The 56,083-nt window shown below is 72.6% G+C and carries 53 protein-coding genes (2 of these 53 running past the window's edge); 26 read left to right on the top strand and 27 right to left on the bottom strand.

Features of this window, described 5'->3' with window-relative positions; genetic code table 11:
• A protein-coding gene (locus IEZ01_RS02380; protein WP_189199551.1) for an NADPH:quinone oxidoreductase family protein crosses the window boundary here: on the bottom strand, positions 1-308 show its start. The gene continues 661 nt to the left of window position 1, outside the view; the window shows 308 of its 969 coding nt (coding positions 1-308); the start codon lies at positions 306-308; its stop codon lies beyond the left edge, outside the window.
• 213 nt (positions 309-521) lie between these two features.
• Between IEZ01_RS02380 and IEZ01_RS02375 the strand changes: the two genes are divergently transcribed.
• Positions 522-1,307, top strand: coding sequence for a VOC family protein (locus tag IEZ01_RS02375; RefSeq protein WP_019891154.1), 786 nt, complete (start codon positions 522-524; stop codon positions 1,305-1,307).
• Between the two features lie 48 nt (positions 1,308-1,355).
• On the opposite strand, the gene IEZ01_RS02370 is transcribed toward IEZ01_RS02375, so the two are convergent.
• Positions 1,356-2,117 carry a PIG-L deacetylase family protein gene (locus IEZ01_RS02370; protein WP_019891153.1) on the bottom strand — a complete coding sequence of 254 codons (762 nt, stop codon included), beginning with the start codon at positions 2,115-2,117 and terminating at the stop codon, positions 1,356-1,358.
• Positions 2,118-2,225: 108 nt separating this feature from the next.
• Positions 2,226-3,278, bottom strand: coding sequence for a glycoside hydrolase family 5 protein (locus IEZ01_RS02365; protein WP_019891152.1), 1,053 nt, complete (start codon positions 3,276-3,278; stop codon positions 2,226-2,228).
• A gap of 195 nt (positions 3,279-3,473) precedes the next feature.
• Between IEZ01_RS02365 and IEZ01_RS02360 the strand changes: the two genes are divergently transcribed.
• From IEZ01_RS02360 to IEZ01_RS02350, 3 genes are all read left to right on the top strand, one after another.
• Positions 3,474-4,637: an ABC transporter ATP-binding protein gene (locus IEZ01_RS02360; protein WP_019891151.1), complete on the top strand. Its 1,164-nt coding sequence runs from the start codon at positions 3,474-3,476 to the stop codon at positions 4,635-4,637.
• Between the two features lie 86 nt (positions 4,638-4,723).
• The gene (locus IEZ01_RS02355) at positions 4,724-5,074 is read left to right on the top strand and encodes a PRC-barrel domain-containing protein (protein WP_019891150.1); all 351 of its coding nucleotides are present in this window, start codon (positions 4,724-4,726) and stop codon (positions 5,072-5,074) included.
• Between the two features lie 9 nt (positions 5,075-5,083).
• Complete coding sequence (locus tag IEZ01_RS02350; protein ID WP_019891149.1) at positions 5,084-5,254, top strand: hypothetical protein; 171 nt, start codon at positions 5,084-5,086, stop codon at positions 5,252-5,254.
• Between the two features lies 1 nt (position 5,255).
• On the opposite strand, the gene IEZ01_RS02345 is transcribed toward IEZ01_RS02350, so the two are convergent.
• From IEZ01_RS02345 to IEZ01_RS02335, 3 genes are read right to left on the bottom strand one after another with little or no spacing between them, the layout of a single operon-like run.
• The gene (locus IEZ01_RS02345) at positions 5,256-6,218 is read right to left on the bottom strand and encodes an ABC transporter substrate-binding protein (RefSeq protein WP_040875235.1); all 963 of its coding nucleotides are present in this window, start codon (positions 6,216-6,218) and stop codon (positions 5,256-5,258) included.
• The gene (locus IEZ01_RS02340; RefSeq protein WP_019891146.1) at positions 6,215-6,883 is read right to left on the bottom strand and encodes an ABC transporter permease; all 669 of its coding nucleotides are present in this window, start codon (positions 6,881-6,883) and stop codon (positions 6,215-6,217) included. The genes IEZ01_RS02345 and IEZ01_RS02340 overlap by 4 nt, the downstream gene beginning before the upstream one ends.
• Positions 6,880-7,569, bottom strand: coding sequence for an ABC transporter permease (locus IEZ01_RS02335; protein ID WP_019891145.1), 690 nt, complete (start codon positions 7,567-7,569; stop codon positions 6,880-6,882). The genes IEZ01_RS02340 and IEZ01_RS02335 overlap by 4 nt, the downstream gene beginning before the upstream one ends.
• A 371-nt stretch (positions 7,570-7,940) precedes the next feature.
• Here IEZ01_RS02335 and IEZ01_RS02330 point away from each other — a divergent pair, with 371 nt between their 5' ends.
• Together IEZ01_RS02330 and IEZ01_RS02325 are read left to right on the top strand one after the other, a co-directional pair.
• Entirely contained in the window at positions 7,941-9,155 is a 1,215-nt protein-coding gene (locus IEZ01_RS02330; protein ID WP_189199549.1) for an FAD-dependent monooxygenase, read from the top strand.
• Between the two features lie 74 nt (positions 9,156-9,229).
• Complete coding sequence (locus tag IEZ01_RS02325; protein WP_040875234.1) at positions 9,230-9,652, top strand: ASCH domain-containing protein; 423 nt, start codon at positions 9,230-9,232, stop codon at positions 9,650-9,652.
• On the opposite strand, the gene IEZ01_RS02320 is transcribed toward IEZ01_RS02325, so the two are convergent.
• Both IEZ01_RS02320 and IEZ01_RS02315 read right to left on the bottom strand, forming a co-directional pair.
• Positions 9,643-9,786, bottom strand: coding sequence for a hypothetical protein (locus tag IEZ01_RS02320; protein WP_169393002.1), 144 nt, complete (start codon positions 9,784-9,786; stop codon positions 9,643-9,645). The genes IEZ01_RS02325 and IEZ01_RS02320 overlap by 10 nt on opposite strands.
• Positions 9,787-9,929: 143 nt before the next feature.
• Complete coding sequence (locus tag IEZ01_RS02315) at positions 9,930-10,352, bottom strand: DUF6234 family protein (RefSeq protein ID WP_189199547.1); 423 nt, start codon at positions 10,350-10,352, stop codon at positions 9,930-9,932.
• Between the two features lie 195 nt (positions 10,353-10,547).
• Here IEZ01_RS02315 and IEZ01_RS02310 point away from each other — a divergent pair, with 195 nt between their 5' ends.
• Entirely contained in the window at positions 10,548-11,753 is a 1,206-nt protein-coding gene (locus tag IEZ01_RS02310; RefSeq protein ID WP_019891140.1) for a serine hydrolase domain-containing protein, read from the top strand.
• Between the two features lie 18 nt (positions 11,754-11,771).
• Here IEZ01_RS02310 and IEZ01_RS02305 read toward each other — a convergent pair whose 3' ends face one another.
• From IEZ01_RS02305 to IEZ01_RS02285, 5 genes are all read right to left on the bottom strand, one after another.
• A complete protein-coding gene (locus IEZ01_RS02305; protein WP_019891139.1) occupies positions 11,772-11,930 on the bottom strand; it encodes a hypothetical protein in 159 nt (52 codons plus the stop codon).
• Positions 11,931-12,491 (bottom strand): hypothetical protein, encoded by a 561-nt coding sequence (locus IEZ01_RS02300; RefSeq protein ID WP_229832606.1) that lies wholly within the window; start codon positions 12,489-12,491, stop codon positions 11,931-11,933.
• 148 nt (positions 12,492-12,639) lie between these two features.
• Positions 12,640-14,292: a phospholipase D-like domain-containing protein gene (locus IEZ01_RS02295; RefSeq protein WP_189199543.1), complete on the bottom strand. Its 1,653-nt coding sequence runs from the start codon at positions 14,290-14,292 to the stop codon at positions 12,640-12,642.
• A gap of 225 nt (positions 14,293-14,517) precedes the next feature.
• Complete coding sequence (locus tag IEZ01_RS02290; RefSeq protein WP_189199541.1) at positions 14,518-16,026, bottom strand: MFS transporter; 1,509 nt, start codon at positions 16,024-16,026, stop codon at positions 14,518-14,520.
• A gap of 20 nt (positions 16,027-16,046) precedes the next feature.
• Positions 16,047-17,300, bottom strand: a complete 1,254-nt coding sequence (locus tag IEZ01_RS02285; RefSeq protein ID WP_040875823.1) for an FUSC family protein — start codon at positions 17,298-17,300, stop codon at positions 16,047-16,049.
• Positions 17,301-17,586: 286 nt separating this feature from the next.
• Here IEZ01_RS02285 and IEZ01_RS02280 point away from each other — a divergent pair, with 286 nt between their 5' ends.
• Positions 17,587-18,438, top strand: coding sequence for an arylamine N-acetyltransferase family protein (locus IEZ01_RS02280; protein WP_189199539.1), 852 nt, complete (start codon positions 17,587-17,589; stop codon positions 18,436-18,438).
• Positions 18,439-18,445: 7 nt separating this feature from the next.
• Here the strand turns inward: IEZ01_RS02280 and IEZ01_RS02275 are convergent, their stop codons facing one another.
• Positions 18,446-19,312 (bottom strand): alpha/beta hydrolase family protein, encoded by an 867-nt coding sequence (locus IEZ01_RS02275; RefSeq protein ID WP_078513464.1) that lies wholly within the window; start codon positions 19,310-19,312, stop codon positions 18,446-18,448.
• Between the two features lie 119 nt (positions 19,313-19,431).
• Here IEZ01_RS02275 and IEZ01_RS02270 point away from each other — a divergent pair, with 119 nt between their 5' ends.
• The 3 genes from IEZ01_RS02270 (at position 19,432) to IEZ01_RS02260 (ending at position 22,955) form a co-directional block, all read left to right on the top strand.
• On the top strand, positions 19,432-20,076 hold the full coding sequence (locus IEZ01_RS02270; RefSeq protein WP_189199537.1) for a GNAT family N-acetyltransferase: 645 nt from the start codon (positions 19,432-19,434) through the stop codon (positions 20,074-20,076).
• Complete coding sequence (locus IEZ01_RS02265; protein ID WP_019891129.1) at positions 20,073-20,948, top strand: PaaX family transcriptional regulator C-terminal domain-containing protein; 876 nt, start codon at positions 20,073-20,075, stop codon at positions 20,946-20,948. Before IEZ01_RS02270 ends, IEZ01_RS02265 begins: the two co-directional genes overlap by 4 nt.
• 105 nt (positions 20,949-21,053) lie before the next feature.
• Positions 21,054-22,955, top strand: coding sequence for a protein kinase domain-containing protein (locus IEZ01_RS02260; protein ID WP_189199534.1), 1,902 nt, complete (start codon positions 21,054-21,056; stop codon positions 22,953-22,955).
• Between the two features lie 67 nt (positions 22,956-23,022).
• On the opposite strand, the gene IEZ01_RS02255 is transcribed toward IEZ01_RS02260, so the two are convergent.
• The 3 genes from IEZ01_RS02255 to IEZ01_RS02245 form a co-directional block, all read right to left on the bottom strand.
• On the bottom strand, positions 23,023-23,820 hold the full coding sequence (locus IEZ01_RS02255) for an MBL fold metallo-hydrolase (protein ID WP_019891127.1): 798 nt from the start codon (positions 23,818-23,820) through the stop codon (positions 23,023-23,025).
• 133 nt (positions 23,821-23,953) lie between these two features.
• A complete protein-coding gene (locus tag IEZ01_RS02250) occupies positions 23,954-24,328 on the bottom strand; it encodes a hypothetical protein (protein ID WP_019891126.1) in 375 nt (124 codons plus the stop codon).
• Positions 24,328-24,567, bottom strand: a complete 240-nt coding sequence (locus IEZ01_RS02245) for a type II TA system antitoxin, ParD family (protein ID WP_019891125.1) — start codon at positions 24,565-24,567, stop codon at positions 24,328-24,330. The genes IEZ01_RS02250 and IEZ01_RS02245 overlap by 1 nt, the downstream gene beginning before the upstream one ends.
• Positions 24,568-24,661: 94 nt before the next feature.
• Between IEZ01_RS02245 and IEZ01_RS02240 the strand changes: the two genes are divergently transcribed.
• Positions 24,662-24,865: a DUF6011 domain-containing protein gene (locus tag IEZ01_RS02240; protein WP_019891123.1), complete on the top strand. Its 204-nt coding sequence runs from the start codon at positions 24,662-24,664 to the stop codon at positions 24,863-24,865.
• 56 nt (positions 24,866-24,921) lie between these two features.
• Here IEZ01_RS02240 and fusA read toward each other — a convergent pair whose 3' ends face one another.
• Complete coding sequence (gene fusA, locus IEZ01_RS02235; RefSeq protein ID WP_189199532.1) at positions 24,922-27,006, bottom strand: elongation factor G; 2,085 nt, start codon at positions 27,004-27,006, stop codon at positions 24,922-24,924.
• Positions 27,007-27,485: 479 nt separating this feature from the next.
• Here fusA and IEZ01_RS02230 point away from each other — a divergent pair, with 479 nt between their 5' ends.
• Positions 27,486-28,058 (top strand): GNAT family N-acetyltransferase, encoded by a 573-nt coding sequence (locus IEZ01_RS02230; RefSeq protein ID WP_019891121.1) that lies wholly within the window; start codon positions 27,486-27,488, stop codon positions 28,056-28,058.
• A 9-nt stretch (positions 28,059-28,067) separates the two neighbouring features.
• On the opposite strand, the gene IEZ01_RS02225 is transcribed toward IEZ01_RS02230, so the two are convergent.
• The 5 genes from IEZ01_RS02225 to IEZ01_RS02205 form a co-directional block, all read right to left on the bottom strand.
• Positions 28,068-28,577: a flavoprotein gene (locus IEZ01_RS02225; protein ID WP_189199530.1), complete on the bottom strand. Its 510-nt coding sequence runs from the start codon at positions 28,575-28,577 to the stop codon at positions 28,068-28,070.
• Positions 28,578-28,592: 15 nt separating this feature from the next.
• On the bottom strand, positions 28,593-30,179 hold the full coding sequence (locus tag IEZ01_RS02220; RefSeq protein ID WP_189199528.1) for a molybdopterin-dependent oxidoreductase: 1,587 nt from the start codon (positions 30,177-30,179) through the stop codon (positions 28,593-28,595).
• A 62-nt stretch (positions 30,180-30,241) separates the two neighbouring features.
• Complete coding sequence (locus IEZ01_RS02215; RefSeq protein WP_019891118.1) at positions 30,242-30,844, bottom strand: helix-turn-helix domain-containing protein; 603 nt, start codon at positions 30,842-30,844, stop codon at positions 30,242-30,244.
• 100 nt (positions 30,845-30,944) lie between these two features.
• Positions 30,945-31,604: a DUF2278 family protein gene (locus IEZ01_RS02210; RefSeq protein ID WP_019891116.1), complete on the bottom strand. Its 660-nt coding sequence runs from the start codon at positions 31,602-31,604 to the stop codon at positions 30,945-30,947.
• Positions 31,605-31,658: 54 nt separating this feature from the next.
• Positions 31,659-32,717, bottom strand: a complete 1,059-nt coding sequence (locus tag IEZ01_RS02205) for a mechanosensitive ion channel family protein (protein WP_019891115.1) — start codon at positions 32,715-32,717, stop codon at positions 31,659-31,661.
• A 179-nt stretch (positions 32,718-32,896) separates the two neighbouring features.
• Here IEZ01_RS02205 and IEZ01_RS02200 point away from each other — a divergent pair, with 179 nt between their 5' ends.
• Positions 32,897-33,772, top strand: coding sequence for a universal stress protein (locus IEZ01_RS02200; protein ID WP_019891114.1), 876 nt, complete (start codon positions 32,897-32,899; stop codon positions 33,770-33,772).
• Positions 33,773-33,798: 26 nt separating this feature from the next.
• Here the strand turns inward: IEZ01_RS02200 and IEZ01_RS02195 are convergent, their stop codons facing one another.
• Positions 33,799-34,125 (bottom strand): nuclear transport factor 2 family protein, encoded by a 327-nt coding sequence (locus IEZ01_RS02195; protein ID WP_028798221.1) that lies wholly within the window; start codon positions 34,123-34,125, stop codon positions 33,799-33,801.
• Positions 34,126-34,193: 68 nt separating this feature from the next.
• On the bottom strand, positions 34,194-34,577 hold the full coding sequence (locus tag IEZ01_RS02190; protein ID WP_019891112.1) for an SH3 domain-containing protein: 384 nt from the start codon (positions 34,575-34,577) through the stop codon (positions 34,194-34,196).
• A gap of 327 nt (positions 34,578-34,904) precedes the next feature.
• On the opposite strand from IEZ01_RS02190, the gene IEZ01_RS02185 reads away from it, so the two are divergent.
• From IEZ01_RS02185 to IEZ01_RS02145, 9 genes are all read left to right on the top strand, one after another.
• Positions 34,905-35,630 (top strand): PQQ-binding-like beta-propeller repeat protein, encoded by a 726-nt coding sequence (locus IEZ01_RS02185; protein ID WP_158685734.1) that lies wholly within the window; start codon positions 34,905-34,907, stop codon positions 35,628-35,630.
• Positions 35,631-35,670: 40 nt separating this feature from the next.
• Positions 35,671-38,115: a WD40/YVTN/BNR-like repeat-containing protein gene (locus tag IEZ01_RS02180; RefSeq protein WP_019891108.1), complete on the top strand. Its 2,445-nt coding sequence runs from the start codon at positions 35,671-35,673 to the stop codon at positions 38,113-38,115.
• Positions 38,116-38,320: 205 nt separating this feature from the next.
• Positions 38,321-39,886, top strand: coding sequence for a sigma-70 family RNA polymerase sigma factor (locus IEZ01_RS02175; RefSeq protein WP_189199526.1), 1,566 nt, complete (start codon positions 38,321-38,323; stop codon positions 39,884-39,886).
• A 190-nt stretch (positions 39,887-40,076) separates the two neighbouring features.
• Entirely contained in the window at positions 40,077-40,262 is a 186-nt protein-coding gene (locus IEZ01_RS02170; protein WP_019891105.1) for a hypothetical protein, read from the top strand.
• Positions 40,246-40,530 carry a hypothetical protein gene (locus IEZ01_RS02165; RefSeq protein ID WP_019891104.1) on the top strand — a complete coding sequence of 95 codons (285 nt, stop codon included), beginning with the start codon at positions 40,246-40,248 and terminating at the stop codon, positions 40,528-40,530. Before IEZ01_RS02170 ends, IEZ01_RS02165 begins: the two co-directional genes overlap by 17 nt.
• Before the next feature lie 56 nt (positions 40,531-40,586).
• A complete protein-coding gene (locus IEZ01_RS02160) occupies positions 40,587-42,170 on the top strand; it encodes a WD40 repeat domain-containing protein (RefSeq protein WP_229832656.1) in 1,584 nt (527 codons plus the stop codon).
• Between the two features lie 115 nt (positions 42,171-42,285).
• Entirely contained in the window at positions 42,286-42,885 is a 600-nt protein-coding gene (locus IEZ01_RS02155; RefSeq protein WP_019891102.1) for an LURP-one-related family protein, read from the top strand.
• A gap of 352 nt (positions 42,886-43,237) precedes the next feature.
• Complete coding sequence (locus IEZ01_RS35575) at positions 43,238-45,289, top strand: RICIN domain-containing protein (protein ID WP_267907244.1); 2,052 nt, start codon at positions 43,238-43,240, stop codon at positions 45,287-45,289.
• 96 nt (positions 45,290-45,385) lie between these two features.
• Positions 45,386-45,937: a hypothetical protein gene (locus IEZ01_RS02145; RefSeq protein ID WP_189199522.1), complete on the top strand. Its 552-nt coding sequence runs from the start codon at positions 45,386-45,388 to the stop codon at positions 45,935-45,937.
• Between the two features lie 32 nt (positions 45,938-45,969).
• Here IEZ01_RS02145 and IEZ01_RS02140 read toward each other — a convergent pair whose 3' ends face one another.
• Complete coding sequence (locus tag IEZ01_RS02140) at positions 45,970-46,218, bottom strand: hypothetical protein (RefSeq protein WP_019891099.1); 249 nt, start codon at positions 46,216-46,218, stop codon at positions 45,970-45,972.
• 32 nt (positions 46,219-46,250) lie between these two features.
• Positions 46,251-46,496, bottom strand: a complete 246-nt coding sequence (locus IEZ01_RS02135; protein ID WP_019891098.1) for a DUF6296 family protein — start codon at positions 46,494-46,496, stop codon at positions 46,251-46,253.
• Between the two features lie 254 nt (positions 46,497-46,750).
• On the opposite strand from IEZ01_RS02135, the gene IEZ01_RS02130 reads away from it, so the two are divergent.
• The 3 genes in view from IEZ01_RS02130 to IEZ01_RS02120 are tightly spaced (at most 54 nt apart) and all read left to right on the top strand, a layout consistent with a single transcriptional unit that may run on beyond the window.
• Positions 46,751-49,408, top strand: a complete 2,658-nt coding sequence (locus IEZ01_RS02130) for a DUF6603 domain-containing protein (protein ID WP_189199519.1) — start codon at positions 46,751-46,753, stop codon at positions 49,406-49,408.
• A complete protein-coding gene (locus tag IEZ01_RS02125; RefSeq protein ID WP_189199517.1) occupies positions 49,405-52,926 on the top strand; it encodes a hypothetical protein in 3,522 nt (1,173 codons plus the stop codon). The genes IEZ01_RS02130 and IEZ01_RS02125 overlap by 4 nt, the downstream gene beginning before the upstream one ends.
• 54 nt (positions 52,927-52,980) lie before the next feature.
• Positions 52,981-56,083, top strand: partial view of a hypothetical protein gene (locus IEZ01_RS02120; RefSeq protein ID WP_189199515.1) — the 5' portion only. Its footprint extends 1,565 nt past the window's final position; the window shows 3,103 of its 4,668 coding nt (coding positions 1-3,103); it begins with the start codon at positions 52,981-52,983; the stop codon falls past the right edge of the window.

Raw genomic sequence — 56,083 nt, 5'->3', positions numbered from 1 at the left:
TCGGGGGCGGGGAGCAGGGCCGCCTCGTCGGCGACGGCGTACTCGGCGAAGCCGCCGTGGGGAAGGGCGGGGGTGGCGAGGACACGGCGGCCGTCCTCGGTCCGGGCGCAGATCTCCACACCGGGCGTGAAGGGCAGCGGGGGCCGGAGCTGGTAGTGGCCGCGGCAGAGCAGCGCGTCGGGGAAGTTGACGTTGGCGGCGCTCACTTTCAGCAGCACCTGCCCGGGGCCGGGGGTGGGCCGGTCCGTGTCGTCGAGCCGCATCACCTCGCCCGGCTCGCCGTTGTCGTGCACTCGCCATGCCTGCATCGGGACCTCCACCAGCCGTCGTCGCATACTGCGCGGTCGGTTCGCATACTAAGCGGTCGCTTGCCTCCGGGGGAACCGTTCGGCCGGACTTGGCGCGTGCCGGAGCTGGGCCATGAGGATGAACCCGTGGCCGTCGGGCCGTACCGGCGGGAGCCCACCGGAGGGGATCGGCCATCGTGGCGGATCAGACCTTCAGAAGGGCAGGACACATCGATGCTCGGTACGGACTTCATCAAGGGCTCACCCTGCTGGCTCGACCTCGGCAGCCCCGACCCCTCGGCCGCCGCCGCCTTCTACGGCCAGGTGTTCGGCTGGCACTTCGAGTCGGCGGGCCCGGACGCCGGCGGTTACGGCTTCTTCCAGCGGGACGGCCGCACGGTGGCCGCGCTCGGCCCGCTCACCGAGGAGGGGGCGAACTCCGCCTGGACGGTGTACTTCCGTACGCCGGACGCGGACGGCACGGCGACCGACACGGAGCGGGGCGGCGGGACGGTGCGCGTGGAGGCGTTCGACGTGATGGACGCCGGACGGATGGCCTGCCTCACCGATCCGCAGGGCGGTGAGTTCGCCGTCTGGCAGCCGGGCTCCGTCCAGGGCCTGGAAAAGACCTCGGACACCCACAGCCTGCTCTGGGTCGAACTGCACACGCCCGACCCGGAGGCGGCGTGCACCTTCTACCGCGGGCTGTTCGGCTGGCGCGAGCAGACGATGGAGGCGCCGGGCATGACCTACCGGGTGCTCTCCACCGCCGAAGGCGACCAGCAGGACGCGTCCTTCGGCGGTGTCGCCCCGCACCAGGGAACGGGCGAGCGGACCCGCTGGGTCCCCTACTTCGCCGTCGACGACGCGGACGCGATCGCGGCGTCGGCCCAGGACAGCGGCGGCTCGATCCTCATGCCCGCCGCCGACGTCCCGGACGTCGGCCGCATCGCCTGGCTCGCCGACCCCTTCGGCGCGACCTTCGCCCTCCTCAAGCCGGAGCCCCAGGCGCGGCCCTGACGGCGGCCGCGTCGCGGCTCGGACCCTCCGGGCCGCGCGGGCGGCGGCTCAGCGGGAGAACAGCTCGAACGTCACCGCGGGCCGGCCGCCGAAGCGGGCCGAGGCGGCCTCGGCATTGCCTGTGAGGAAGGTGCGGCAGTACTCCTCCGGGTTCTGGTCGGTGAGCGCCTCGATGTAGGCGCGGTGTTCGAGCAGGGACAGCACCGAGCGCTCCAGGCCGGGGGTGGCGTCGACGGCGTGGGTGGGGAAGGTCGAGCCCGCGACCGCGACCCAGCGCACGCCGTCCCAGGGGTCGAGGCCCTGCTCGACGAGGTCGGGGAAGATCCAGCGGTTGCCGGCGTCACCGGCCGCGTCGAGGGTGGCGCGGCCGACGGCGACGTGGTCGGGGGTGTTCCAGTGGCCACCGACGGCCGGGCCCCAGGTGTCGCGGTGGTTGAGGGTGATGACGAGTTCGGGGCGGTGGCGGCGGATCGCGGCGGCGATGTCGCGGCGCAGCGCGGTCCCGTACTCGATGGTGCCGTCCTGGTGGTCGAGGAACTCCACGGTGGAGACACCGACGACGGCCGCGCTCGCGCGCTGTTCGGCCTCCCGCAGCGGCGCGCATTCGGCCGGCGGAAGGGTGTCGATGCCGGCTTCGCCGCGGGTGACGAGGGTGTAGACGACCTCGCGGCCGGCGTCGGTCCAGCCCGCGACGGCGGCGGCGCAGCCGTATTCGAGGTCGTCGGGGTGGGCGACGACGGCGAGGGCGCGCTGCCAGTCGTCGGGCATCGGGTGCAGCTGGTCGTTCGGGTCGCTCATGTGCTCCGTCATGCGCGCAGAATACGGCGTTGATCATGAACGGGTTCCGCGCGGTCGCGCCTGTGTGCGGCCGCCCGCCCGGCACGCGGTCCGGACGGGCGGCACGGGGGCGCGGCAGGGTCAGCCGGTGGGGAAGTTGTCCGGGGTACGGATCCGGTCGCGTACCCAGACGCCGGCGGGCTTCAGCGAGGCCGTACCGGCCCAGGGGCCGCCCGCGGCGCACGTGCCGCTCTTGAAGACGGCGCCGGTGCGGTGGTCGTCGGAGAAGTTCCAGTTGACCCAGCTGATCTTCTTGGCCGCCATCAGGTCGAGATAGCGCTGGGACATCGTGAAGTCGTTGCTGCCCTCACCGGCGTAGTTCTGCGTGCCGAACTCCGTGACGAAGACGGGGAGTTTGTCGGCCGCGCGGGAGAGGGTGTTCAGGTACTCGTCGCGGTGCGAGTAGGCGTAGAAGTGGAACGTGTACATGATGTTGGAGGCTCGGACCGGGTTGTTCACGACCTCCGACTCGCTGGAGCCCTCGGAGACCCCGAACGAGGACCACGCGCGCGTGCCGACGAGGACGGGGGTCTCGGCGTCCTTGGCGCGAATGACCGGGATGAGCTGCTCGGCGTAGCTCTTGATGCGTGACCAGCTCACGCCGCTGGGCTCGTTGGCGATCTCGTAGAGCAGGTTGGTCTTGCTGCCGTGACGCTGGGCGATCTCGGTGAAGAAGGCCTTGGCGCGGCTGAGGTTGGCGTGCGGGTCACCGGGGTCGAGCATGTGCCAGTCGACGATGACGTACATGCCGCGCGCGGTGGCCTTCTCGATCAGGGAGTGGGCGAGGTCGGTGTACTTGCGCGGGTCGGTCTCGTAGCCGCCCTCCTGGACGTAGGTGGAGACGCGCAGGACGTCGGCGTTCCAGTCCTTCGCGAGGGTGTCCAGGGAGCCGGAGGTCAGGCACTGGCTGTACCACTGGGTGCCGTGGCTGCTCATGCCGCGCAGCTGGACGGGCTTGCCGTACCGGTTGCAGAGCTTGGTGCCGCAGACCTTGAGCTGGCCGTTGGTGGCGGCGGGAGTGGCGAGGGCGGCCGCGGCCGGGGCGGTCTGCGCGGTGGTGAGGCCGGCGAGCAGGGCGGTGACGAGGGCGCCGGCGCCGCAGAGGGCGCGCAGTCGCGATCGTGCCTGGGTCATGGGGTCTCCAGGTGCCGTTGACGGAGCTACCTATTGAAAGGAAACTTTCCTAACGAATGAGATAGCAGCCCGGACAGCCTTCCTGCAAGGTCCATGACAAACCCGCTCGGGTGGCGGCCGGGGACCCCACGCGTGCGAGCCCCCGGACAGTCCCACCCGTATGCGACCCCGCCCGGGCGCTCCTAGCCTGGACGCATGATCCGGTTCGAGCAGGTCGGCAAGGTGTATCCGGACGGCACGACCGCGGTCGACGATCTCTCCTTCGAGGTCGCCGAGGGCGAGCTGGCCACCCTCGTCGGACCCTCGGGCTGCGGCAAGACGACCACCATGATGATGGTGAACCGGCTCATCGAGCCGACCTCCGGCCGGATCCTCGTCGACGGCGAGGACATCGCGCGCGTGGACCCCGTGCGGCTGCGCCGCCGGATCGGCTACGTCATCCAGCAGGTCGGCCTCTTCCCGCACCGTACGGTCCTCGACAACACCGCCACCGTCCCCGCCCTGGTCGGCTGGAAGAAGGCGAAGGCCCGCGCCCGGGCGGCCGAGCTCCTGGACCTGGTGGGCCTGGACCCGAAGACGTACGGCCCGCGCTACCCCGCCCAGCTCTCCGGCGGCCAGCGCCAGCGGGTGGGCGTGGCCCGCGCCCTCGCCGCCGATCCGCCGGTCCTGCTGATGGACGAGCCGTTCGGGGCGGTGGACCCGGTCGTGCGCGAGCGGCTGCAGAACGAGTTCCTGAGCCTCCAGGCCACGGTCCGCAAGACCGTCCTGCTGGTCACGCACGACATCGAGGAAGCCGTGCGGATGGGCGACCGTATCGCGGTGTACGGACAGGGACGCATCGAGCAGTTCGACACCCCGGCCGCCGTCCTCGGCTCCCCCGCCACGCCGTACGTCGCCCAGTTCGTCGGCGCCGACCGGGGATTGAAGCGGCTGTCGGTGACCAGGATCGAGCCGGACGACCTGGAGGAACCCCCCGTCGCCCGGCTCGGCGAGCCCGCGGCCGCCGCGGCGGCCCGGCTGCGCGCGCAGGGCGCCCGCTGGGCGGTGGTGCTGGGCGAGCACGGCGCGCTGCACGGCTGGGTGGCGGCCGACGCGCTGGCCCGCGCGGACGGCCGGGACACGGTGGGCGAGCCGGCCCGGCGGATGGACGCCTGGGTGCCGGTCGGGGCGCCGCTGAAGCAGGCCTTCGGCGAGATGCTCCAGCACGACGCCGGATGGGTGGCGGTCCTGGACGGCCCGCGCTTCCTCGGCGTCCTGACCCCGGCCAAGCTCCACGAGGCGCTGCGCCGCTCGGTCGACGCGGACGCCCGGGGAGTGGGCCGGGACGAGGTCGACTTCGACTCGGTGGCCGACGCCTAGAACAGACGTGCCCTTCGGACGGTTCACGCGCGCGTGACCGGGTAGCCGCAGCACAAGCCCCCCGGACGGGACGAAAGGTGGGCGTCATGCAGGCCGGTATGTGGGGTTTTCCCGAAGGCGTGGGACACAGCCCCGGAGAAGCGCTCGTCGGTTACTCGGTCGAAGCGGCCGACGGCTCCATCGGAAAGATCGACAAGCACTCGGAAGACGTGGGCAGGTCGTACATCGTCGTCGACACCGGCCCGTGGATCTTCGGCAGGAGGGTCCTGCTGCCGGCCGGCCTGATTTCCCGCGTCGACACCGAGAACGACACGGTCCATGTCTTCTGCACCCGGCAGGAGGTCAAGGACTCGCCCGACTTCGAGAGCGGGCAGCACGAGAGCGACGTGGCGTTCATCCAGCTCATCGAACGCTATTACGCCAATCGACACATGTGAGGAATGGTCATGGTTCCCCTTCTGCTGCTTCTCCTGGTGATCCTGATTCTCTTCGGAGTCGGATTCACCGTAGAAGTGCTCTGGTACATCGCGATCGCCCTGCTGATCGTGTGGATTCTCGGCTTCTTCTTCCGTGGCGCGGCCGGAGGCGGCGGACGGTCCCGCTGGTACCGGTGGTAGGTCACCGAAGCAGACCCCTGGACCGCAGGTAGGAGCTGGCGACGTCTTCCGGAAGACGTCGCCAGCTGTCCACCTGTTCGTTCAGGGATGCCAGATCGGCCGTGGTGAGTACGCGGTTGAGGGCGCCCAGCGCCCGGGTCACGCCCGCGCCGCCGGCCCGCGAGCGGTTGACCACCGGCACGATGTGGTCGGCGTTCTGCAGATGCTTGTCATCTGTGAGCAGCACGAGTCCGAAGTCGTCCAGGGTGGCGTCCGTGGTGGTGGTGAGCACCATCTGGACCTGGCCACCCTGGACGGCTTGTTTGGCCTGGGTGGTGCCCACCCCCTTCGGATCGACGCCGGTGACGTCGATCCCGTACGTCTTCCTCAGCCCGGGAGCGCAGTACGGCCGCCGCACGCATTCGTCGCCCGCCGCGAGCCGTACGGGCAGTTTCGCGGCGCCGAGGTCGCTGAGCGTACGCAGCCTGTGCTTTCGGGCGTAGCCGCGCGCCACCGCGAAGGCGTTCTGGTCCACTGCCTTGCCCGGGTCGAGGACGGTCAGGCCGCGCGGAGTGGCCAGCGTGCGCAGCGCCGCCATCGTGGTGGCGAGGTCAGGTGAGCCGACGGTCGGCGCGTCGGGGCCGTTCACCTTGGCGTTGAGCCAGTCCGCGAAGGTCGCGGCGTACTCGGGCACGACGTCGATCTGACCGCTCTCCAGGGCCGGTTCGTAGATCTCCCGGTTGGTGACGGAGAGGATCTTGGTGCGGTAGCCGGCCTGTTCGAGCAGGAGCGCGTACATCTGGGCGAGCAGGTCGCTCTCGGTGAATCCGGCCGAGCCGATGGTGAGGCGGCGGCTGTCGCCCGGCGGGGCGGTGATCTCGCCCTGGTTCTCCAGCGAGGGGCCGCCGGTGCAGCCGCCGGCCGTGAGCGCCAGCAGCGCCGCCGTCACCGCTCGGCCGCCGCGCCTTCTCCGGCGGCCGCTCATCCCGGCCCGCCCCGCTGCGGGGCGAGCCGCCGCGCCCCTTCGAAGACGCCCTCCACCAGCAGGGCGAACACCGCCACGAGCACCGCCCCCGCCACCACCTGGGGGGTGGAGGCGAGATTGAACCCGGCCGTGATGATCCGGCCAAGGCCGCCACCGCCGGCGAGCGCGGCGACGGTCGCGGTGGCGACGAGCTGCACGGCGGCGATCCGTACCCCGGTCAGGATCAGCGGCATGGCGAGCGGCAGCTCCACCCCGAACAGCATCTGGCGGCCGGTCATGCCCATCCCCCGGGCCGCCCGTACGACGTCGGCGTCGACGCCCCGCATCCCCACGTAGGCGTTGGTGAGCAGCGGCGGCACGGCGAACAGCACCAGGGCGATGATCGTCGGCCACTGTCCGTGCCCGCCGATCGGGCTGAGCAGGAGCAGGACGAGGACGGCGAAGGTGGGCACGGCCCGCCCGGCGTTGGAGATGTTGACGGCGAGCGCGCCGCCCTTGCCGAGGTGGCCGAGGACCAGGGCGACGGGCAGGGCGATCAGGCAGCTGAGGGCGAGGCAGACGACGGTGAGGAAGAGGTGCTCGCCGAGGCGGCGCCAGACGCCGTTGTCGCCCGACCAGTTTGCGGCGGTGGTGAGCCACTCCCAGGTGGCGGAGAGGGTGTTCACCGGGCCCGCGCCCGGTTCTCGCGGGTCCACGGGGTGAGCAGCCGCTGGACGCCGAGGAGGAGCAGGTCGGCGGCGACGGCGATGATCACGCAGAGGACGGAGGCGGTGAGGACCTGCGCCTTGAAGTAGGTGTTCATGCCGGAGTAGATCAGGTTGCCGAGGCCGCCGTGGCCGACGATCGCCCCGATGGTGACGAGCGAGACGGCGGAGACGGTAGCGATCCGCAGCCCGGCCATCGCGGCGGGCAGGGCGAGCGGCAGTTCGACGGCGAGCAGCAGCCGGACGGGCCCGTAGCCCATGCCACGGGCCGCCTGCCGGGTCTCCTCGGGCACGGCCCTGAGCCCGGCGAGGATGTTCCGTACGAGAAGGGTGAGCGAGTAGAGGACGAGCCCGGCGACGACGAGGGCCGCCGAGAGCCCGTACACCGGGAGCAGCAGCGAGAACATCGCGAGCGAGGGGATCGTGTAGAGCACGGTGGTGACCCCGAGCACGGGCCCGGCGGCCCAGCGGGTGCGGCGGGCGGCGACGGCGAGCGGCACTGCGATCAGGACCCCGAGGGCGACGGAGACCAGGGTCAGCTGGATGTGCTGGAGGGTGGCGTCCCAGAGGATCTCCCGCCGGGTGGACAGATAGGCACCACAGATCCATTCGTTGCGCGCGAGGCAGTCGTCGGGCGGGACGGTCACCCGTCCATTGCAGCGCGCGGGGGCGAGGGGGCGCGCGTGCTGGTGGCCCGTACGGGGGGAGGCGCCTGCGGGCCGCACGGGGGCGCGTGCATCGGCGGCCCGGGTGGGGTGGCGCGGGTTCCTGATGACCCGTACAAGAGCGCACGGGTGTGCACGCCCCGCGCCGGGCAAGCGGCCCGCGACCCCGGTCCCCCGCCGCCCTTCTCCGCAGGTGGGGCCCGGTCCGCATGAGTCGGCGCGCGCCGGGCACCCGCCGCTCAGGTCCCGTCGCGCCTTCCCCTCCCGCGCGGCGGGGCCGCCGTCCGCCGCAGCTGCTACCCTGCGCTCTCCATCGATCACCTTGCGTCACACCTGGACCCCTGGGAGCCTCCGTGAAGGTCGCCTGCGTCGGCGGCGGGCCCGCCGGCCTGTACTTCTCGATCCTGATGAAGCTGCGGGACCCGTCCCACGACATCACCGTCCTCGAACGCAATCCGGCCGGATCCACGTACGGCTGGGGAGTGACGTACTGGGCGGGCCTGCTCGACCGGCTCCAGGCGTACGACCCGGAGTCCGCGCGGGCGATCGCGGACGGCTCGGTCCGCTGGAGCGACGGGGTCGCGCACGTACGGGGCGAGCGGACCGTGCACCACGGCGACGAAGGCTTCGGGATCGGCCGCCGGCAGCTGCTGGAGGTGCTCACCCGGCGGGCCGAGGCGCTCGGCGTACGGGTGGAGTTCGAGCGGGAGCTGCTCCCCGGCGCCGAGCTCCCGGACGCCGATCTGGTGGTGGCCGCCGACGGGGTCCACAGCGGGCTGCGCGAGCGGTACGCCGACCACTTCGGGACCCGGGTCGCGGTCGGCCGCAACCCGTACATCTGGCTGGGCACGACCCGCGTCTTCGACTCCTTCACCTTCTCCTTCGTGGAGACCGAGCACGGCTGGATCTGGTGCTACGCCTACCGCTTCGGCGCGGACCACAGCACCTGTGTCGTGGAGTGCTCACCCGCGACCTGGACGGGCCTCGGGCTCGACCGGACGAACGAGGCCGACGGCCTTGGCCTGCTGGAGAAACTGTTCGCCGACATCCTCGACGGCCACCCGCTGATCGGCCGGTCCAGCGCGGACGGCAGCGCGCAGTGGCTGAACTTCCGTACGCTCACCAACCGCAGCTGGTACCGCGACAACCTCGTCCTGCTCGGCGACGCGGCCCACACCACCCACTACTCCATCGGCGCGGGCACCACCCTGGCCCTGGAGGACGCGATCTGCCTCACCGACGCCCTGCACACCGCGCCGGACACCTCCACGGCCCTGGCCCGCTACGAACGGCAGCGCCGCGCGGCCCTGCTGCCCGTCCAGAGCGCGGCACGCCACAGCGCCCAGTGGTACGAGAACCTCCCCCGCTACATCCGCCTGTCCCCACCCCAGATGTTCGCCCTCCTCGGCCAGCGCCACTCCCCCCTGCTGCCGTACGTCCCGCCGCAGCTCTACTACCACCTCGACCAGGCGACGACCCGCCTCGACTCCCTGCGCCGCCTCAAGCGCTGGCTGGGCCCCCGGGTGGCCCGCACCCTGCACGCCCGCAGGCAGAACGCGGAGTTGTAGCAGGGGGGCGGCGGGCGTGCCTGCGCCCCGTAGGACCATGGAGGCTCGGACAGAAGAGCGAAAGGACGGGCCTCATGTGGCCTCGCGTCGACGGAATGCGGACCTTGGAGCTGGGTACGCCCGGTGCCATGCGGGAGGAGCTCACCGCGCTGGTGGTGGCGGGGGTGAAGACCGCGACCGCCGGGACGCTGGAGGAGTACCAGTTGGAGACCGAGGGGCTGGAGTACGTCGGTGAACGGCTCGCGGTGCTCGGGAACGACGGGCGGGTCGCCGCGACGGTCGCCGTCACCGGGGTGGAGACAGTGCCGTTCGCCGAGGTTTCGTGGGAGTTCGCGCAGGCCGAGGGGGAGGGCTTCACCTCCGTCGAGCACTGGCGCTCCGCCCACCGCCGGTACTGGCAGCGGACGGGGACGCCGGTCGACGACGACAGCCCCGTCGTCCTCGTCTCCTTCCGGCTGGTCGACGGGGCCGGGGACGACGCGCCGCCTCAGCGGTAGTCGTCGTCGTTCAACTCCACGACCTGGGCCTGTTCGACGCGGTCGGTCTCCGGGGCTTCGACGGCGAAGTCGGAGGCGTACAGCACGTCGTCGAGGTCGTCGAAGGTGTCGGGGTCGGTCGGGTCGAAGGGCATGCTCGCCTCCGTGGGCATCAGGGCTTGGCCGGACCTGAGTCTCCGCCATGGGCGGATCCGCGGAAGGCCAAAAGCCGGTACGCCGGTCCGCCTTTCACCCGTACGGGGAGGGGGCCCCGCCAGGAGCGGGGCGGGCCGTGCGGTCAGCCGTTGCACCACGGGGCGGAGGGGGAGTCGGCGCACGCGTTCCGGGGCGGCTCCCGGTTGTCCTCGTGGTTCTGCAGGACGGCTCCGCCGAAGACGAGGGCGGCGATCAGCGCGGCCATGACGCCCTGGCTGACGACGGTCACCATCGCTCCGGCCCGGGCGGCGAACGCGGCGGCGACGACCGCCAGGACACCGACTCCCCCGGCGACGCCCAGATAGACCCCCAGGGGATCGGCTTCGACATCGTCCTGGGGGTCGAGGGTGAAGCCGGACATGAACCACGCTCCGGCGATCAGCACCAGGGCGATCAGTTCGAGGAACACCAGGCCGCAGCCGGCGGCGATGTCGACGCCCCGGCCGGCGCGGGACCTGGCGCCGGCGGTGGCGTCGAAGGCGGGTGGTGCGACGGGCAGGTTCATACCGCTCATCCTCGCCAGGGGCGCGGGGCCGGCACATGAGTACCCGTACTCATGTGCCCGCCACCGGCGTTCGAGAGGGACGGTCCTCGGCCGGATGGCGCACCGCCAAGGCGGCCGCGGCCCGCCGGGCCGATGCTGAGTCGCACGAACCGGCGGCCGGCGTCTCGCCCGGCCAGCGCCCCCAGGAGGTTGCCCGTGCGTACACTCCCGTCCCGATCCCGTCGCCGTTCCCGGCTGCGCCTCGCCGTCGCCGCGCTGGCCGCCGCGGCGGCGGTCGGCGGCCTCGTCCCGGCGGCCCAGGCCGGCCAGAGCCCGCAGCGCGTACGGACCGCCGAGCCACCGGCGCCGGACGCGAAGCTCCAGCAGCTGCTTCAGGAACTCGTCGACAGCCCTGGAGGACCGCCCGGGGCGATCGCCGTCCTCGACCGGGGACAGGGACAGCGCCAGATCGTGGACGCCGGGTCCGGCAACCTGGCCACCGGACGGGACCCGCAGGCCACCGACCACATGCGGATCGCCAGCGTCGCGAAGGCCTTCAGCAGCGCCGTCGCCCTGCGGCTGGTCGACGAGCGGCGCATCCGGCTCGACTCCACCATCGGCGAGGTCCTGCCCGCACAGCCGGCCGCTTGGCATGCCGTGACCTTGCGTCAGCTGCTGAACCACACCAGCGGACTGCCCGACTTCAGCCAGGACCGCGCCTTCCTCGCGTACCTCACCGCCGACATCCGCCACCAGTTCGACTCCCGCCGCCTGATCGGTTTCGTCGCCGACCAGCAGCTGCTCTTCGATCCGGGCTCGCGCTACCAGTACTCCAACTCCGACAACATCGCCGTCGCCCTCATGGCCGAGGCCGTCACCGGGCGCAGCTACGAGGACCTCCTCAAGGAGCTCGTGTACCACCCCCTCGGCCTCAAGCGCACCAGCCTCCCGTCGGGCTGGGCGCTGGCCGAGCCCTATCTGCGCGGCTACGCGGTCGAGCCGCCCGACCCGCCGGAGGACGTCAGTGAACTGATCAGCGCGTCGGGCGTGTGGGCGTCCGGCGGCATCGTCTCCACCCCGAGGGACCTGAACCTCTTCATCCGCGGCTACGCGGGCGGCAAGCTGGTCTCCAAGAAGACCCACCGGCAGCAGCTGACCTTCGTCCCCGGCGGCGCCTCGGAGCCGGCCGGGCCGGGAGCCAACGACGCCGGACTGGGCATCTTCCGCTACACCACGCGGTGCGGCCCGGTCTACGGCCACACCGGCAACTTCCCCGGCTACACCCAGTTCGCCGCCGCCACCAGGGACGGCAGCCGCTCCCTGACCTTCAGCGTCAACAGCCAGCTCACGCTCGACCCCAAGCTGCTCGCCAAGGCCCGGGCGGTCCAGGAGGAGTTCGTCTGCGCCCTGCTCCGGCCCTGACCCGGGCGTGCCCCCGCGTCAGTTTCCGGTGTCCGCCATGCGGTGGGCGTTCTCCGCGGCCCATTGCCGGAACGTGCGCGCGGGGGCACCGGTGATACGGGGCACCGTGTCGCGTACGGCGAGCAGCTCGTCGTTGACGTCACCGCCGGTCACGTCCAGGATCGCGGCGGCGGCCAATCAGCGGATGGCCCCGTCCGTGGCCTTCAGCGCCTCGTCGAGGATGCGGTCGGCAAGCTGGCCGAAGGCCTTGGCCAGGCCGTCGTCCGTGGTGCGGTCGGCGTAGCCCTGGAAGACCAGGGCGTACAGGGCCTGGATCGACGGGGCGACGGTCGCGCCGTCGGCGGCGTACCGCGCGTGGAGTTGCGGCGGGACCGGCCACCTTCTGGGCCAGGGGAAGTGCGGCGGGGTGGGGCAGATGTCGTCGCCGACCTCCCGCAGGATGGCGTGCGGCTCGGCTCCGGACAGGCTGGCCGCGATCGTCGCCTCGGCGACGGCGTTGGCCGTGCCGAGGACGGCGAGGCGCAGCGCCTCCGCGGGCGGCAGCGGCTGGGGATTGAGTTCGGCCTCCCCGCCGCCTTCCCGGCCGTCGCTCCGCATCCGGGCCGAGGCCACGGCCCCGGCGACGAGGACCGGCTGACGGGGGTTCAGAATGTCCCAGATACGGGGGTCGAGACCGGCGAGCAGCTCCAGAAGGCGCGTGCTCTGTGCGGCGGCGGACAGGGCGGACGGACCGGGCACGGTGTCTCCTCGGATCGGCATCTCACTTTCCGTGAGAATACGATCCGAAGTTGTCACTCTTCGTACATTCCGCTGCGTCTCGGCGCGCCGCCGGGAAGCGCCTGGAACGGGGGTCCCCGGCCCGCCGGATGCGGGCCGGGGAAGGCCGTCAGGCCTGGCAGATGCGGCGCTCGTAGTCGTACGTGGCCGTGGCCCTGGAGTACTGCCACTGCGGGGCGAGCAGACCGTCGGTCAGCTGCTGGGCGGCCGCCGGGCTCTGCACGACGTATCCGAAGTCCTGGAGCCAGGCCGGGTACAGGTTCTTGGAGCCGATGTAGAAGGCGGAGCCGTCGACGGAGACCAGCTTGTGGTGCTGGGCGTAGGGGTGACCGTCGGCCCAGGTCGGGCTCTGCGCGCTGCGGAAGCTGGCCAGCTGGAGGCCGGAGCACAGGGCGGCCTGGGCGCGCCCGCGGTCGCCGGTGAGCGCGGTGAGGCGGCCGCGCAGGACGTCGCTGATCTCGTTGAGCGACTTGATCTGGGAGTAGCCGCCGCCGCTGCCCACGGCCCCGCGGTTGGCCGGGTCACTGACGACGATACGGACCTTGACGCCGGCGGCGAGCCGGTCGGCGAGGGCGTCGTAGAGGCGGATGTCGTAGCGGGGCAGCGGCGGGCAGGTCGCGTTCATGTCCTGCTGGGAGATCTCGATGTGGCCGCGGGCGGAGGCGACGAGCGTGCGCAGGGCGCTCTCCTCCGGGTTGACGGTGTCGTAGTCGCGGTCGGCGTTCGTCCGGTCGGGCAGGCCGACCACGCACTTGGTGTCGGACGCGGTGGGGAGGGTGGGGCGGAAGGGGGAGGTGGGGTCGCTCTCGCGGATGCCTACGCCGAGACCGCCGACGGCGATGACCGGGACTCCCTGGCCGCCACCGGAGGCGCCACCGGCTGCCCGGCCGGTGACCGCCTGGTCGCGCGGGAGGGTGGGCTTGCAGTCGGCGCCGTTGGACGCGGCGAACCAGACGCTGGCCCAGTTGTTCTTGTTGCGGCAGGTCCAGTCCCACAGCGTGTCGAGGTACTTCGAAGCCGACGCGGCGGCGGGACCGGTCAGCGCGAGGTTGACGTCGGCGACCGGGTGGGCGGTGTCGAGGTAGTCCTTCTTCCAGCTGTTGATGCCGCCGGTCATCACGGACGTTCCGTCGACCACCAGCAGCTTGGAGTGGTTCCAGGAGAAGGCCGTCTTCGAGGTGGTGGCCGAGGCGACGTTGAGGGTGATGCTGCGCGCCGCCGGGCCGAGCTTGGTGACGAGTTCGTCGCGGTACGCCGAGGGGCGGACGTTCGCGTGGTAGATCGGCGCCGCGCCGACCAGGATCCGTACCTCCAGCCGGTTGCCGGCCTCGGCCGAGGCCTTAAGGCCGGCCACGATCGCGTCCTGGAACGCGCCGTCGGGGAAGGGTGCCAGGGTGGAGATGTCGACGCTGCGTCTGGCCCGCGCGATGTCCTCCGTCGTCTTGGCGAGAAGCCGCCGGGTGCCGGGGCGGTCGGCGCACGTCGCGTCGCCCCAGCAGCCCGGGGTCTGGATCAGCCAGTCGGCGCCGCCCGGAGTGGAGGCGTCGAGCTGGTTGCCGTCGGTGCGCTCCCAGACCGGGCCTTCGAGGCCAGGCGAGACCTGACGCAAAGTCTGCTCGACGGCGTCGAGGTGAGGAGTGGCGGAAGTGGCGGTGGTGGTGCGCGCGGCGGCCGGGTCGTGGTCGGCGACGGCCGGGGCGGCGGGGAGCAGGGCCACGGCGAGCGCGAGGGCCGTGGTGGTCGTGCGGGCGGCGCGTATCAAGAGGCTTCCTTGTGTGCGGGGTGGTCGGATGCGCTGATCGGGTCCGTCGTTCGTTCCCCCGAGCACGGACCAAGATCAAATACCGGAAGCTACCAGCCCGTACGGCATGGTCGGCGCGCCTGCCGACAATTCCGGCCACGCCGCGGCCCCTTCACGGGCCGCCCGTGCCCGCGGCGTGGCCGGCTCATGCCGCCGGTCACACCTGGCCCGCCCCGGCCCGTGCGGTCAGCTCGTGGTGGCCGGTTCGGTCGGGCCCGCGGTGGCCGCCGCCTCCCCCTCCTCCCGCGTCTGCGACAGGGGCCGGGCGATCTCCTCCAGCGCCTTCCCCTCGGCCGCCACCGCGAAGAACAGCGCGACCAGTCCGGCCGCGACCATCAGGGCCGCGCCGATGGAGAAGGCCAGGACCGCGTCGGAGACGACCCCGCTCTCGGTGAGGCCGGCGAAGAGCAGCGGACCCGAGATGCCGCCGGCCGCCGTGCCGGTGGCGTAGAAGAAGGCGATGGCCATCGCCCTGGTCTCCATCGGGAAGATCTCGCTCACGGTGAGGTACGCGGAGCTGGCGCCGGCCGACGCGAAGAAGAGCACCGCGCACCAGGACAGCGTCATCGTCGTGGCGTCCAGCCGGCCGCTGTCGAAGAGCCAGGCGGTGCCGAAGAGCAGCAGCCCGGAGAGGATGTACGTGCCCGCGATCATGGGCCGGCGGCCGACCGTGTCGAAGAGCCGGCCGAGCAGCAGCGGGCCGAGGAAGTTGCCGAAGGCGATGACGGCGAAGAAGTAGCCGGTGCTGGCGGTGGGCACGTCGAAGAACGTCACCAGGATCGAGCCGAATCCGAAGGTGATGGCGTTGTAGAGGAAGGCCTGTCCGATGAAGAGGGAGAAGCCGAGCACCGCCCGCTTGGGGTAGGCGCGCATCAGCGTGCGGCCGATCTCGACGAAGCCGGTGCCGCGGCGCTGCCGGATGGTGATCGCGGTGGCGGGCTCGGGCAGGGTGACGCCCTTCTCCTCCTCGATCCGCCGCTCGACGCCGGCGACAAGCTCCTCGGCGCCCTCCGAGCGGCCGTGGATGAACATCCAGCGCGGACTCTCCGGCACATGACGGCGCACCAGCAGGATCACCAGCCCCAGGGCCACGCCCAGTCCGAAGGAGAGCCGCCAGCCGATGTCCTTGGGGAAGAGGTCGGTGTTCAGGGCGACGACGGAGAGCAGCGCGCCGCCGACCGCACCGAGCCAGTAGCTGCCGTTGATGATCAGGTCCACCCTGCCGCGGTACTTGCTCGGGATCAGCTCGTCGATGGCGGAGTTGATGGCCGCGTACTCGCCGCCGATGCCGAAACCGGTGAAGAAGCGGAAGAGGAAGAACCACCAGGCCGAGTACGAGACCGCGGTCAGGGCGGTCGCGGCGAGGTAGACCGCGAGGGTGACGAGGAAGAGCTTCTTGCGGCCGTAGCGGTCGGTCAGCCATCCGAAGAAGAGCGCACCGGAGCAGGCCCCCGCCACGTACAGCGCCGCGGCGATGCCGGTGACCTGGGCGTCGGTGACGGGCAGGCCGCTGCCCTCCTCGGAGAGGCGGCCGGCCATCGAGCCGACGACGGTGACCTCCAGACCGTCGAGGATCCAGACGGTGCCGAGGCCGATGACGATCATCCAGTGCCAGCGCGACCAGGGCAGCCGGTCGAGCCGGGCCGGGACCTTCGTGGTGACGGTCCCCGTCGCCGCTGAAGGTGCTGAACTCATGCCGTGTCCCTGTCCCTTCCTCAGCGGTCTCCGGACGCATGACGCTCCTCGCGCCGCCTGTCGTCCCGCCCCCGGGGCAGCCGGGCGGGCAGGGCCGACAGGCGCCGACGGCGGCGCTCACGGCGCTCACGGGTCGCGCGGTCCAGTTCCTCCATCAGTCGGCGGCTGCGATGGTCCAGGTCGAGTTCGTCGAGGATCCGGTCGACCTCGGTCAGCAGCGCCCCGTACAACTGCCACTGGCGCGGCTCGCGCTGGACGACGGCGAGCATCAGCGCCGCGGTGTTGTCCCGGCTCGCCCGGGCTGCCTGGAGTTCGCCGTGCAGCCGGGCCTCGGCCTCGTCGGCGTTCTCGCTGACCCGTGTGGTGACGAGTACGGCGAAGCTGACGAGGGTGTCCGCGAGGTGCCCGAGGGTTTCCTCCAGGGCGACGCCGAGTTCGCGCGGGAAGCGCTCGACCGGCCCGCGTTCCTTGGCCAGGTCGGTGAGCGTACGGGCCAGCACACGCAGCACGACCGCGCAGATCTCCAGGGTGTCCAGGCCGGTACGGAGCACGATGCGGTGGAGCAGCCCCTCCTTGACGCGGGGGTTGAGGCGCAGGCTGTCCTCGGCCTGCCGCAGGGCGGCGTCCACGTCGGCGACGTCGTTGTCGAGGCGGCGGGCCTCGTGGAGCCGGGCGGCGGCCCGCTCGACGGGGGTGGGGCTGTTCAGTTCCTCACCGATGCTCAGCATGAGCTGCCGCATCCGGCGGGCGAGGTCCTCGATCGACTCTCCGGCCGGGCCCACCCAGACGGGCGGGGCGAGCACGGTGTTGAACAGCAGGCCCACCACCGCTCCGATCAGGGTCTCCAGGACCCTGTCCCAGGCGGTGTCGGCCACTTGGGTGACACCGAGGACGAGCATGGCGCTGATGGCGACCTCGGGCACGAACTCGTCCACCCGGACCATCCGGCCCACCACGAGCGAGGCGAGGATGATCAGCGCGAGGCTCCACCACGTCAGCCCGACCAGCGCGCTGAAGGCGATGGCGATCAGGACGCCGACGACGACGGAGTTGACCCGCCGGATGCCGGTGGTGAGCGTCGAGTAGAGGGTGACCTGGACGACGAGGAGGGCGGTCAGCGGGGCCGTCAGGGGCGGGGCCGGGCTCCGGACGGCGCCGAGCGCGACGACGTACGAGATCGTCGCGGCGGCCGTGGAACGTACGGTCTGGACGACGGCCGGATCCCTGCGCCACCGGTCGAGCACGGCCCAGGTCTCGCGCCGGGAGTCCCGCAGGGCCTCCCGCAAGCTGCTCCGTGCGTATGCCACCTTCCACCTGCCACCTCGGGTCCTCGGCTCCTCGCGGCGCGGCTCCGTCCGGCCGACGACCGGAACATGACGTTCCGGTTGCTGGGGTCAGCGTCCCTTACGCGACTCCCCATCACACCCCGGGTCACACCTACCGGGGTGTCGCGCCGGCCTCGCCGCGTGGTGGGCGCGGGGCTCCGGAGCGGGGTGTGGTACGACCGGAGCGGCTCGAATGCGAGCACGGAGAAAAGGCGGACACGAGGAAGCGGCAACGATGGAGACGGACCGCGGGGACAGGTGGCACGGTGAGCTGCTGGACCTCGACGCGTATCTCACCCGTATCGGTCACACCGGGGAGCGGGCCCCCACGCTGGCGGCGTTGCGCGCACTGCACCGCGCGCACGTCACCTCGCTGCCGTTCGAGAACGTCGACGCCGTGCTCGGCGTACCCGTCCTCGTGGACGTCGAGTCCGTCCAGCGCAAACTGGTGCGCGGCCGCAGGGGCGGCTACTGCTACGAGCACGTCGTGCTGTTCGCCGCCGCCCTGGAGCGGCTCGGCTTCCGGTTCACGGCGATGAGCGGACGGGTGACGCTCGGCCGGGACAAGATCCTGCCCGCCACCCACGCGCTGCTCGCGGTGACGGCCGCCGACGACGACCGCAGGTGGCTGTGTGACGTCGGGTTCGGCGGCGGCCCGCTGGGCCCGGTCGAGCTGGCCGACGGCGCGGCGGCGGACTTCGACGGCTGGCGCTACCGTCTGGCCCGGCGCCAGGGCGCCGACGGGATCGACCAGTGGTGGCTGCACGAGTACGGGCCCGACGGCTGGGTGGACCGGCACACCTTCACCCTCAACCCGCAGTACGCGATCGACTTCGTGGTCGGCTCCCACTTCGTCGGCACGCACCCCCGCTCGCCTTTCACCAAGCGCCTGTTCGTCCAGCGGTTCACCGCCGGCCGGCACGACGTGCTCGACGGCTCCCTGCGGACCACTACCCTTCCCGACGGCACCCGCACCGAACGGAAGATCCACCCGGCCGAGCTGCCGGCCCTGCTGACCGAGGAGTTCGGAATCGACCTGGGCTCCGCCGCCCTCGCACGCCTCCAGGACGGCCTCGTCCCCGGCTGACCCCGGGTCAGGCCTTCCAGAGCGAGTCGCGCCGGTGCCGCGCCGGAGGTACGTCCACGGTGTCGGCGAGCGCCGCGTCCTCCCCGCGTGCGTGAAGCAGGCCGCGCAGCAGCCCCAGCCGGGCCCGCAGCCGCTGCCGGGCCCGGCGTTCCTCCACGGCCGACCAGCGGGCCAGGCACGGTTCACGGATGTACCGCGCCCAGGAGAAGGTCGCGTGGCGTCCCAGCAGCCGGCGGGTGGTGTCGCTCTTGGCGATCTCGGCCTCGGTGCGGGCTGCCGAGGCGCCGTCGGCGCGCAGTTCGGCGAGGAGGTTGTAGCGGCCCTGCTGGAGCCAGTTGATCGCGGGCGAGACGGCGATGACGAAGCTCACGGGTGTCTTGGCGGCGACCTTCGGCAGGACCCAGCCCGCCTGGCTGGCGCCCCAGAGACCGATCCGGTCGCCGTCGATGTCCGGGCGGGCGCGCGCCCAGGCGATGGCGGTGGCTGCCTCGTCGGCCCGGTCGTCCATGGACTGGTCGAGCCAGTTGCCCGGTGCGCCCGCGACACCGGGCTTGTCCCAGGACAAGGAGGCGTACCCGGCCTTGGCGTTCGCTTCCCACATGGGCTTGTAACCGTCGTCATGGGTGGCGCCGATGGGGCCGTCGCCGTGGACGTACACGATCAGGCCGTGGCGCTTGCGGCCGTCCTTGGGGGTGGCCAGTACACCGTTGAGGGTGTGGCCGCCGTGGCGGATCGAGACCCGCTGCTCGTCCATGTCGTAGGAGTTCTGCCACAGCACCACACCGACGAGACCGGCGGCCACGACCAGGACCGGGACGAGTAACCACACGGCGATGCGGAGCCCGCGCCGTCGGGGCTGGATCTTTGGACACATGGGATCTGACCGCCTCTGTTTGGGTTTACGCAACACCAAAACTATCACCGCATCAACGATCGTCTTGAGAGTGATAGCTTTGAGGGGAGGTTGCAGCGAGAAAAGGGGGGGGGCACGACATGGGATTGGACGCGACGGGCACCGGCACGGGACCGGTGGCAGTCCGGCGGGGCGTTCCGGCCGGAGCCGAGCGGCGGGCGGCCGAGCTGTACTGGGAGGCCTTCGGCCGCAAACTCGGCCCCGCCCTGAACCCGCCGGACAAGGCGGTGACCTTCCTCACCGCCCATCTGAACGCCGATCGCGCAGTGTGCGCGCTCCTCGACGGGCAGCTCGTCGGCCTCGCCGGCTACCAGCTCGGCGGCCGGGCCCTCACCGGGGGATCGGCCTCCGCCGTGCTGCGCGCGTACGGACACCTGCGAGGACTGCACCGACTCCTGCTCCTCGCCATGTTCGAACGCCACCCGGCCCCCGGGCAGCTCGTCATGGACGGCATTGCCGTGGACCCGGCCATACGCGGCCGCGGCGTCGGAAGCCTGCTCATCGAGGAAGTGGCCGCCGTCGCGGCGGAGCAGGACTGCCGGGAGATCAGACTGGACGTGATCGACGTCAACCCACGCGCCAGGGCCCTCTACGAGCGGCGCGACTTCACGGCCGTACGGACCGAGAGCACGCCCTACCTGCGCGGGCTGCTCGGGTTCGGCGCGGTGACCATCATGCTCCGCCCCATCGAGGCGAACGGGCCGAGAGGACTGTGCACACCATGACCGACCATGTCGAGATCCCCACCCGTATGCTCGTCCACGCGCTGATCCGCGAAGACGGCACCGTCGACGCGGACGAGCTGTACACCGTCGCCAACACCCTGGGCATGAGCGACCAGCAGGTGCGACTGTGCGTCAAACGCCTCGTGACCGAAGGCCGGTTCACCCATCAGGGCCGAGGCCGCAAGGCGCAGTTGCACGCGACCGCGGACACCACGCGTGCCCTCGCCCCCAACGCGGACTTCCTCCGGCACGCATTCCAGCAGGACGCCGGGCTCGCGCCCTGGGACGGTGTCTGGCACCTGGCCGCCTTCGCGGTGCCCGAATCGGCGCGCACGGCCAGGGACTCCCTGCGCGAGACGCTCGTCCACCTCGGCGGCGCCCCGCTCCAGGGCGGACTGTACGTCTGCGCCAACATCTGGGAACCGTACGTCGAAGAAGCGGCCCACCGCCTCGGCGCCCATGGCGCGCTCACGCTCCTCACCACGACGGACCTGCGCAGGGGCGACACCCAAGAGCCTGCCGAACTCGCCCGCCGCCTGTGGCCCTTGCAGGAGATCGCCGCCCGCTACCACCGTCTCAGCCGCCTCGCCCGGCCTCGCCTCGCGCGGCTCACCGGCCCTGACGGACTCTCCCCATCCGCACTCCTCACCATCGCCGTCGAGCTGGCCGCCGAACTCACCCGCGCCATGGAGCCCGACCCGCTGCTGCCGCCTCAGCTCCTGCCCCAGCCCTGGCCCGGCACCCAGGCCCGGGAACTCATCGCCCGGTGCTGGGCGGCCCTGCACGAACGAGACAGCGGCGAAGCCCGCCCGGCCCTCTTCCGCCTCTACGCCGACATCACCCGGGAAGCAGCAGACCGGGCCACACGCTGAAAGCGGAACAGACGGCGGAGGTCACGACCCGACAGGCGCCGGGGGCACTTCCTTGGATAGGGTGCCGCCGTTCGATAGTGACCTTGCACGGGGAGACGTGAGTTGATGAGTGGTCAGCAGCCGGAGCGGGGAGGTGCCTCTCAGGTCTTCCAGCCGCTCGCGGAGGACGATCCCAAGACGATCGCCGGATACCGGCTGGCCGCCAGGCTCGGCGCGGGCGGCATGGGCAAGGTGTATCTCTCGTACACGCCCGGCGGGCGGCCGGTGGCCATCAAGGTGATCCGGCCGGAGTTCGGCGAGGACGCCGAGTTCCGCCGCCGGTTCGCGCAGGAGGTGCAGTCCGCGCAGCGGGTGCAGGGGCTGTTCACGGCGCCCGTCATCGACGCCGACACGGAGGGCGCGCACCCCTGGCTCGCCACCGCGTACGTGCCGGGGCCCTCGCTCGCCGACGCGGTCGCCGCCCACGGCGCCCTGCCCGTCGAGACGGTGCTGCTGCTGGTCGCCGGCATGGCCGAGGCGCTCCATGTGATCCACGGCGCGGGCATCGTGCACCGCGACCTCAAGCCGTCCAACGTGCTTCTCGCCGCCGACGGCCCCCGCGTCATCGACTTCGGCATCGCCTACGCCGCCGACGCGACCTCGCTCACCGGCAGCGGGGTCACCATCGGCACGCCGTCGTTCATGGCCCCGGAGCAGGCCGCCGGACGCCGGGTGACCCCGGCCACCGACATCTTCGCCCTCGGCCAGGTCGCGGCGTACGCGGCGGCCGGCTCCCCGGCCTTCGGCGAGGGGACCTCGCACGGCGTGCTCTACCGCATCGTCCACGAGGAGCCGGACCTGACCGGGGTGCCGGAGCGGCTGAAGGAGCTGGTCACCCGCTGCCTCGCCAAGGATCCGGCGGCCAGGCCGTCGATCGCCGAGGTCATCGCGCTGTGCCAGTCGGCGAACGCGCAGACGGTGCTGCGCCGTCCGGAGGACTGGCTGCCCGGCACGGTCAGCGCGGACATCGCGGGACGGGCGGCGGCGCCCGCCCCGGCCCAGACCCCGCCGCCCCCGACGGCGGCGCCGACGGCCGGCGCGCCGACGGCCGTCCCGAGCGCCCCGAGCGCCCCGCCCGCGGCCTACTCCCCCACCGCACCGGCGACGCCGGCCACCCCGCCGCCGGGGTACGGGCCGCCCGCGGCGCAGCAGCCTCCTCAGCCCCCGGCGCAGTACCCGGCGCCGGTGACACAGCCGCACGCGCAGCCCCAGGGCCAGCCCCACCCGTACGGCTACCCCCCGACTCAGGCCGCCCCGGCCCCGCACGCGGCGCACGGCCCGACGTACCCCGGCCACCTCGGCCACCCCGGTGCGCCGCAGCCGCAGCCGCCGAAGGGCAAGAGCAAGGGCAAGCGCGGCCTGATCCTCGCGCTCGCCGCCGTACTGGTCTTCGCGGGCGCGGGCGCCGGTACGGCGTACTACCTGCTCAAGGGCGACGGGAAGGAGACGCGGTCCGGCGGTTCGACGCAGGGCGGCAGCTCGTCGCCGGGCAAGCAGACGGGCGGCGGCAAGGACAGCGGCTCCTCCGCCAAGCCGGACTCCAAGCCGGACCAGGAGCCGAAGCCCGATCCCACGCCCGTCGACTACAAGAACATCAACCTCACCGCCGGTTACCACCTGACGCTCGGCGACGACAACGTGCGGCCGCAGGAGGGTGAGGACGGCAATTACGAACTGTCCTACGACACCGGCGGCTACATCGACGCGGAGAGCTCCGGCGGGAACCTCGTGCTGCTCGATCCGGGCCAGGAAGGCTCTCTTGAGGCCTGCCGCGCGGAGACCCGGTTCACCCAGAACATCTATGTGACCAAGCTCGCGAAGGGGCGCCAGGTCTGCGTCACCACCGGGACGGGTCACCTGGGGCTGCTGACGGTCCAGGGCTTCTCCCCGGAGGAGTCGCCCAGTACGTACATGACCCTGGACCTGACGGTCTGGCGCAACGCGGTCGCGACCAGCTCGGGCAGCTGAACCGGGACGGAGCCCCCAACGCACGTTGGGGGCTCCGGTTTTCTGCCGCCCCGCCGCGTCCGCCTCCTCAGGGCGCGGGCACGGGTTCCACGAAGGGGCGTGTCAGATGGGCCGTGGCGAGGACCGCTCCGCGGTCGGCCGCCTCGGTCAGCAGGGTCCGCCGGGAGAGACGGGCGGTGTCGGGGTCGCGTTCGTGGGCGTAGGTCACCGCCGGGTTTCCCCACTGGACGGCGTGGACCAGCGCGTCGCCGGTGATCATCACGTCTCGGCCGTCCGGCTGCCGGACCAGCACCGACTGGTGACCTGGGGTGTGTCCGGGGGTGGGGATCAGATCCAGGCCGGTGGCGAGCCGGTGGCGGCCGTCCACCTCGTGAAGCTGTCCGGAGCGGCGCAGCGGCTCGACCGTCCAGTCCCACACCGGGTCGGCCGGGTCCAGGGCGCGGGTCTCGGCGCGCTGGACGACGTAGCGGGCATCGGGGAAGCAGGGCAGCCCGTCCGGTCCGCAGGTCCAGCCCACGTGGTCCTCGTGAAGGTGCGTCAGCACCACCGTCTCCACGTCGGCCGGGTCGATCCCGGCCTCGCCCAGGGCCTGGGGCAGCCTGCCCGGCACCGGGCACCAGTCCGCGCCGGGCCCCTGCGCCGGGCCGACCCCCGCGTCGACCAGGACCCACCGTCCGCCGGGCCGGGCCACGGCGAAGCACCGGAAGTCGAGCCGCCATGCCCCGTCCGGGCCGGCCGCGCCCGGGTCGAGGAGGGCCGCCCGGGCCCAGTCGCCGTCGTCCGCGTCCGGGAACGCGTCCCGTGCCGGTTTGAAGAAGGTGCCGCTCGCGTCGAGCAGCGCCACCACCTGTCCCTGGCGTTCCATCGTCCTCCCCCTCAGCACGCCTTGTCGGCGGTCTTCAACAGCTTTTGCGGTCCTTGGAGTTCGGCCAGGAATACCCCCCTGGCACGTCTCCATCGTCGGACCGTCCGAGTACAGGGACCCTAGGCGCGGGAGATCAGATGCGCCAGGCGCGGATGAGGTCGGCCGCCTGGTAGACGGTGGATTTGCCCTCGTGGATGGCGCGGACGAGTTCCACCAGCGCCCCGTAGGGCGGGTCGATGCCCTCGCCGGAGGCGTGCATGTAGGCCACGGCGACCTGGCAGGCGTAGAGGGAGTTGCGGTACGGCAGCGGCTGGAGGCGGACGAGGGTGTCGAGGAGCGCCGCGGCCCGCCAGGCGGGGTCGGGCTCGGCGGTGGTGGGGCGGGGGATGCGCGTCTTGTGGCGGGCGACGGCCGCGACGAGGGCGGAGTAGTCGGCGACGGAGACGTCTTCGGGGACGGCCTGTTCCTGCACGTCGAGAAGCCAGGCCACGTCGATGTGGAGGGCCATCAGGCGGCGTCGGCTCCGTGTCGTCGGTCGGCGGGCGGGACCTCGTCGGGGAAGGCGTCGTCGAACTCGGCCCGGTGCTGCTCGCCCCAGTTGAGGGCATAGCGGACGAACTGCCTCCGGCGGCGCTCACGCAGGGGCAGGTCGTGGACGAACTGCTTGAGGGACTTGCCTTCGGCGGCCGCGGCGGCGCGGACTTCCTCCAGCTCCTCGTCGGTGAAGGTGATGTTCAAGGACGGCATGGCGTGAGGGTACCTACTTGGTACCAGTGGGGGCCAGATGCGTGCGCCAACCCCCCTGCCCCCGCACCGGCGTAGGTGCCGGGACACTGGTGATATGGCCCGACTCCCCGCGAACCAGCCCACCTTGGTCGACGACCCGGTCACCGGCTACCGGCACCGCTACTGCCGGCGCTGCGGCCGGGAACTCACCGATCCCGACTCCCGGCTCACCGGCTACGGGCCCAACTGCGACCCGGCCCGGCGGCCCCGCGCGGCCGCCGAACACCAGGTGGAGCAGGACCCGCTGCCGGGCACATGACCGCGCAGGGAGCGAGGGCCCCGGCCGCGTGCGGCGGCCGGGGCCCCTGCCGGTCGTCAGCCGACCCGCGGGGCGGGGGCGTATCCGGCGGGGCGGGTGGTGAAGGTGCCCCGACCCTGGGTACGACCGCGCAACCGCGAGGCGTAGCCGAACAGTTCGGCCAGCGGTACGGTCGCGGTGACCACGGCCGTACCGGCCCGTACGCTCTGGCCGGTGACCCGGCCGCGGCGGGCCGCCAGGTCGCCGAGGACCCCGCCGACGGCGTCGCCCGGGACGGTGGCCGTGACATCGACCACCGGTTCCAGCAGCGCCGTCCCGGCCCGGCGCAGGGCCTCCCGCAGCGCGAGGCGGCCTGCCGTGCGGAACGCCATCTCGGAGGAGTCCTTGGAGTGGGTCGCCCCGTCGGTCAGGGTGACGCGCAGCCCGGTGACCGGGTGGCCGCCGAGGGGGCCTTCGGTCAGCGCGTCACGGCAGCCGGCCTCCACGGCCCGGACGTACTCCTGCGGCACCCTGCCGCCGGTGACCGTCGACCGGAACACGAAGTGCCCGGCGTCGCCGTGGTCCTTACGGTCCGCGGCGCCGTCCCCGGTGGGCTCCAGCGCCTCGACGTCGAGGACGACGTGCGCGAACTGGCCCGCGCCTCCCTCCTGTTTGACGTGCCGGTAGAGCAGTCCGGTGACCCCGCGGGTGACCGTCTCGCGGTAGGCCACCTGCGGCCGGCCGACGGCGACGTCGAGGCCGTGGGCGCGCCGGATCTTCTCCACCGCCACCTCCAGGTGCAGTTCGCCCATGCCGGACAGCAGCGTCTGCCCGGTCTCGGGGTCGGTGCGGACGGTGAGGGAGGGGTCCTCCTCCGCGAGCCGGGCCAGCGCCGTCGCCAGCCGGTCGGTGTCCAGACTCCGGGCCGCCTCGACCGCCACGGAGACGACCGGGTCGGCCACGGTGGGCGGTTCCAGGGCGAGCGGCGCCGAGGGGGTGCACAGCGTCGTGCCGGGGCGGGCGGTCTTCAGCCCGATCACGGCGACGATGTCCCCGGCGACGGCCCGGTCCACGTCCTCGTGGCGGTCGGCCTGCACGCGCAGGATCCGGCCGACGCGTTCGGTGCGGTGTGTTCCCGTGTCCAGCACGGCGTCTCCCTTCCGGATCGTTCCCGAGTACACGCGCAGGTAGGTCAGCCGCCCGGTGGCGGTCGCGGTCACCTTGAAGGCGAGGGCCGCGAGCGGCGCCGCCGGGTCGGCGGCCCTCTCCTCCACCGCGCCGCCGTGGGTGCCGCGCACCGGCCGCACGTCGAGCGGTGAGGGGAGGTAGGCGACGGCGGCCTCCAGGAGCGGTTCGATCCCCCGGTCACGGTAGGCCGAGCCGCACAGCACGACAACTCCCTCACCGGACATGGTCACTTCCCGCAAGGCCGTGGCCAGCGTCCGTTCGGACAGCGTCGACGTGGCACAGAACTCCTCCAGCGCCTCCGGGTGGAGTTCGGCCACCGCCTCCTCCAGGATCCGGCGGCGGCGCAGCGCCTCGTCGCGCAGGGCATCGGGCACCGGGCGCCGCTCGTACGTGCCGCCGTCCCAGTGCAGGGCGGTCATGCGCAACAGGTCCACCACGCCGGTGAAGGCGTCCTCCTGGCCGATCGGCATCTGGACCACGAGCGGGACGGTGTGCAGCCGTTCGCGGATGGAGGCGATGGCGGTGTCGAGGTCGGCGCCGGCACGGTCGAGCTTGTTGACGAAGGCGATCCGCGGGACGCCGTGCCGGTCCGCCTGCCGCCACACCGCCTCGCTCTGCGGTTCGACGCCCGCGACGGCGTCGAACACCGCGATCGCGCCGTCGAGGACCCGCAGCGACCGCTCGACCTCGTCGAAGAAGTCGACGTGGCCGGGGGTGTCGATGAGGTTGACGCGGTGGCCGTCCCAGTCGCAGCTGACGGCGGCGGCGAAGATGGTGATGCCACGGTCGCGTTCCTGCGGGTCGAAGTCGGTGACGGTGGTGCCGTCGTGGACCTCGCCCCGCTTGTGGGTGGCTCCGGTGACGTAGAGGATCCGCTCGGTGAGGGTGGTCTTGCCCGCGTCGACATGGGCGAGGATGCCCAGGTTGCGGACGAGGGAGAGGGCGTGGCGGGGCTGAAGGGTGTGGGTACGCACGGCCGGTGGCCTTTCGCGGTGGTACGAACAGGGCGGCGCGATTCCCGGACGAGACGGCGTCACGGCGGCCTGGGGCCAGGCCGGGACGAGGGCCCCGCGGTGTCGTCGGCGCGGCACGCGGCGGCCCGTGACGGGACGGGCGGGCGCGGCCGGAAGCCTCGACGGGCAGGCGGGGGTCAGATGTTCGTCACGGGCGTCCGACGGCGGCCGCGCGGCCGGCATCGGAGCTCCGGAGACACCAGGATCACGTCGTACCGTGACGGGGGAACGGCGACGCGGGTGCGGTGACGCACGGCCGGGCTCCCCTCAACTGGTCGGTGGGCGCCGCCCGATGACATGGATGGTGGTGGCGGCGCGCGGTGGCGAGTCTAGTGAGCTGGGTGGCGCGCGGGCACCGGATTATTCGCATGGCGGTGGGGCCGGGAGTGACGCCTGGTGGCCGAGGGGCATCGCCCGGTGCGGCGTGACATCCTCGTGTCATGGCCATCGAAGTGCGTCCGGCGTCGGTCTTCGAGGATGTCCGTACGCTGGTCGGTCCGAAGTCGCCGGGGGCCAATGTCTGCTGGTGTCTGAGCTACCGGATCCCGTCCAAGCTCAACAACGAGCTGCGCGGGCCGGCGCGTGGTGAGTACGTCGCCGAGCTGTGCCGTACGGGGCCCCCTCCGGGGGTGATCGCCTACGACGGCGACGAGCCGGTGGGCTGGGCCGCGGTGGCGCCGCGCTCGGACACCTCCTTCGCGCGCAACCGCAAGATCCCGCACGTCGACGACCTGCCGGTCTGGTCGCTGTGGTGCATCCGCGTACGCCCCGGTCACCGGCGCCAGGGGATCTCGCACGCCCTGATCGCCGGTGCGGTCGAGTTCGCCCGCGCCCAGGGCGCCCCGGCGATCGAGGCGTACCCCCTCGACAACGGTGACGCCAAGGTCGATCTGACCATGGCGTACGCCGGGCTCCGGAAAAACTTCGAGCGGGCCGGGTTCACCCACGCCGCCGACACCACGTCCGTACTGGCCGGCCACCCCCGGGTCCTGATGCGGCTCGACCTGCGCTGACGGACGGCGTCAGCTGCCGGGACGGGCGGGAGGCAGCAGTTCCAGCGCCTCCTCCCAGCGGAACGGGTCGGCCTCGCCGATCCGTACGCCCATCTCCCGCAGGCGGGCGAGGCTCTGCCGGTAGGCGGGGTGGGCGGCCAGGTCCGCGTTCACGCACGGCAGGGCGACCGTGGGGACTCCGGCGCCGTAGGCCTCGCACAGGGTGCCCAGGGCGAGGGTGTCGGCCAGGCCGGCCGCCCACTTGTTGAGGGTGTTGAAGGTGGCGGGAGCGACGACCATGGCGTCGGCGGGCGGGAAGGGGCGGGGGTCGCCGGGTTTGCGCCAGGCCGATCGGATCGGGCGGCCGGTCTGTGCGACGACCGCGTCGGTGTCGAGGAAGCCGAGGGCGTGCGGGGTGGCGATCACGCCGACGTCCCAGTCCGCTTCCCGCGCCGCGGAGATCAACTTGCCCACGTCGGTGGCGATCCCGGCCGCGCAGACCACCACGTAAAGGAAACGTCCGTTCGGCTCGTCGCTCATGGTCAGGGAGGGTACTCACTCCTCGATGGTGACGGTCACGGTGTGCCATCCTTCGGCCCCGTCCGGGAGAGGGTGGGTTACCGCGCCGGGCTGAGTGTGACCGGTGCGGTCGGTGGCGCGGACGGTGAGTGTGTGGCGGCCGGGTGGAGCGTTCCAGGGGTGGTACCACTGGCGCCAGGTGTCGCGGGTGTCCTCGGCGGCGAGCCGGGCCTCCTGCCAGGGCCCGTCGTCGATCCGTACCTCCACGCGCGCGATGCCCTGGTGCTGGGCCCAGGCGACCCCGGCGATCGTCACCTGGCCGGCCGGGCGGCGCGCGGAGGGCCGGGGGGTGTCGATCCGGGACTGGGTCTTGACCGGCGCCCGGGGCGCCCAGTCGTGCCTGACCCAGTACGCGTCATAGGCGTCGAAAGTGGTGAGCTCGATCTCCTCGATCCATTTGCAGGCGGAGACGTAGCCGTAGAGCCTGGGGACGACCATCCGCGCCGGGAAGCCGTGGGTGAACGGCAGCGGTTCGCCGTTCATGCCGTAGGCGAGGAGCGCGTCGCGGCCGTCCATGACGTCCTCGACGGGGGTGCCGATGGTCATGCCGTCGACGGAGCGCGCGACCAGCTGGTCGGCCGGGCCGCCCTTCGACGGCGGGACGACTCCGGCCGTACGCAGCAGGTCGGCGAGGCGGGCGCCGAGCCAGCGCGCGTTGCCGATGTAGGGCCCGCCGACCTCGTTGGAGACGCAGGCGAGGGTGATGTCGCGTTCGACGGCGGGGCGGGCGAGCAGCTCGGCGAAGGTGAGGGTGAGGTCCTCGCGCACGCCGAGGCCGTGGACGCGCAGCCGCCAGGTGCCGGCGTCGACCCTGGGGACGACGAGGGCGGTGTCGACCCGGTAGAAGTCGTCGTTCGGGGTGGTGAAGGGGCCGAGGCCGGGGATGCGCAGCGCCGCACCGGGCGGGACGGGGGGCGCCGGGGAGGCGGGCGTGGGCAGGACGACCTCGGCGCGGGACGCGCTCGCGTCCCGGCCGCGCGTGCCGAGGAGGGTACGGCCGGTGACCGCTGCGGCCGCGGCGGCAGCCACGACCGCGCCGGAGGTGACGAGGAAGCCGCGGCGGTCCCAGCCGGAGGGCGTGTCGGGGCGCCGGGCGTTCAGCCGTCCGATGAGCAGGAGGAGCGCGACGGCTCCGGCGACTCCGCCGGCGAGGGAGGGCAGGGCGTCCTGGGGTCCGATCATGTCGGGGCGGCTCGTCGCCGCGAAGGCGCCGACCACCGCGAGGGCGAGGACACCCGCGGCGGCGAGCAGGCGGTGGCGCAGGGCCAGGAGACCGAGGGCCACGGCGAGCGCGGCGAGGATGAGCACGATGCCGAGCTGGAGGACGAGTTTGTCGCTCTCGCCGAAGGTGCGGATGGCCCAGTCCTTGATGCCGGGCGGGGTGGCGTCGATGACGGCGCCGCCGACGGCAGTGAGGGGGCCGGCCTCGGCCCGTACGCCCGCGGCGGTCAGCTCCGCGACGGCGAGTGCCGCGCCGCCGGCCAGCAGTCCGCACAGGGCGGCGAGCGGTCGCCGCGGGCCGCGCGGGGAGGAGGTCCGGGAGGTCGGGGAGAAGGTGGTCACGGTCGCTCTTCGGCAGCCCGCTGCGCGCGGGGTGAGCCCGGCCACCCGATCGGGGGAGGCGGTCAGTCGCCCCCGGCGCCAGCCTTGGCCCCGGGTCTGGCGCGTACGTGCATCCGCTCGCCCTGGCGGCCGAAGAGGCTGAGGAGTTCGACCGCCCCCTCGCCCGTGGTGCCGAACCAGTGCGGCAGCCGGGTGTCGAACTCCGCCGCCTCCCCGGGGCCGAGGATCAGGTCGTGGTCGGCGAGGACCAGGCGGAGCCGGCCGGAGAGCACGTACAGCCATTCGTAGCCCTCGTGGGTGCACGGCTGCGGGGTGCGGCGGCTGGGCGGGATGACCATCTTGAACGTCTGCAGCGGGCCAGGCCGGTTGGTCAGCGGCAGGACGACGCTGCCGTTGACCTTCCTGGGGGTGATCCGCACCCGCGGGTCGCCGACCTCGGGGGCGGCGACGAGCTCGTCCAGGGGGACCTGGTGGGCCTGGGAGAGCGGGAGCAGCAGCTCCAGACTGGGCTTGCGCTGCCCGGACTCCAGGCGGGACAGGGTGCTCTTGGAGATGCCGGTGGCCTCGGAGAGCGCGGCGAGCGTGACGCCGCGCTCCGTGCGCAGCCGCTTGAGGCGCGGTCCGACCTCGTCGAGGGCCTGGGCTATGGCGGGTGAGTGCTCCACGCCGCCCGTTGTACCTCGCCGGCCTCGGGAACGGCAACGAATGTTGCTGATACCGGGACGGCGGTCGAGCCACGGGCGGTGGCGGCGGCCGAGGGCGGGCCTAGGCGGGGTGGCCGTGGTTGTCGGTCCGGTCGGCCTGGGTGGAGAACTTGTTCAGGAAGACGTCGAAGCGCCCGTCGGGCCGGCGGGTGAGGGTGGCGCCGTCCTGCCAGACGCCGTTCTCGTCCCACCACTGGCTGCCGTGCGGGTCGCCCTGGTTCTGGTGGACGTTGTGCATGCCGAGGCCCACGCGGAACGGCTCGCCGAAGACCAGGATCTCCCGGCCGGGCACGAGCATGGGCTCCAGGGCCAGGGCGGCGTCGAGGTTGGAGCCGGCGGTCCACGGGGTGCGCGGGCTGATCCGGTCCAGCAGTCCCTGGAGCCAGGCCGGCGGGCGGGCGACGAGGACGCAGCCGGGGCGGTTGGCGAGGGCGGGGTGGCGCAGATAGTCGATGGCGCCGGAGCCGGAGGTGCTGGCGAGTTCGTGGTAGCCCGGGGAGAGTGTGTCGGCCGGTTCGATCTGCGAGGCGGTCAGGACGAGGACCTTCCACTGGACGCCGGTGGCGGACTGGTGGCTGTCCACGTCGATGGCGGCCCGGTACCGTCCGGCGGGCGCGTCGATCTCGAGGTTGACGTGGAACCAGCGGCCCTGGTCGTCGGGCTGGTCGCGGAAGAAGCGGTGCAGTGTTCCGGAGAGCACACCGTATTCGGGGAGCGGCATGCGGTTCAGTGAAGCACTGTCGGCGTGAGGCACGCAGAAGCGACATGCGGCCCCTCAGGGTGCCTCGCGGACGGGTCCCTCGTGCGCGGGCGCGGTGGTGACACGGGGCAGCGCGTAGGGATGCTCCGCGCAGAGCCAGGCCACCATCCGCTCCCGGACGAAGCAGCGGGCGGCCCACACGTCGTCGGCGTTCCTGGCCGTGACCAGCGCCCGTATCTGCAGGGTGGTGGGGGTGGTGTCGGTGACGGCGAGGTCCCAGGCGCGGCCGTCCCAGGCGGGGCAGGCGTCGAGGAGTTCGCGCAGCTTGGCGCGCATCAGCGGGACCGGGGCGGTGTGGTCGAGGTGGAAGAAGACCGTGCCGGTGATCTGCGCACCGCCGCGGGACCAGTTCTCGAACGGCTTTCCGGTGAAGTACGACACCGGCATCGTGATCCGCCGCTCGTCCCAGGTGCGTACCGCGACGAAGGTGAGGGTGACGTCCTCGACCACGCCCCACTCGCCGTCGACGACGACGGTGTCGCCGATACGGACCATGTCGCCGAAGGCGATCTGGAATCCGGCGAAGAGATTGCCGAGCGTGGACTGGGCGGCCACGCCCGCGACGATGCCGATGATCCCCGCGGAGGCCAGCATGGAGGTGCCGACGGCCCGGAAGTCGGGGAAGGTCAGCAGCATCGCGGCGCCCGCGACGACCGCCACCACGGCCGTGACGATCCGCATGATCAGGGAGACCTGCGTGCGCACCCGACGGACCCGGGCCGGGTCACGGGTCCCCGCCGCGTACCGGCTGTAGGTGGTCTCGACCGCGGCCGAGACGATCCGCACCACCAGCCAGGCGCCCGCGCCGATCAGCACGAGGGTCAGGATCCGGCCGAGGGCCTGCTCGTGCTCGTCGACGACCCACCACTCCACCTGGCGGTAGGCTCCCCTCAACAGGGCGGTGAGCAGGACGACTTGGAAGGGGACCCGGCAACGGCGCAGCCGCCCCCACAGCGGTGTCTCCGGGTGCCGGGCGTCCACGCGGCGCAGCAGGACGTCCAGCGCCCAGCCCAGCAGCAGTGTCAGCGCGACCGCTCCGCCGACCACGGTCAGCGGGCGCAGCATGTCCTCCATGACTCCCTCCCTCACGCTCCTTCCGTCACGGCCCGTCATGGGTCCCGATACGCGTGCCCGGGCGGCCGGGCGGCAAACGGGGGACGCTGTGTGACGTGGTCGGGAACATGCCCCCGGGAGCACCGGGTACGCGTGAGGCGGGCCCCGGAAGGGCCGGGGAGCGCGCTGAAGGAGGAGTCATGACACGGACGGTGACCGCAGGCGTCGACACCTCGGAGGAGAGCCTGGCGGCGGCCGAATGGGCGGCGGACGAGGCCGCACGGCGGGGTCTTCCGCTGCGTCTGGTGCATGTGTGGGACTGGCAGCCGCAGCTCTTCGGCGTGCCCGCCACGGCCGAGTCCCATCAGCAGGACGCGGACCGGGTACTGCGCCGGGCGGTGGAGCGGGTACGCCAGGCGCGTCCGGGCTTCGAGCCCGAGACAGTACGGCTCGAGGGGGCGCCCGCGGAGGTACTGGCGCGGGAGGCGGAGCGCGCGGAGGTGCTCGTCCTCGGCTCGCGGGGGCTCGGCGCGATCGCCGGATTCCTCGTCGGCTCCGTCTCGCTGGCCACCCTGGCGCGCGCGGAGCGGCCGGTCGTCCTGGTGCGGGCCCCTGGGGACGTCGAGGCGGTCCCTGCGCGGGGGCGCGGCGGTGACGTGGTCCTCGGGCTGGACGTCGCCGACGTCTCGGAGGAGGTCGTGACCTACGCGTTCGAGGCGGCGGCCCGGCAGGGCGGGGCGCTGCGGGTGGTGCACGGCGTGCTGCCGCCGCCCGTGCTGGGCGACTTCTCCGCGGCCGACGACGCGGCCGTACGGACCGAGCTGCTCTCCGCCGCGCGGCTGACACTCACTCAGGTGCTCGCGCCGTGGCGGGAGAAGTACCCGGGGACGACGGTGGGTGAGACGGTCGAGGTGGGCAGTTCCACCCGGATGCTGCTCGATGCCTCTGCCGGCGCGTCACTGCTGGTCGTGGGGCGCCGGATTCCCCGTACGGCGCTGGGGACGCGCATCGGGTCGGTCACCCACGCCGTGCTGCACCACAGCCCCGTTCCGGTCGCCGTCGTGCCGCATCACTGATCGCCTCCTGGGTCCCCGGGGGCCGTTCAGCCGAGGAAGCGCACCAGGTCGATGAGGCCGTCGGTGACGCGGTAGGCGACCAGTACCCGGATCGGTCCGTCGGCGACACCGTGGGCGACCTCGTGGTCGACGACCCAGCGGCCCTCCGTCATGCGCGCCTCGATCTCGGCGCGGCAGCGGCCGTGGGCGAACTGCTCGGCGTAGACCCGGCGCAGTTCCCCGGCGCCCTCCAGGGTGGTGCCGTCGCGCCGTTCGATGGTCACGTCCTCGGCGTACGTGGCGACGAAGCCGTCCACGTCATGGGCGTTGTACGCCTCCAACTGCCGCTGCACGACGCTCACCGGATCGATCACGAGGGCGATTGTGCCAGCGCCCCCGGCGGCCGTGCCGTCGGGGGCGCCCGGGATGATCACCTCGCGGGTCAGCACCACTTGACCGCGTGGAGGTTCTGCACGTAGCGGGCCGAGACCCAGCCGTTCTTCGCCTGGAGGCGGTACCAGAGGGTGTTGCCGTTGACCCAGTCGCCGCGCTTCTTGCACTGCAGCGTCACCAGCTCGTGGGGGTGGACGACGCCGACCGCTCGCGCGTATGTGCTCGGCTGGGTGCGGACGTTGAGCGGGACCTTCGAGACGACCTTGCCGACCGGGTGTCCGGCGTGGTGCTTGGCGGTGTCCTGCACGGAGCCGACGGTGGCTTCGCTCCGCTTCGGGTCGTCCTCGTCCGCGACCGCGGCGCTCGCACCGGCCAGCGCCAGCACCGCGCCGGCGGCGGTGAGGGCGAGGGCGGTCCTTGTGGGCTTCAGCATCAAAGGGCTCCTTTGCAGCGCGGGATGTGCTCCGCCGCGGAGGGCGGCAGCGGAAGGCGGACGGAGACGGCCACGCCGACCCGCCGCCGAGGACGACCATGCGCGCAGCGCTGCCGATTGTCCGGCTGGCGCACCGCCATATGACCCGAAAGGGGGCGGTTCGCCGCGGCGGCCTCGCCCGTGACCGGAGTCGGCAGCCGTACAAGCGTCAACCACCAAGTGGAGCCGGGGGAAACGGCCGTGATCCCGTTTGCCGCCCGCCCTGCCCGGAGGGACGATGAAGAAGAGCCCTGGCTGATTCCCACGATGTCCCACCTTGGGGGCCGGATGGCGAGAGTCCCGCGCGGCGTCGTCGACGCGGGTGGCAGGCAAGCCGTCGTACACGACAAGGAAGGCGCCCTGATGGCGCTGGACCTGGCGAACGGCGCCGTGCTCTGGCACCACGCGCCGAGCCTTCGGCCCTGCGCACTGCCGGCCGGCACGGTCGTCACGGTGCGGATCACGCCGTCGCCCGCGCTGGCCGTCGTCCTGCTCGACGCCGCGACCGGGAACGACCGCTGGGAATCGGAGCCGGTCGCGTTGGAGCCCTGGGTGCGGTGCACCCTCGACGACACACCTGATTTCAGCCTGCGCACCGAGACGGACGAGGCCGCGGACGAGGTGCTGATCCACTGGCACGCCCGCGGCTCGTACCGTGGCGGCGCCGCGCCGAGCCCGCAGGTCCTGGCCGCGGCCGCGCGTGAGGCGCGCGGCGTCCTGCGGGTCGATGTCGCGGCCCCTTCCGTGGACGCCCTGCCCGAGGCCGGGGCGGCCGGGTCCCCGGGCCCGCCGGAGGCCGAGGCGGTGGACGCCGGCGCCGAGGCGCTCGTACCGCCGCCCGCCGCCGATGTCCTGGACCGCAGCCAGGTCGGCGACCAGCGGCTCGAGCTCGCCTTCGAGCCGGACTCCGGGGCAGTCGTCCTGCGGGCGGTGGACCCGCCGACGGCCACGGTGCGATGGGCGGTGGAGGTGGACCACACGACGACGCGGCGGGCGCCCAAGCTCCCGCCCTAGCCCGACCCCCGCACGAACCATCCCTCATCAGGGGCATGCCATGACCATCTCGGACGAAGAGCTCGCAGAGGCCAAGCACATCAGCGTGGAGCAGGTGCAGTTGCTGCGCGAGGCCCGGGGGACGACCAACGCCACACTGGAGACCCTGTCGGACGCCGCGGTGCGCAAGGCCCTGCGCCGTCTCGACCAGCCCGACATGCCGACGGCCCGCGGGCTGTTCCGCGTCGAGCAGGAGCGGGGCGACGACGGCACGGTCAAACCCCATGCGCTGGCGCAGGCGTTCCGGCAGGCCGAGACCCTGCTGACGCGTGTGTCCACCGGGGCGGTGACGGCCGGCGTTCCCACCGGTCCCAACGGCCACCGCACCCGAGGCGGACCGGCCCCCACGGCGGGGATGCAGCTGGCCACCTGGGAGTGGCTCGGCCCCGGCAACATCGGCGGACGCACCCGCGGGCTGGTGATCCATCCTCAGCAACCGCTCAAGATGTGGGCCGTCAGCGCCGGCGGCGGCGTGTGGCACACCAAGAACGGCGGCGCCGACTGGCAGCCCGTGGACGACTTCCTGGAGAACCTCGCCTGCGGCTGCATCGCGATGGACCCCTCCGCTCCCGCCACGATGTACGTGGGCACGGGCGAGGCGTTCCAGAACGTCGACGCCATCCGCGGCAACGGCATCTTCGTCACGACGGACGCCGTCGACTGGAAGCCGATCCTGGCGACGCAGACCCCGGACTTCCAGTTCGTCAGCCGGATCGCGGTGTCGCAGTCCGGGAAGGTCCTCCTCGCGGCCACCTCGACCGGGCTCTTCCGGTGTGCCGACCCGGCACGGGCGACGTGGACCCAGGTCCTCGACGTCCCCCTCGGCGACGTCCGCTTCGACCCTTCCGACAGCAAGAAGGCGGTGGCGGGGGCGCTGCAGGACGGTGCCGCATGGTTCAGCCGGGACGGTGGCATGAGCTGGCAGCTCGCGTCCGGCGGCCCGTGGATGGGGCGCGTCGAGCTCGCCCACGCCGCGAAGGACCCCGACATCGTGTACGCGTCCGTACAGATGACCACCGGCCAGATATGGCGCTCGCAGGACGGCGGCGCGACCTACCGGCGTCGGCGGACCCTGTCCCCGGACGGTGTGGTGGCGGACTACCTCGCCAACGACCAGGGGTGGTACGACAACACCATCTGGGCGGGGGACCCGACCGACTCCGATCTGGTGCTGGTCGGCGGTATCAACCTGTGGCGCAGCACGGACGGCGGCGACCATCTGGCCGAGATCAGCACCTGGTCCGAGCCCCGCTCGGTCCACGCGGATCAGCACGCCATCGTCTCCCACCCCTCGTACGACGGTGTCACCAACAGGACCGTGTTCTTCGCCAACGACGGCGGGGTCTTCAAGGCGGCCGACCTGGCCGTGGTGGGAAGTGAGCCGCGGCCCCCGTTCATCACCGGCTGGACGGAGCTGGTCAACAACTACGGCGTCACCCAGTTCTACGGCGGGGCGGGCCACACGGGCAGCGGCAAGATCATCGGTGGTGCGCAGGACAACGGCTCGCTCGTCTTCGACCCCGCGCTCGGCCCCGAGGGCTGGCGGCAGTTCTTCGGCGGCGACGGGGGCTGGTGCGCCGCCGACCCGACGAACCCGAAGGTCTTCTACGGCGAGTACACCAATCTGCAGCTCCATCGCAATACGGACGGCGCCTCCTCCAACGACGAGTTCGGGGACACCTTCATCAGCGGGAACGTCTTCGTCCCCGGGCAGGGATGGACCTGGAAGCCCGTGCCGTTCCGTATCACGGACGCCATGAACGGCAGCTCCGGCGCCCTCTTCATCGCACCGTTCGTCCTCGATCCGAACAACGAGAACCGGATTCTCGCCGGTGGTCTGTCGCTGTGGCGGACGAACAACGCCAAGGAGCCGACCACCTTCACCAGAGGTCCCCGCTGGGATGCGATCAAACCCAGCACGGGATCGAAGATCAGCGCCATCGCGGTGGCCCCCGGCGACCCCGACCATGTGTGGGTGGGCCATATGAACGGCATGGTGTTCCGTACCACCAACGGCACCGACACGACCCCCGCCTGGGAACGCCTCGGGATCACCGGCCCCAGCCCGCTCACCCCGCGGCGCGGCTGCCTCTGCATCACCCTGCACCCCACGGACCGGGACACCGCGTACGTCGCCTTCGGCGGGTACGAGCGCGGGAACCTGTGGACGACGACGGACGGCGGTGCGCGCTGGACCGACCTCGCCACCGCGCTGCCGCCCGCGCCGATCCGGGCCGTCGCGATCCATCCGCGGCAGACGAAGTTCGTCTACGCCGGAACGGAGGTCGGGCTGTTCGCCAGCGAGAACGCCGGGGCCAGCTGGTCGCCGACGAACGAGGGGCCGACGAACTGCTCGGTCGACGATCTGTTCTGGATGGACGAGACGCTGGTGTGCGTGACGCACGGGCGGGGGATGTTCCGCATCGACCTGTCCACGGTCCCGTAACCCCGTCCAACCCGCCCCCGACCAGGCCCTGAACAGGCCCTGAACAGGGCCCTGACGACGAGGATCCACCTACCGGACGGCCCCACGCGGCGCCTCCGTGAGCGGCATGACAAGCTGCTGATCAGTTTCTGTTATCCGCACGGAGGCGCCGCGTCTCCTGAGTGTCGGAGGAGTCGGGCCAGAGTTCCGGGAGAGTGGACACAGCGTGAGCAACCAACCAGAAGCCGCGGTCGTCAGGGCGGCACAGGCCGGGGACCAGGAGGCCCAGGACCGGCTGGTGGCCGAGTACCTCCCGCTGGTCTACAACATCGCCGGACGGGCCCTGAACGGGCACCCGGACACCGACGACGTCGTGCAGGAGACCATGGTCCGCATGCTCAGCGGCCTGGACGGGCTGCGCAGCCTGGACAGTTTCCGCAGCTGGCTGGTGGCCATCACGATGAACCAGGTCCGCGGCCACTGGAGGGACCAGTCGGGGGCGATATCCACCGGCCGGGGCCTGGAAGACGCCTACGACGTCGTGGACCCCGGCGCCGACTTCGTGGACCTCACCATCACCCGGCTGGGGCTCTCCGGCCAGCGCCGGGAAGTCGCCGAGGCCACCCGGTGGCTGGACGAGACGGACCAGGCCCTGCTGTCGCTGTGGTGGCTGGAGGCCGCCGGCGAGCTGACCAGGGCGGAGGTCGCCGCCGCGATGGAGCTGTCCCCGCAGCACACGGCGGTGCGGGTGCAGAGGATGAAGGCCCAGCTGGAGGCGGCCCGGGTGGTGGTCCGCGCACTGGCCGCCGACCCGCGCTGCGTCCTGCTCGGCTCGATGGTCGCGCAGTGGGACGGTGAGCCCTCCGCGCTGTGGCGCAAGCGGATCGCCCGCCACGCCCGCGGCTGCTCCGTCTGCTCCGGACACTGGTCCGGGCTGATACCCGCCGAGGGGCTGCTGGTGGGTCTCGCCCTGGTGCCGGTGGCGGCGCTCGGGGCGGGCACGGCGACCGACACGCTCACCACGGTCGCCTCCCATGCCCCGCTGCCGGGCGGCCGGGCGGTGCTGCGCCGCGAGCGGTACCGGCGCCGCCGTCGTACGGCCGTGGTCGCCGCGGCGGTCGCGGCGCTCGTCGTCGGCGGGGGTACGGCCCACCTCCTCACCGCCCCCGAGGACGGCGAGAAGGAGGCGGCCCCGGTGGCCGCGGTCCCGCCCCCGGCCTCCCCGGCGCACGCCATCCAGTCCCCGCCGCCCTCCCCCACGCCGAGCGCCTCGCCCTCCCCGTCGAAGAGCCCCACGCCGAGCGCCTCGCCCTCCCCGCCGAAGACGGCCCGTCCGTCGCCGACCCCCACGCCGTCCAGAACGACGGCGAAGCCGACGCCGAAGCCGGCGCCGCCCGGGGAGGCCTCGACCAGTGACGCGCGGAAGGTCGCGGAGCTGGTGAACGCCGAACGGGCCAAGGCGGGCTGCGGCCCGGTCCGCACCAACAGCAAGCTGGCCACGGCCGCCCAGCGCCACTCCGAGGACATGGCCGCCCGCGACTACTTCGACCACACAAGCCCGGACGGCACCGACCCGGGCGACCGGATCACCGCGGCCGGATACCGCTGGAGCACGTACGGCGAGAACATCGCCCGTGGTCAGCGCGGCCCGGCCCAGGTCATGGACTCGTGGATGAACAGCTCCGGCCATCGCGCGAACATCCTGAACTGCTCCTTCAAGGAGATGGGCGTCGGCATCCACGAGGGCTCCGGCGGCCCCTGGTGGACCCAGGCCTTCGGCACCGCGCTCTGACACTCCGGGACCGGACACGGCCCCGGCCGCGTAACTGGCTGGCACGACCAACGGTACGCAGCCGGGCCGGGGCCTCCCCTCCCCCAACGGTCGTACTCCGAGCCGGATTCGTCCCGGTGGCGGATTGACGACGCCCGCTCGGCAGCACAATCCCCCTGGCCATGGACGTCGTGAAGTTGGGGGGATCGACATGGAACCGATCGCGGTGGGCGCCGTCGTGGGGCTGCTGGCCTCGTACGCCCAGCACCTTGCCCAGGGAATGTTGGACACCGCCGTCACCGAGCGGCTGCGGGGCTTGTGGGACACCGTCTCCGCGCGCTTCGGGCGCGACACGGCCGACGAGGACGCCCTGCTCCTGCTTGCAGGCCCAGCCTGAGCAGGAGCGGCGGCGGGAGGCCGTCGGGCGGCGCCTTCAGGAGGCGGTCGACGCGGACCCGGAGTTCGCGGCGGAACTCGCCGCGCTGGTGCGGGCGATGGGGGAGCAGTCCGGGGATCCGGCCGGGCGGCAGCTGGAGAACGTCGGGGTCGCGGCGATGGACCAGGCGAAGGTCGAGATGCGCGGCCGGTACGTGGCCGGGGGCAGCCTGACGGTGGGCACGGACAACACCACGACACCTCTCACCACCCCGGCCGAGGACGGCTGAGCACGGCGCGGGGCTCGGCGGGCCGTGGGGCGGCGGCGGCCGTCCTGGCCGTGTTCATGGTGCGGCTGCCGGGGTACGCGGCGGTCTCGGCCGTGGCGGTGGACGCCGAGGCGGGCGTGGTGCTGGCGGGCGACGCGGACGGCAGGGTGACGCGGTGGACGGTGCGGGGTGCCGCGCTGCCGGGGCTGCCCCTTCCGGCCACGGTGCGGGCGATCGTGGTCCACCGGCCGGGCGTCGCCGCCGTGACCACCGTGGCGGCTCAGGTGCTGGAGGTTCCCACGCGCGCGGGGACGGCCCGGCCGCTGCCGGTGGGGCCGCTCGGCGTGGGAAGGGACCACGCGGCGGCGGCCGTTCCCGGCGGCGGTCTGGTCATGGTGGACGGGGCGGCCGTCCACCGGTGGACCGGGCGCGCCGAACCGCTGTCGGCCGACGCGCCGGGTGCCACCGCCGTCGCCGCGGTGGCCGGGACGGTGTACGTGGGGGACGGGACGGGCAGGGTCCGGGCCTGGACCGTGGACGGGGCGCCGCGCCCGTACAGCGAGGTGTTCACCGGCCCGCGTTCCGACGCCGTGACGGCCCTGACGACGGACGGGGCCCTGCTGTCGGCGCTGACCCGGGACGGGCGGCTGGTGGTCTGGGACCTCACCGTCCGCCGCTCCCCCGCCGCCGGTCCGCAGCCGGCCGCGGCGGGCCGGGAGGTGACGGCGGTGGCGTACGGCCCGACCGGCACACGGGCGGTCGGTGACAGCGGCGGCGCCCTGCACCTGTCCGGCGGCAGGCCGCACTCCGGGGTCCGTCTCGATCTGCCTGGTGGCGGGGTGCGCGGCCTCGTCTGGACGGGGCCGGACACGGTGGTGGCGGCGACGGCCGACGGCGTCCTGCACGGTGTGGACCTGCCGACCGGTGAGGCAGAGGTCCTGACGAGCCGCCGCGCGGCGTTCCGAGGCCTGTGGGCGGCGGGCGACGGCACTGTGCTTGCCGCCTGGGACGATCAGGTGCTGCTGCGCGCGCCGGACGGCAGGAGCGCGCCGCTGCGGGGGTTCTCCGGCTCCGGCGTGCGTACGGCCGCGTTCGGCCCGCACGGCGAGGTCGCGCTTTCGTACGGCTCGGTCACCGAGCCGCGGGTCCTGCTGTGGGCGGGCGACGCGACGAGGACCCCGCCGCGAGTGGTGCGCACGGATCACCGGCTGTTCGTGGCCTCCCTCGCCTTCTCCCACGATGGCCGCACGCTCGCCACCGGCAGCGACGACCGCACGGTCGCCCTGGGGGACGTCCGGGACGGCGCGCCGCGCGGTGCCCCGCTGACCGGTCACGGCGACACGGTGCGCGCGCTGGCCTGGTCGGCGGAGGGCCGGCTCGCCTCGGGCGCGGAGGACGGGACGGTACGTCTGTGGGACACCGGCTCGTCGGAGCCGGGGCTCGGCCTGCCGCTGCGGTACGCCGACGACCGCCCCGTCACCGCGCTCGCCGCCTCACCGGACGGGCGCGAACTGGCCGCCGCCAACGGTCCGTTCACCGTGGTCTGGCCGTTCGGCGCGACGGCCTGGACGGAGCTGGCCTGCGAGGTCGCGGCCGGCGTGCGCCTGGGGCCGGACGCGGCCGGTTACGCGGCGGGAGAGCGACTGGAGAACCCCTGCTGAGAGCGCGGGCGAGACGAACGTATCGGCCGGTCGCGACTTTCGGTGACTGCCCGGCGGGGTCTGCGAGCGGCATCGTGAAGGTCGACGACGCGGGATCGACAGCGGGGGTACGGGCATGAGCCGGGCGACGCGGACGGATCGGCGGTTCTTCATCGAGCAGCGGCTGACGCCGATGGCCAATCGCTACGAGGTACGGGCGGCCGCTCCCGACGGCGGCGCAGAGGAGATCGTCGCCTTCGCCCGGCAGAAGCGGCGCGCACTCAAGGAGCAAGTCACCTTCTACACCGACGAGTCGGCGCGGGAGGTGCTGTTCACGTTCAGGGCGCGGCAGGTCGTGGACCTGGGGGCGACCTATGACGTGGAGGACGCGGCCGGGCAGCCGATCGGCCGGTTCCGGAAGGACTTCGCCGCGTCCCTGCTGCGCGGCACCTGGCATCTGAGCCAGTCCGGCACCGTCGAGGAGTCCACCGGCCGGGAGCGCAACCAGGTGGTGGCGGTCGTCCGGCGGGTGTGGTCCTTCGTCCCGTTCCTGGATTTCGTGCCGTTCGCCTGGCCGTACCACTTCGACTTCACCGAGGCGGGCCGGCCCATCATGTCGGTGGACAAGCGACTGGGTCTGCGGGACCGCTACGTCCTGGACATACCGGCCCAGGACCTCGACCACCGCCTGGCGATAGCGCAGGCGGTGGCCCTCGACGCACTCCAGTCCCGCTAGCACTCCAGCACCTTGGGCATTAGTCCACCTTATGGGCTCGCCAAGTCTTCGTTTCCGGCGGTACACCATGCGTAATGGCAACAATTCCTTGGAGTGAGGGATTCCGTTGACGCGGAGTCAAATTGCGGATTTCTCTATCTCGATCCGATAACAGAGAATCAGAATAGGGCTAGACCAATCAACCGCGCTTCGCTCAACTACGGCCCCTGGTAAGCAAATTGACCCTTCATCACTTTGAACCGCCAGGTAACGGAACGCACATATTCTTTCGGTCCCTCTATGTCTGAATTTTCCGCCTCCGGCGTTCTGGCAGGCTGCCGCGCACCGTTCTCCGATCAAGAAGAGGTGCGACTTGTCAGGACGTCGAAGACTGAAGCCGCAGCGCCGCAAGACCCCCCGGCTCATACTCGCGACGGCCGCCGTCGCGGCCATGGCGGTCGTGGGAGGCGTGGCCTACCAAGCCGCCCAGCCGGCAGCCGGGACGGACCGCCCGCTGTCGCTGGCCCAGCCGGCCGACACACCGACCGCGGCCCCCGAGCCGGCCGCTGAACCGACACGGGAGAAGGATCCCCAGCCCCTCACCAAGAAGCCGAAGAGCGAGCCCGGACGCGGACTCGTCTACGAAGGCCTGGCACCCGCGCCCGAGGGGGATCCGTGCGCCGGCGTCTACCGCACAACCGCCGGCCACTGCACGCACGGCCCGGACGCCCCGCCGAAGGGCGTCGACATCAAGAAGGACACGCCCCCCGCCGTCAGGACGACCGTCCCGGCAGAGGACCCGGCCAAGCCGGAGCGCGGCAAGTCCGCCGACAAGCCGTCCGGCGCCGCGCTGCCCCGCACCGCCACCCCCGCGCTCGACGCCGCCGCGCCCAGGGCGGGCGGCCCGCCGGCAGCCGGGACCTCCGGCGCCCGCAAGGCGCCCGCGAACGGGCCCGCCGGACAGACCGTGCAGTGCGACGGTGACGGCACCACGGGCAACCGCGTCCAGGTCGTCTACGCCCACGCCCCCGGGAAGGACAGGTACGCCACGTACCTGGCGTCCTTCCGCAAGTGGGCGGCCGACGCCGACCTGATCTTCTCCGAAAGCGCCAAGGACACCGGTGGAGTGCGGCACATCCGCTACGTCACCGGCGCCGACTGTGTGCCGACGGTGCTCAACATCGAGCTCCCCGCCTCGGCGATGGCCGAGTTCAGCGCCATGAACCGGGCGCTCGCCACCCGGGGCCTCGACCGCCGTGACCGCAAGTACATGATCTTCGCCGACACCCAGGTCTACTGCGGCATAGGCACCTTCGCCGGTGACGAGCGACCCACCCAGAACAACCTCAGCAACTTCGGCCCCTCCTACGGCCGTACGGACACGGGCTGCTGGGGTGGACACACCGCCGCCCACGAACTGGGCCACAACCTCGGCGCGGTGAACAACAGCGCACCCAACACCAGCCGCGGTGCCCACTGCACCGACGAGTGGGACGTGATGTGCTACTCGGACAGCCCCTACTACCCGAAGATGCGCACGGTCTGCCAGAACGGTGCCTACGAGAACCGGCTGGACTGCAACCACGACGATTACTTCCACACCAATCCCAGGCCCGGCACCTATCTCGCCACGCACTGGAACATCGCGGAGAACCAGTTCCTCATGAGGAACAGGGGCACCACGCAGCCCAATCCGACCCCCACACCCACCCCGACTCCCACGGGCGGGCCGACGACCGGAGCACCCGCCGTCAGCGTCGGGCAAATTGCGCCGGACTCCGCCGTGGCCACCTGGAAGGCCGTCGAGAACGCCGCCTGGTACCAGCTGTTCCTGGACGGCAAGTCCATCGGTTGGGTACAGACGAACAGCGCCCGCGTCTACAACCTGAAGCCCGGTACCAACTACACCCTCGCCGTCTCCGTACGTGACAAGTCCGGACGCGACACCGGCCCCGGCAAGGCCACCTCCTTCCGCACCGCCGGCAACGGCGACGGCACCACGCCCAACACGCGCTATCTGCTCACCAACGGCCCCACCGGAACGGCCGCGGAGGTCTGGGGCGGCAGGACCGCCGACGGAACCGTCCTCGTCGGATCGCAGCGCAACGGCTACGCCCAGCAGCAGTGGTACGTCGACGACGCGGGCAACGGCTACAGCCGCATCCGCTCGGCGGCCTCGGGCAAGTGCCTCCAGACCGGCGGCACGGCCGGCCCGGGCATGTGGGTCGCCCAGCAGCCGTGCGGCAACGTCGCCGCGCAGCAGTGGAAGCTGACGCCCACCGGTAATGGCGTGATGATCACCGCAGGTACGAGCCGCTTCGCGCTCGGCGTCAGCAACCGGCCGTACTACGGCTCCTGGCTGATCGAACTCCAGCACGCGGTCTCCGGGCCCGCGCAGATCTGGACGCTCCAGAAGTCCGCTTGATCCCTCTCCCGCCGGCTCCGGCCGGCATGACGGCCGACGGGCGGCATCGCCGCCCGTCGGCCACCCGACACCGACTTTCCTCAACGGAGGACAACTGTGCACGCAACGCGTTCAGCGGCCGCGGCCACCGTGCTGGCGGCGACCGTGTTGACCGCCTTCGGCACCGCAACCGCCCACGCCCACGGAGGCACTCTGGCGGTCGACATCACCGGACACGAGCGGGGACACGTGACGGCCCTCGTCACGTGGGAGAACGACAAGGACTCGGTCGACGAGCGAGTCGCCGCCACCGTCAACGCCGTCAGCCCCGACGGAACCCGTACGGCCGGGCCGTGGGTGCTGGTGCCCGACCCCTCCGACGCGAAGCGTTTCACCACGGCCGAGGTGCTGCCGCCCGGCCGCTGGAAGGTCTCCGTGGAGGTGGGCCACCCGGCCCTGGGCCGGGACGAGGCGGACATCACCGTGGCCGCCGCACCGGCGAGGCCCGCACCGGAGAGGCCCGCACCCGTCGCACCGCCACCGGCCGAACCCACCGCGGACGCGGGTCCAGGTCCGTTCCGGACGGCGCCGGTCGCCACGGGCATCCTGCTGGCCGGCTGCGCTGCCGCATTCCTCGCCGTACGGCACAGGCGCCGCAGCCGGGGGTAGCGCCCGCCCCTTGCCTCCGAAGGAGGACAGCCCTAGACGTCCAGCGGGCCGGGCGCAGGAGTCTGGTCGCCGTCCGCGCGGTCGCCGTCCTTGGACGAGTTCGGGAACATCAGCCATGAACTCACGGTGATCAGGAGCATCGAGCTCAGCCCCAGGCCCATACGGAACAGCCGCATGCTGCCCGACCAGTCATGGGGCGCACCGAAGACGACCCAGAAACCCAGCGCTATACCGACGAGGAGGACGACCGTCGCACAGGCGCGACGCAACACAAGACTCATACGATCATGATCGCAGCCGCCTGGGCACCCCGTCATCCTCCGGCGACGGGACGGACCTTGACCCGTGAGGCGGGCTCCTGGTGGCCACCGCTGGCGATCATGCGCACCTCACCGTGGTCGCCGATCTCCGCCTGCACGATCCCCGTGTCGTCGGCGTAGATCGGATGCCCTCCGGGGCCGGTCCGGTCGGTGCGGTGCACGAGGACCACGTCCTCGCCGCCCGGTACCGCCTGGTCAGGGTCGGCGAATACCAGTTCGTACCTGCTGTCCCGTCCCATTCCGGCCTCCTCGCCACCCGATGCCCTCCGGCGGTTTCGTCCACCACGGGGCGAATGACTCCTCGGCACCATTATCGTGCCGCGGGGCCTGCCGCGCGGGGCCGAGCGGAGCAATACCGGTCAGTCGTGCGGATGAGCCGGCGGCGCCCGCCTTGTGGCCGGGGCGCCGGTGACCAGGATGGTGAGGGCGCCCTGTCCGTTCCCGTCGGCCCATCCCGTACGGGAGCTCCTCCGCACACCGGAAAGACGCCGCCATGGCCTCAGTCGTCGGTTTGGCCACCCAGCTCCGTTCCGGCCTGTCAGGGACTCTCCCCTCCCTCGGCGGCATCTCCCAGGGGCCTGAGCGGTGGGCGGCGCTCGGCACGGCCCTCGGGCTTCCGTCCGGTACGGACATGACTGCCGCCACCCTGCTCGCCCGGCTGGCCGGGGTGGACGACGGCCAGGCCGGAGAGCTCTGGCCGCGTCTGGTCGAGCTGCTGCGGGGAGCGACCGACCGGGCGGGCACCTCATGGAGCCTGGAGGTCCCGGGCGCGGTGAGCGCCGCAGGCGGGCAGGTGCACGTCCTCGGCCCCACGCTGCCGACGCCGTTCACCGTGAAGCTCCTGCTCGACACAGAGGTGCACCTCGCTCAGGGGCTGCGGCTGCCCGGGGGCAGTTCGCTCAGCCTCACCGTCCCGGCCGATCCGGCCGACGCCGCATTGAAGCTGGATCTGCGTTCCCTGCGGCTGGCGCTGGGCGCGGGGGACGGACTGCTGAGCCTGCTCGTCCCCGGCGGCGTCGTACTCGAAGGAGACGTACCGGCCCGGGTCGACGCGAAGGGGGTCCATTTCGAGGGCGGTTCGCGCAACGCACTGGCGCTGCCGCTGAAGAGCGCGCCCCCCGGGCTCCGCGCGCCGTCGCTGTACCTCGCGCCCAGGGACGGCGGTCTCTCCTTCACCGCTTCCTTCGGTGCGTCGCTCCTCGGCCTCGCCGACGCGACGGTCGACGGCGTCGGTACCGTGGTGGGGCCCGGGGCCGCCACCTCGGTGGTGGGCCCGACGGGCATCGGCCTGAGCCTGGCGCTCGGCCCGGCCCGGGGGTCGGGGTTCCTGGACGGAAAGGACGGCGAGTACCGGGGCGCGCTCGCGCTCAGCCTCGGTCTGGTCGAGGTCCGGGCGTTCGCCATTCTGCGGACGCGGCAGGAATCGCTGCTGGTCGCGCTCAGCGCGGAGTTCACCCCGCCGATCGAGCTCGGCCTGGCGCTCACGCTCAACGCGGTCGGCGGCATCCTGGGCGTCAACCACGCCATCGACCAGTACGGGCTTGCCTCCGCCGTGCGGTCCGGCCATCTTGACCACGTCCTTTTCCCCGAGGACCCCGCCACGGCGGCGCCACAGATCCTCAGCACCCTCGCATCCGTGTTCCGCACAGAGCGGGGCAGCCGGGTCGTGGGGCCCATGCTCCGGCTCGGCTGGGGCCGTCCGGTGTCCTTCGTCACCGCCGACATCGGCCTGATCCTCGAACCGACCAGTGGCACCACCGCCCTGCTCGGCCGCCTCAGGGTGGCGCTGCCCGCGCCGCAGGCTCCGATCATCGACCTGCGGGCCTCCGTCGAGGGCCTCGTCGAACCCGACGGCACCGTGCGGCTCTCGGCCGATCTGTCCGGCTCCCGCCTCCTGACCTCCTCCATCGAGGGCGGCATGGCCTTGCGCATCAGCCCCGGCGCAGGGCCTGGGTTCCTCTTCAGCGCCGGTGGCTGGCACCCGGAATTCCCCGCGCCGGCCGGCTTTCCCCCGCCCAGACGGCTGTCCCTCGCCCTGTCCGACACCCCGCTCCTGCGGATCGTCTTCAGCGGCTACCTCGCGCTCACACCCGGAACGGTCCAGGCCGGCGCGGACCTGGCGGTCGTCATCGGCAGCCGGAGCACCGGAGTGACCGGACATCTCCACTTCGACGCTCTGGTGCGGTGGGAGCCGAGCTTCGGTGTGGTCCTCGACCTGCGCGGCGGGTTCGCGCTGCGGTTCGGCGGGAGGACGATCTGCTCGGTGCAACTGCGGGTCCGGGTCGAGGGGCCCACGCCCTGCTGGCACATCGCGGGACGGGCCACCGTCTCCCTCTTCTTCATCGACATCGACTTCCCTTTCGACGAACACTGGGCCTGCACCAAGCAGGTCACCGCCGACCCCCCGCCGGACATCGCCCTGCGGCTGGAACAAGAGCTGGGCAACGCCCGCAACTGGGCGCCCCTGGTGCCGCAGGGCACCGGCCCGCTGGTGTCCCTGCGCGCCGGCGGCAAGGACGCGGGCCGACTGCTGCACCCGCTGGGACGGCTGCGGTTCACCCAGCGGGTGGTGCCCCTCGGCGTCCTCGTCAGCCGCTTCGGCGCGGCACGGCTGCCCACCCCGACGGCCTTCGACGTGACCGTCGGGTTCACCGGCGGCACGGGCACGAGCACCGACGTCACGGAACACTTCGCGAGGGCCGACTTCTTCGAGCTCACGGACGCGGAGAAGCTGAGCCAGCCGTCGTTCGAGCGGCTCCGCTCCGGCAGCGAGCTGACCCCTCCGCCCGACGCACCGTCCGCGACGCGGTACACGGCCGACCTGAGATACGAGAGCAAGTGGCTCGGCGCACCGGACGAGGACCCCCAGCTGCCCCGCTGGGCGGCGAGCGAGGCCTATCTGAACCACACCGTTGCCCACGGCGCGGTGGCCATGGGCGGCGCCCACACCGCCCGTACGCGGTATGTCACCAAGGCGACGTGCCCGAGCGGTCTGCGGGAGCGCGCGTTCAGGATCGTCGACGCCGACACACTCACGGCGAAGGCCGAATTCCCCCATGAAGTCCCGTTCACCAAGGCTGCGGAGGCCCTCCTGTCCGCTCCCGGCCGCGCACGGCTCCATGTCGTACCCGTACACGAGGTGAGGCCATGACGTCGTACACCTTCGCCTCCTGGGACCGGACCGGCGCCGCGGCCTCCCTGCGTGACGTGGACGACCTGCGGCGCACCGCACCCGTGCGCGGCACGCTGTCGGCCACGGCGTCCGTCAAGGGCCGCCCCGCCGCGGTGCCGGTACCGTTGTCTCTGTACGGTCCGGGCGACGTCCTCGCCGTCGATCCGAAGCAGATCGTGCGGCTCTACCCACGGCCCGGCACACCCGACGCGGAGACCACCCGTTTCCCGCTGGTGGAGTTCGACCGCACTGATTTCCCCTGGCTGTTCACCCCGCTCGCGCCCGTGTCGGGCGGTGAGCTGCGCCCCTGGCTCACCCTGGTCTGCGTCCCCACGGCGGCCGGGCGGCCGAGGCGGCGGCCCGGAAAGCCGCTGCCGGTCCTGCAGGTCTCCCCCACGGAGCTGCCCGACCCGGAGTTCCTGCACCTGTGGGCGCACTCCCAGACCATCACCGGCCACAAGGACGACACCCGCCGCTCGCTCTCCCGGCTGATCGCGCCCCGCCGGCTGCTCCCGCACACCGAGTACGCCGCCTGCCTGGTACCGGCGTTCGAGGCAGGGCGGCGCGCCGGCCTCGGCGAAGAGGGCGGCGACCTCTCCCGCGCTTGGAAGGCGACGGACGACGCGGCGACGCTCCCGGTCTACCACTTCTGGACCTTCTCCACCGGCGAGGCGGGCGACTTCGAGACCTTGGCCGCCCGGCTGCGGTGCAGACCGCTGACCAAGGACACCGGCCGGCGGAAGATGGACGTCAGCAGGCCCGGCCCCCTCATCCAACCCGGGCCGGGACAGCACACACTGGACGTCGAGAGCGCGCTGAGAAGTCCCGCGGCACCGGACCGCACCACATGGCCGGTGGACGCCCCGAGCACGGCGTGGCAGAAGGCGCTCGCCTCCGCCCTGGACCTCGCCAAGACGGTCGACGGCGAGGAGGACCCGGAGGTCCAGCCCCCGCTGTACGGCGGCTTCCACGCCCTGTGCGCCCGGGTCGGTCCCGCGCTGACGGGCTGGCCCCACACGCTGAACCTCGATCCGCGCTGGCGGGTCGCCGCCGGGCTCGGCACCCGCTCCGTCCAGCGGGAGCAGGAGCAGCTGATGGCTTCGGCGTGGAGCCAACTGGCCGAGGCCCAGGCGGCGAACCGATTCGTGGACCTCGCGCGGTTCGCCCGACTGGTCGGCGGGAGCCTGCACCGCCGCCATGTGCGGACCCTGTCCACGGACGAGATCCTGCACCTGGCCGTGCCGTTGAAGACCAGGGCGGTGTTCGGTACCGCGACCCTTGCCCACACGATCCATGGCAGTGCGCTGCCGACGGCGCTGTCCACCACGGCGTTCCGCCGCGCCGTCCGACCGCGTGGCGCGCTCTGCCGGCGTGTTTCCCTGATCGCCCCGTCCGCGGGACCGGCGCAGGCCCAACGGCCGTTCGCCGCCACGATCGCCTCACTGGCGGCGTCCGGCAAGGGCCTCGCGGTGGCTCCGGTGGCGCCTGACGGCACGGTCTCCTTCGGCGTCGCCCCCCAGCGCGTGGTCAGCGCCCAACGGCTGCCCGCCGTACTGGCCGCGCTGGGGTCGTACGGAACGGCTCCGCTCGGCTGGCTGGCGCTGGGCAAGAAGGCCGAGACGCGAGCGAAGCTCCTTGACCTGACGACCGATCAGCTCAGCGCGCTCCCGGACATCCCGGCCGCCGCCTTCGAGGCGGTCTTCCCGCTCCGGGCACTGCCCGAAATCGGGGTGTCCGAGCGCTATCTGGCCCAGGTGCGGCTGACCACCGGCGGCGCGCTGATGCTCCCCTCGGGGAGGGTGACCGCCGTGCCCCTGCTCCCGGCGTCCTCCGACGTGGCGACGGGCGGTGCCTTCACCGGCTCCTGGTCGGGCCCCTGGAGCGAGAGCAGCCGGCCCCTGCCGGCAGACCACTGGGACGGGACTTGCGGCGGTACGTGGACCCGCGGGGGCGCCGGCGGTACGTGGCGGGGACGGTTCGCCGGGCTCTGGAACGCCAGGCCCGAGGGCGGGCCCGGCGGGTTCTGGCGGACCGTGCTGTGCGGAACGTGGGAGTCGGGCGAGGAACGGGGCACCTGGCAGGGGGTGGCCAACGGCACCTGGGATCCGCGGTCCACCACGTCCGACGGGTCCTTCACGGGCGTCTGGCAGTCGGCCACCCGCCGGGGGACCTGGCACGGGAGCTGCCCGGGGACCTGGGACTGGGACAAGAGCGGGCGGGCCGGGATCTGGCGGGCCGACTGTGCGGGCAGCTGGCTCCAGGACGCTTCGGACGGCGGCGCTGGCCAGGACGCGTGGCAGGAGAGCGATCTCGCCGCCATCCTGGGCGGCTGGCAGGCCGAGGGGTCGATCCCGCTTTCCACCCTCTTCGGGCGTGACCGTCTGAAGGAGGTGGCCGGCCGGCTGCCCGCGGCCGCCGTCCTCGGCATCACCCCCGCGGACGGCCGTGCGATGGTCACCGCGGCGCTCGACCGGATGTACCGTCCGGCCGACGCCCCCGTGGTCCCGCCCCGGGCGACCTTCCCCGCGACCGATGCCCGCACCACCGTGACCGCACTCCTCGACCCCCGGGCGGCGATCGACACCGTCCTGCGCTCCCGGGTCGTCCGCCCCGCCACGGAGCAGCCGGGAGCTCCCGTCCAGTGGGCGCCGACCTTCGCCGACGCGATGTGGAAGCCGCTGGCCGCGCAGTCCACCGAGTGGATGCTGGCCGGTCTGGAACGGGTCGAGGCCGACACGGCCGCCCTCGCGTTCACCAACCCGTGGTTCGTCGCCGCCTACATGACCGGTGCCAACCATGAGTTCGCCCGGGAGCTGCGCTGGCGCGAATACCCCACCGACCAGCGGGGCACGTACTTCACCCGGTTCTGGGGGGCCGACCCCGACATGCCCGCGCTGACGCGGTGGGACACCACACTCCAGCTGGGCGCCCACCTCACCGCGCCGCCGAAGCGTCTCGTCCTCCTGCTGCGCACGGCCCTGCTCCGCCGCTACCCCGGCCTGATCGTCTACGCCGCCCCACTCACCGGCCCACTTGGACAGGAGCGCCAACCCGACGACGCAAATGCCGAGCATCCGATCTTCCGGGGGACGCTCGATCCGGAGACCGCCTTCTTCGGCTTCCCCCTGACGGAGGAGGACGTTCTCGTCAAGCCATGGGGCTTCGTCCTCGCCGAGCATCCGACCGAGCCGCTCTTCGGCCTGGACGATCCCGCGACCGCCGAGACGCTGGCGTGGGGAGACCTCTACAGGCCGCCGCCGGAAACGGACCCGCCGACGTTCGCCGACGACTGGAACGACCTCAACTGGAAGCACCTGTTCACGTCCTCGGAGGCGTACGAGGCCGCCAAGCACGCCCCCTCTGCCCTGCTGTCCAGCGTGTCCCATGGCGGTGTCGTGTGGGGCGCGAGTGCCGCGGGGACCGCCCGCCAGTGCTTCCAGCAGCCGGTACGGGTGGTCATGCCCGCCAAACGGCTGCTCCGCGAGGAACCGGCCTGAGCCGGACGAGACGAGCCCACCGACCGCGCCGCACCCCTAGGGAGACACCCCCGCATGACCGATCTCGGCCCCCTGCGCCAGGCCGTCGCCGAGGCCGAGCGGCAGCGCGCCCTCCTCGGCCCGGACGCGACTCCGCCGCAGCGCCAGGACGCCTTCCGGGCGCTCGGCTCCGCGCGCGAGGTCCTGCACACGGCTCTGCGGGAGTTCACGGACGCCGCTCCCGGGGACGAGCTGCTGAGCCGGCTCGATCCTGACGTCCCGCTGATGCTGATGCCCGTGCGGCTGGAGACCAGGCTGCGGGTCGACGGCGATCCGCCCACCGTGGACGTACGGATCTTCCCCGACGACATCCATGTCGAGTCGCACGAACCGGACCCCACCGACGGCGAGGTCCAGAAGGGGAAGGGCTACTGGCGCCTGGTCTGGCGAGCGGGCCGCAACGAGAACGCGGCCGGTGACCGGGCGAGGATCCTGCTCGGCGCGTGGGACCAGCTCTCCGCCGCCCTCGGGCCGGCGCGGGCCCGCTGGATCGCCGCCCGGCTCACGCCGAAGCCCGACAACCGGCCCGACGCTCCGCTGCCCGACAAGGTGCCCGGTCCCGAACCCACCTTCCCCCCGCTGCCGACCCGGGCCCGCGGCTGGAACAAGCCGGCCGTCGCGTCGACCCTGCCCGACCGGTTCGTGGCACTGGCCTACCAGACCGCGTCCGACGGGAGACTCGTCCTCGTGGGGCAGGCGCCGGGGTCGGCCGTACCGGACAAAGTCCAGATGGGGCCGGATCCGGACGCCGGTCCCACGGCGGCCAGCCCGGATCTGGACCCCGAACTGCTGTGGCTGTCGAAGTTCCAGGAGGCCCAGAACAAGGGCCTGGCGATCAAGGTGCCGCTGAACCTGCCCGGCTACGACCCCACGCGAACACCGCTGCTGACCCGTGTCCTGGTCCTCGGGGTCTCGGCCTCCCTCGACCCGGAGAAGTCGGCCGCCCGGGTCGGCCGGCTGCTGGCGGGCCGCGCCGCCGACGGCCAGGCCGCCTTCGTGGCCCAGGGGACACCGACCAACAACATCCCGAGCGCGCGCCGCACCGCGAGCCCCCCGCCCGATGTCGAGGAACTGCTCAAGGCCGCCGCGGCCGCGACCTCGGCCCTTCCCCCGGCCGATCCCTGGATCAACGGCGACCTCGTCGCCGAAGCCCTCGGCGTACCGCGCGAGACCGTGGCGGCGCTGCCCGGCGCCCGGGAACCGGAGCAGGCCGACGCCCGCGCGCTGCAACTGGCGCTGTGGAGCGCCACCGGCGACTTCTTCCTCGACGAACTCCTGGAGAGCGAGAGCCAGACCCAGAAACTGCCCGTGGACCGCAGCTGGCTGCGCCGGCACTACGCGGATCTCGTACGGGCCCGGGGACCGCTGCCGGCCCTGCGGATCGGCAAGCAGCCCTACGGCCTGCTGCCCGTGACCGCCACGGCCCGCTGGCAGCCGAACGTGCCGGCCGAGAGCGAACGGCTCACCGATCTGCACCGTGTGCTGACCACGCTGCGCCCGTTCTGGGAGGTCGGTGTCGAGACCCTGCCCCGGGTCGGCGGCCGCGCACAGCCGGGGACGAACCTCCCCCTGCCCAAGCCCGAGCTCGATGTGCTGCACGCGCTGGGCATGGCGCCGGTCTCCCGCACCTGCGGGGTACGGGGCGTGCGGGGCATGCTCAACGCCTGCTTCACCAACAAGTTGGCCGACGTCCAGGCCGACTGCCCGAGCACCGTCGAGGACCGGCTGTCCAAGGCGCTGAACCGGGCGCTCGGCATCACGTACGAGCCGGTCGTCTCGCACCACCAGAACGAACCCGGCGACCCCAGGAGGCTCTGGCTCCCCCTCGCCCGGATCACGCCGCGGCCGGGCGCCCTGGACCCGGTCGAGGACTTCCTCCTGTTTCTGGAGGGTGTTGTCGAGCGGTTCGAGATCCCGCTTCTGGCGGTGAAGCCGGAGAAGGCCCGGACTCTCCTGGAGGCGTTGCTGCGGCACACCGCGAACCTGGAGTACGGCCGGGCGGCGGCCGCGGTCGCCGGGAAGAATCCGCTGACCGCCCAGCTCAAGCACCGGCACTCGGAGGTGATCCTCTCCCCCGAGGTGTCCGGTGCGGTGGCGGCCGACGCCGGCGTGCTGCTGCGGCCGTTCACGGCTGCCTCGCTCCTCGCACTCGACGTACGGGACGACATCACCGGCAGCAGCGTCACCGTCCACGAGGCCGTCAAGCAGGCGCGGCAGGACCAGTTCGCGGCCATCGTCTCGGCCGCGCACGACCAGCACGGTGTCCTCACCGCCGTGCACCCCCAACGGCCCTGGAGCGCCAGGCTCGTGGAGATCGACGCGGCGCTGCGCCATCTCGCCCTGCGGGCGGAGGCCTGGCACAAGCGCGGAGAGGACCCCTTCGCCCCCGTCGAGCGGCTGCTCGGTGAGTGCCTCGATCTCGTCTCCCACCGGCTCGATGCCTGGATCACCTCACTGGCCACGGCCCGGCTCAAGGCGATGCGGGCACCGGAGCGGCGTCCGACGGGTGTTCAACTGGGCGCATACGGCTGGGTGGAGAACCTGTCGCGGCGGCCGGACCAGTCCAGTGACGGCTGCGTGCTCGCACCCTCCATCCCCCAGGCCACCACGGCCGCCATCCTGCACAGCGGATATCTGTCGCACGCCTCCGACCCGGGGGCCTTCGCCGTCGACCTGTCCTCACGCAGGATGCGTGTCGCCATGGACGTGCTGGACGGGGTACGGCAGGGCCAGCCGATCGGGGCACTGCTCGGATACCGCCTGGAACGGCGGCTGCACGACGCCCGGGAACGCCCGGTGGGCCGACTCGAACTCGACCGGGTCATCGCCCCGCTGCGCAAGCACTGGCCGTCGCAGCCGCTCCAGCACGACGGCGCCACGCCCGGCACCGCCCAGGAGTTCATCGGCGCGCACGACGTCACCGACGGGGCCGCCCTGGGCGACCTCACCGTCGAGGCGGCCATGCAGGCGCTGGTCCCCGATGTGGAGCCGGCCCTGAACCCGACGGAGGAGAAGTTCGTCCGCGAGCAGCTCGAAGCCCTGCACGCCGACATCGACGCGGTCGCCGACCTGCTGCTGGCCGAGGGCGTCCATCAGCTCGCCCACGGCAACACCGACC

It is taken from the genome of Streptomyces purpureus, assembly GCF_014648195.1.
GTDB lineage: Bacteria > Actinomycetota > Actinomycetes > Streptomycetales > Streptomycetaceae > Streptomyces > Streptomyces purpureus.
Note: the sequence above shows the minus strand (reverse complement) of the source record. Positions and strands in the feature narration are given on the sequence as shown.

Excerpts from the sequence above, each read along its gene's own strand:
- IEZ01_RS02270 (WP_189199537.1), top strand. The coding sequence starts at position 19,432 with ATGGGATTGGACGCGACGGGCACCGGCACGGGACCGGTGGCAGTCCGG.
- IEZ01_RS02365 (WP_019891152.1), bottom strand. The coding sequence starts at position 3,278 with ATGACCCAGGCACGATCGCGACTGCGCGCCCTCTGCGGCGCCGGCGCC.
- IEZ01_RS02200 (WP_019891114.1), top strand. The coding sequence starts at position 32,897 with ATGACACGGACGGTGACCGCAGGCGTCGACACCTCGGAGGAGAGCCTG.
- IEZ01_RS02265 (WP_019891129.1), top strand. The coding sequence starts at position 20,073 with ATGACCGACCATGTCGAGATCCCCACCCGTATGCTCGTCCACGCGCTG.
- IEZ01_RS02230 (WP_019891121.1), top strand. The coding sequence starts at position 27,486 with ATGGCCATCGAAGTGCGTCCGGCGTCGGTCTTCGAGGATGTCCGTACG.
- IEZ01_RS02210 (WP_019891116.1), bottom strand. The coding sequence starts at position 31,604 with ATGCCGCTCCCCGAATACGGTGTGCTCTCCGGAACACTGCACCGCTTC.
- IEZ01_RS02250 (WP_019891126.1), bottom strand. The coding sequence starts at position 24,328 with ATGGCCCTCCACATCGACGTGGCCTGGCTTCTCGACGTGCAGGAACAG.
- IEZ01_RS02190 (WP_019891112.1), bottom strand. The coding sequence starts at position 34,577 with ATGCTGAAGCCCACAAGGACCGCCCTCGCCCTCACCGCCGCCGGCGCG.
- IEZ01_RS02315 (WP_189199547.1), bottom strand. The coding sequence starts at position 10,352 with ATGAACCTGCCCGTCGCACCACCCGCCTTCGACGCCACCGCCGGCGCC.
- IEZ01_RS02375 (WP_019891154.1), top strand. The coding sequence starts at position 522 with ATGCTCGGTACGGACTTCATCAAGGGCTCACCCTGCTGGCTCGACCTC.
- IEZ01_RS02325 (WP_040875234.1), top strand. The coding sequence starts at position 9,230 with ATGTGGCCTCGCGTCGACGGAATGCGGACCTTGGAGCTGGGTACGCCC.
- IEZ01_RS02225 (WP_189199530.1), bottom strand. The coding sequence starts at position 28,577 with ATGAGCGACGAGCCGAACGGACGTTTCCTTTACGTGGTGGTCTGCGCG.
- IEZ01_RS02135 (WP_019891098.1), bottom strand. The coding sequence starts at position 46,496 with ATGGGACGGGACAGCAGGTACGAACTGGTATTCGCCGACCCTGACCAG.
- IEZ01_RS02170 (WP_019891105.1), top strand. The coding sequence starts at position 40,077 with ATGGAACCGATCGCGGTGGGCGCCGTCGTGGGGCTGCTGGCCTCGTAC.
- IEZ01_RS02130 (WP_189199519.1), top strand. The coding sequence starts at position 46,751 with ATGGCCTCAGTCGTCGGTTTGGCCACCCAGCTCCGTTCCGGCCTGTCA.
- IEZ01_RS02275 (WP_078513464.1), bottom strand. The coding sequence starts at position 19,312 with ATGTGTCCAAAGATCCAGCCCCGACGGCGCGGGCTCCGCATCGCCGTG.
- IEZ01_RS02360 (WP_019891151.1), top strand. The coding sequence starts at position 3,474 with ATGATCCGGTTCGAGCAGGTCGGCAAGGTGTATCCGGACGGCACGACC.
- IEZ01_RS02240 (WP_019891123.1), top strand. The coding sequence starts at position 24,662 with ATGGCCCGACTCCCCGCGAACCAGCCCACCTTGGTCGACGACCCGGTC.
- IEZ01_RS02370 (WP_019891153.1), bottom strand. The coding sequence starts at position 2,117 with ATGACGGAGCACATGAGCGACCCGAACGACCAGCTGCACCCGATGCCC.
- IEZ01_RS02260 (WP_189199534.1), top strand. The coding sequence starts at position 21,054 with ATGAGTGGTCAGCAGCCGGAGCGGGGAGGTGCCTCTCAGGTCTTCCAG.
- IEZ01_RS02140 (WP_019891099.1), bottom strand. The coding sequence starts at position 46,218 with ATGAGTCTTGTGTTGCGTCGCGCCTGTGCGACGGTCGTCCTCCTCGTC.
- IEZ01_RS02205 (WP_019891115.1), bottom strand. The coding sequence starts at position 32,717 with ATGGAGGACATGCTGCGCCCGCTGACCGTGGTCGGCGGAGCGGTCGCG.
- IEZ01_RS02280 (WP_189199539.1), top strand. The coding sequence starts at position 17,587 with ATGGAGACGGACCGCGGGGACAGGTGGCACGGTGAGCTGCTGGACCTC.
- IEZ01_RS02245 (WP_019891125.1), bottom strand. The coding sequence starts at position 24,567 with ATGCCGTCCTTGAACATCACCTTCACCGACGAGGAGCTGGAGGAAGTC.
- IEZ01_RS02320 (WP_169393002.1), bottom strand. The coding sequence starts at position 9,786 with ATGCCCTTCGACCCGACCGACCCCGACACCTTCGACGACCTCGACGAC.
- IEZ01_RS02355 (WP_019891150.1), top strand. The coding sequence starts at position 4,724 with ATGCAGGCCGGTATGTGGGGTTTTCCCGAAGGCGTGGGACACAGCCCC.
- IEZ01_RS02185 (WP_158685734.1), top strand. The coding sequence starts at position 34,905 with ATGGCGAGAGTCCCGCGCGGCGTCGTCGACGCGGGTGGCAGGCAAGCC.
- IEZ01_RS02155 (WP_019891102.1), top strand. The coding sequence starts at position 42,286 with ATGAGCCGGGCGACGCGGACGGATCGGCGGTTCTTCATCGAGCAGCGG.
- IEZ01_RS02255 (WP_019891127.1), bottom strand. The coding sequence starts at position 23,820 with ATGGAACGCCAGGGACAGGTGGTGGCGCTGCTCGACGCGAGCGGCACC.
- IEZ01_RS02125 (WP_189199517.1), top strand. The coding sequence starts at position 49,405 with ATGACGTCGTACACCTTCGCCTCCTGGGACCGGACCGGCGCCGCGGCC.
- IEZ01_RS02345 (WP_040875235.1), bottom strand. The coding sequence starts at position 6,218 with ATGAGCGGCCGCCGGAGAAGGCGCGGCGGCCGAGCGGTGACGGCGGCG.
- IEZ01_RS02290 (WP_189199541.1), bottom strand. The coding sequence starts at position 16,026 with ATGAGTTCAGCACCTTCAGCGGCGACGGGGACCGTCACCACGAAGGTC.
- IEZ01_RS02350 (WP_019891149.1), top strand. The coding sequence starts at position 5,084 with ATGGTTCCCCTTCTGCTGCTTCTCCTGGTGATCCTGATTCTCTTCGGA.
- IEZ01_RS02180 (WP_019891108.1), top strand. The coding sequence starts at position 35,671 with ATGACCATCTCGGACGAAGAGCTCGCAGAGGCCAAGCACATCAGCGTG.
- IEZ01_RS02160 (WP_229832656.1), top strand. The coding sequence starts at position 40,587 with ATGGTGCGGCTGCCGGGGTACGCGGCGGTCTCGGCCGTGGCGGTGGAC.